Source organism: Actinomadura rudentiformis, assembly GCF_008923185.1.
Taxonomy (GTDB): domain Bacteria; phylum Actinomycetota; class Actinomycetes; order Streptosporangiales; family Streptosporangiaceae; genus Spirillospora; species Spirillospora rudentiformis.
This window is the reverse complement of sequence record NZ_WBMT01000027.1, coordinates 111153-168668: the sequence shown is the minus strand read 5'-3', so window position 1 is coordinate 168668 and position 57516 is coordinate 111153. Positions and strand designations below refer to the sequence as shown.

Genomic DNA, 57516 nt, shown 5'->3' with positions numbered 1-57516 from the left:
AGCAGGTGCGGCTTGAGGGCCCGGCCCGCGCCGGAGGTGCCGGAGGCCGCGACCACGACCACGTCCGGCTCGGCGAGCCCGGCACCGAGAGCGGGGAACATCGCGAGCGTGACCGAGGTCGGGTAGCAGCCCGGCACCGCGATGCGCCGCGTGGCGCGCAGGACGTCCCGCTGCCAGGGAAGCTCTGGCAGGCCGTACGGCCAGGTGCCGGCGTGCGGCGAGCCGTAGAAGTGCTCCCAGTCGGCCGGGTCGGCCAGCCGGAAGTCGGCGCCGCAGTCGACGACCAGCACCTCCTCCCCCAGCCCTTCGGCGATCGGACCGGACTGCCCGTGCGGCAGCGCCAGGAAGACCACGTCGTGACCGGCCAGCGTCTCGGGGGTGGTCTCGGCCAGCACCCGGCCGCGCAGGAATCGCAGGTGGGGCTGGTGCGCTCCCAGCTCGGTGCCGGCGTTGGAGCCGGCCGTGAGCGTACCGATCTCGAACCCTGGATGGCCGGCGAGGATGCGCAGCACCTCACCGCCCGCGTAGCCGCTGGCGCCGGCGACCGCCGCCCTGATTCCCATGCTCAGTCCTTCCGGAGGGTAGGCAAGATTATGCATGAGTGTGGATGAGTATTCAACGAGACTCCCACCATACGAGATCCCGAAGGCCCTCCGGTCATTACTTCGAGGACTAAAGATTTGACAACTAAATATATGGCCCCTAAGCATAGTCCTCGTGGACGCGAAGAAGCTGGGATTCGGCGATCTGGACAGCCTCGGCCCCATGGAGGAGTGGCCCATCGGCCGCCTCTTCGCCGCGGCGTCCCGGCTGGCCGGACCCGTGATGTGGCGGCTGATCGAGAAGCACGGGACGAGCCCCGCGGGGTTCTTCGTCCTCCGGGCGCTCGTCAGCGAGGACGGCCTGCGTCCCGGGGAGCTCGCCAAGCGGCTGCTCATCTCCCCCGCGACCGTCACCACCGTGGTCGACACGCTGGAACGCAACGGCCACGTCGAACGGCGCCGGGACGAGCGCGACCGGCGCGCCCTGCGGGTGCACATCAATCCCTCGGGGCTCGCCGTGGTCAGCGAGACCGGCGCGGCCATGAAGGACGACATCTGGAGCATGTACGACGTCGTCGACGAAGAAGACGAGCCGGCCGTCCGCAGGTTCCTGCTCCGCCTGATCGAGAAGTTCGACTCCGCCGACGCCTACGAAGGAGACCACCCGTGACCGAGCCACCCCCGGACATCGCCATCGGCGCGGTGGACCTCCACAAGACCTATACGAGCCCGCGCGGCGACGTGCCCGCGGTCCAGGGCATCGACCTGGACGTACGCCAGGGCGAGTTCTTCGGCCTGCTCGGCCCCAACGGCGCAGGCAAGTCGACCACGATCGGCATGCTCACGACCCTGGTGGTGCCCACCTCCGGCTCCGCACGCGTGTGCGGGTTCGACGTCGAGAAACAGCCGGTCGAGGTCAAGCGGCGGATCGGCATGGTGTCGCAGAACAACACCCTCGACAACGACCTCACCGCGTTCGAGAACCTCGAGTTCCGCGGCCGCTACTTCGGCATGAGCGCCCGCGACGCCCGCCGCCGTGCCGAAGAGCTCCTGGAGCTGTTCAACCTGACCGACCGGCGCGAGGGCAACCCGTTCGAGATGTCGGGCGGCCAGGCCAAGCGCCTCATGATCGGCCGCGCCCTCGTTCACCGGCCCGAGGTGCTCTTCCTGGACGAGCCGACCGCCGGGCTGGACCCGCAGACGCGCGTCAACCTCTGGAAGATACTGCGCGAACTCCAGAAGGCCGGGCAGACGATCGTGCTCACCACCCACTACATGGAAGAGGCCGAGGCGCTCTGCGACCGGGTCGCCGTGGTCGACCACGGCAAGATCCTGGCCAGCGGCACCGTCGAGGAGCTGAAGGGCTCCGCCGGCGCCGAGACCGTGCTCACCGTCGCCTACGACGGCTCGGTCCCCGACCTCGGCGGCCTGCGGGAGCGCGACGGGATCTCCAAGGTGGAGCTGTCCGGCAACCAGGTACGGGTCTTCGCCCACGAGGCCGACGGGCTGCTCGGGGAACTCGTGGCCCTCGGCACCTCCGCCGGCGTCAGCGTGACCGACGCGTCCCAGCTGCGCCCCAGCCTGGAAACCGTCTTTCTCACCCTCACCGGACGGGAGTACCGCGAGTGACCACCAAGACAGCGCAGGGAAAGACAGCGCAGGGAAAGACAGTGCAGGCGGAGACCCTGACCGCGCCGCCCGCCGTGCGCCCCACCATCCCGCGGACGTTCATGGCGATGATGGCCCGCGAAGTCCGGGTGATGCGCAAGAACTTCCTGTCCACGTTCGTCCGCGTGCTCGCCCAGCCGCTGATGTTCGTCTTCGTCTTCGCCTACGTGCTGCCCAAGATCGGCGGTGGGATGGCCGGCCAGGGCGGCGCGACGTTCGCCACGATCCTGGTGCCCGGCCTGGTCGGGTCCTCGATCATGATGCAGGCCATGATGGCGGCCATCTTCCCGCTGATGATGGAGCTGACCTGGCAACGCTCGATCACCGACCGGGCACTGGCGCCCCTGCCGATCCCCCTCCTGGCGATCCAGAAGATCGTGGCCGCCGCGCTCCAGGGCCTCATCGGCGGCCTGCTGGTCTTCCCGGCCGTGCTGTTCATCCACGCCGACGGCCAGGCACCGGAGGTCCACGTCGCCAACTGGCCGATCTTCCTGGTCGTCATGATCACCGGCGCGCTGCTGGCGGCGTCCGGCGGCCTGCTGCTCGGCACCGTGATCAACCCGCAGAAGGCCCAGGTGCTCTTCGCGGTGGTCCTCATGCCGATCACGATGCTCGGCTGCGTCTACTACCCCTGGTCCGCACTCGACAACGTGCGCTGGCTGCAGATCGCCAGCCTCTTCAACCCGCTGGTCTACCTGAGCGAGGGCCTGCGCGCCGCGCTGACCCCCGACGTGGGCCACATGCCCACGTGGGCGTTCCTGCTCCCGCTCATCGGCGGCACGATCGCCCTGACGTGGTTCGCGACCCGAACGTTCACCAAGCGCGTCCTCACCTGACGCGTCCTCACCTGAAAAGGAGCGGGACCCGGGGTTTTGCCGCCCCCGGGTCCCTTGGTTTACCGCCCAATTCGCACGCCGGCACATATACGGATGTGGATCAGTTCTGAAGGCCCTTGTGCGTTACCTTTACGCCATCGCCCCACGAGCGGAGCGAGCTGGACTCGAACCAGCATCTCAAGGGGGCTCGTCCACATCCGATCGATCCGGCGATCGGCGGTGAATGCTGAGTCTGGAGCGAGAATCTGAGGTTGAGCGGACGGCTGCCTCTACCGATTGGGCCACCCCACCGTGAAATGGCGGGGGCGGGATTCGAACCCGCACTGTCACTCGTCCTGGTCAGCTTCGGCTTCAGCTTCAGCTTGCGCTCCTCGCGCACCCCCCGCTCGGCGGCGGGGGGATCCTTGTTTGATTATTGAAGAGAGTCTTGATTATTGAAGAAGTATGCAGTTATCCGAACAGGTAGGAGAAGACGGCCTCGCCCACGCGCTGGTCGGTCACCTCGGTGCCGTTGGCCTCCTCACGCGCGAACTTCACCGCGTTCTGCAGCTTCTCGAGCCGCTCCAGCAGTTCGTTGACCCGCTTGGCGGGCAGCGCGCCGGAGAACTTCACCGTGGTCCAGTAACCGACCGGGACGTCCTCGTAGTACACCTCGACCTGCGCCGGGTGCTTCTCGGTCGCCTCAGCCTTGACGTGGTTGCGCGGGACCTTCTTGGTCTTGACCGTGCGGACCGGCTCGGTCCGCCACACGTCGGTGGACGCGTCGTGCGTCCAGGCCTCCGCGGCGTCCAGCACCGGCAGCTTGCGCACGAACGTCTGCAGGTCCTTGAGCTGCTTCTCCAGGAAGAGCAGGTAGGTGACCGGCGCGTCCCGTACCAGCGTGGTGCCGTCGACCGTCACATCGGCGCGGGCGACGCAGTTCGCCCAGTCCTTGGTGGCGGTCACGTCGAAGAGCCGCGTGAGCGAGGTGCTCATGTCGCGCAGCACGTCGTCGACCTTGACCTGCACGCGGGTCGACTCGGCCGGCAGCTGCTCGCCCTCCTCGTCCTTGGGCTGGTAGGTCCGCGAGATGCCCGACAGCAGCGGCGCCTTCTGCACCGAGTGGTGCGCCTCGGTGAGGTCCTGGAAGGACTTGCTCTTCACGCCCTTCTCCACCGCGATGATCTGATTCAGTTTCGTCGCCACTGGTGTCGCGCCCCCTTTCGATTCGAGAAAGACCGTAGCAGCGACGAATACTTCACATCACCGCATTTTCATTGCCCTGGCTCCTCTTCGTCGATCTCGGTGAGGCCGGTCCGCCGGTCGATGCGGAGCCAGCGGGTGATGCCGATGCCGCGCAGGAACGGCAGGTCGTGGCTGACCACGATGAGCGCGCCCTGGTAGGCCTCCAGGGCCTGGCTGAGCTGGCGCGCGCTCGCCATGTCGAGATTGTTCGTCGGCTCGTCCAGCAGCAGGAGCTGCGGGGCGGGCTCGGCGAGCAGCAGCGACGCCAGCACGGCACGGAACCGTTCACCTCCCGACAGCGTGCCCGCGAGCTGGTCGGCCCGTGCGCCACGGAACAAAAAGCGCGCGAGGCCCCCGCGGATCGTGTTCACCGACGCCGACGGGGCGAACGTGCGCACGTTGTCGACGACGCTCACGTCCTCGTCGAGCACGTCCAGGCGCTGCGGCAGGTACCGCAGGCCGTCCACCCCGACCTTCACGGCCATGCCTTCGGGCACCGAGTCGCCGACCAGGGCGCGCAGGAACGTCGTCTTGCCCGCCCCGTTCGGGCCGACCAGCGCGATCCGTTCCGGGCCCCGGACGATGAGCTCGTCCATCGTGCCCGGCTCGGGCTCGGCCGCGGTGAGCCCCGTGACCGTGAGGACCGTCCGGCCCGCCGGTACCTCGGTCGCGGGCAGCTTGACCCGGATCTCCGCGTCGTCGCGTATCGCCTCCTCGGCCTCGGTCAGCTTCTCCTTGGCGTCGGCGAGCCGTTCCTCGTGCATGATGCGGTGCTTGCCCGCCGCGACCTGAGCCTGGCGTTTGCGCTCCTGCATGATGATCTTCGGCTCGCGCTTCTGCTCGTACATCTTGTTGCCGTAGCGAACGCGCCGCGCCAGCTTGACGTGCGCCTCCTCCAGCTCGCGCTTCTGCTTGCGCAGATGCGTCTCGGCCGCGCGGACCATGCGCTCGGCCGCTTCCCTCTCGATGGCGAGCGCCTCCTCGTACTCGGTCAGGTTGCCGCCGAAGTTGCGGATCTCGCCGTCGCGCAGGTCGGCGATCTCGTCGACCCGGTCCAGGAGGGCCCGGTCGTGGCTGACGACGACCAGCACCCCCGGCCAGGCGGTGACCGCGTCGTACAGCCGGCGCCGCGCGTCCAGGTCGAGGTTGTTGGTCGGCTCGTCGAGGAGCAGGACGTCCGGCCGCGCCAGGAACAGCGCGGCCAGCCCGACCATGACCGTCTCGCCGCCCGACAGGGTGGCCACGGTCCGGTCGAGGCCGAGGTGGTCCAGGCCGAGCCGGTCGAGCTCGGCGCGGGCCCGTTCCTCGACGTCCCAGTCGTCCCCCACCGCGGCGAAGTTCTCCTCGGTGGCCTCACCGCGTTCGATGGCGAGCAGCGCGGCGCGGGCCTCGCTGATCCCGAGCAGGTCGGCGACGGTACGGGCGGTGCCGAGCGGAAGGTTCTGCGGCAGGTAGCCGACCTCCCCCGCGACACTGATCGTGCCCGACGCCGGGCGCAGCTCACCGGCGATCAGCTTCAGCAGGGTGGACTTGCCCGATCCGTTGACGCCCATCAGACCGGTGCGGCCGGTGCCGAACGCGGCGTCCAGACCGTCCAGCACCTGGGTGCCGTCCTCCCAGGCGAACGAGACGTCCTGGCAGACAATGGAAAAAGACATGAGCGGTTCCTCCATGACGCGTCGAGATGTCAAAGGACACGTGGAGACACCGCGGTCTGGCACCGCGTGCGGACGCCGGGCATGAAAAAAGCCCGGACGAAGGGGTCCGCTGAGATCGCGAGCGCGAGCCATGGAACGGCTACAGCGCGGTGTCTGCGACCTCAGTTCTTCAAAGGACTCCCCAGCCGGGCGGCGATGTGACCCACCCAGGTTAACCAAACATTGATCACAATACAAATGGGGGCCGCTCCGCCGGGTCCGCGGTGAAGGCGAACCGGACGACCGCGGGCAGTGACCTGTCCAGATCGGCGGAGGTGACGACGCCGTCCGGCACGGGGCGGGCCTCGACCGGACGGCCGCCCAGGCGGACCGCTGTGGCGGGGTTCAGCAGCCCGGGCCGTGTCTTCAGCAGAACCTCCCCTGAGGCCGTCGCCGGGGCCAGGGCGTCCGCCAGGAACGCGTAGGCGTGACGGTCGTCGCGGGTCCAGCGGATCCACGGGCCGTCGTCGCTCGGCACGGCGGCCTCGAACGGCCTCGTCGCGTACACGGCAGAGGCGTGGTCGACCATCCAGGACGCGATGCCCTCCAGGACGTCGCGCTGCTCGCCGGGCAGAGTGCCGTCGGCTTTGGGGCCGACGTTGAGCAGCAGGTTCCCGCCGCGCGAGACGACGTCGGCCAGCAGGCGGACTGCGGCCGCCGTGTCAAGCAGGTGTTCTGGGCCCTCATTGCGGTTGTAGCCGAAGGAGAGGCCGATACCGCGGCAGTGCTCCCAGCGGGAGGCCGTCTCGTTCTGGCGGTTCGCCTGGTACTCGCTGGTCAGGAAGTCGGCGTGGGCACCGTCCCAGCGGTCGTTCACCACGCCGTCCGGGACGGTGGCGTAGTAGTCGGCGAACAGGCCGGGCAGGTCGGCCATGCCGGCGGCCGGCCAGCCGATGTCGTTCCACAGCACGTCCGGCTCGTACCGGCCGATCAGATCGCGGATCTGGCGCAGCGCGTACGCGGCGTAGGCGGCCTCGTGCGGACGGCAGTCATCGATCAGTTCCTCGTGGCGGATGACGTCCCTGCGGCCGGCCCACCAGTCGAGACCACCGGAGTAGTACGTGCCGAAACGCAGGCCGCGGGCCCTGGTGGCGGTGGCGAGATCGGCGATCAGGTCACGCTGCGGGCCGCGCCGGACCGTGTTGCGGACGCGGGTGCCGGGAGCGTCCCACAGGGCGATGCCGTCGTGATGCTTGCTGGTCGCGACGACATAGCGGGCACCGGTGCGGGCGAACAGGTCGATCCAGCCGGCAGGGTCGAAGGATTCGGCCTTCCACGCGTCGAGGAAGTCATCGTAGGGACGGCCGCCGTGGACCGCACGCTGGTGCTCGTGGGCGGGGCTTCCCTCTATGCGGCTGGTGTTCCAATACCACTCGGCGTACGGGTTGTGGGCGAACTGCTCATCCGGGTCCATGGCCCCCAGTTCGCCCGTGGGCTCGGCCCAGGCCGGCACGGAGTACGCACCCCAGTGGACGAATATGCCGAACTTGGCGTCGGCGAACCACGCGGGCACCGGCCGGTCCGTCACAGCGGACGGCATCGCCATCCGGCCCCCGGTCGGAGTCTCCTGCGTCATCTGGTCCTCCGCAGCCGCAGTGTCGTGATCTGGAACGGGCGGAGCGTCACGGGGATGCTCCCGTCGGCCTCCATCGCGATCGGCTCGGCGCGCGACGGCCGCTCAAGAAGGTCGGTGACCGTCACCTCGGCCACCGGGAACGAGGCCCGCACGCGGGTGTCCGCCCGGCCGCCGAGCGACTCGTACAGGCGCACGATCACGTCGCCGGACCGGTCGTCGGCGAGTTTGACCGCCTCGATCGACGCGGCGTTCCCCTCGATGCCGACCAGCGGGGCCGGCGGCGCCCCGGAACCGCCGCCGGTGACACGCAGCGGAAGGTTCAGGGCGTAGCCGCCGGCGACGGCGTCGGCCGTCGCCGCGCCCGGCAGCAGCGTGTACGTCATCCGGTGACGCCCTTGATCGGCCTCGGGATCGGGGCTGCGGGGCGCGCGGACGAGGCTGAGCCGCACGGTCGTGGTCGTGCCGCCGCCGGGGCGCGTGGCACGGGTGACGTCATGGCCGTAGGTCGAGTCGTTGAGCAGCGCCACCCCGTAGCCCGGTTCGGCGACATGGGCCCAGCGGTGGCAGGGGACCTCGAACCGGGCCATCTCCCAACTCGTGTTGGTGTGCGTCGGCCGGAACACGTGCCCGAACTGGATCTCGGCGGCCGACCGGTCCGCGTGCACGTCGAGCGGGAAGGCCGCCTTGAGGATCTTCTCGCGCTCGTGCCAGTCGATCTCGGTCTCGATCCGCACCCCCGGGCTGCCCGCGATGACCGTGATGGTCTGCACGATCCTGGACGCGCCGAAGGAGCGTTCCACGCGGACGGATCCGACGAGCGGGCCGTGCTCGGTGGCGGTGACCGCGTCGGCGCCGGTGAGGTCGGTGTGCCGCCGCCGGTAGTGACGGTCGATGTCCCACGCGTCCCAGTGGTTGGGGAAGTCGGTGTGCAGTTGCAGGAGGTTGCCGTGGGTTCCCGGTGCGAGCACCTCCCGGCTGGCCACCAGGTCGCGGACCGAGGCCAGCAGCCCGGACTCGTCGACGTCGATCCGCACCAGACCGTTGTCGAGCGTCCAGCCGGACCCCGAGCCGGTCACCGTCACGGCCGCCGGCACCGTCGCCGGGGCACCGCCGCCGCCGAGTCTCGCCGCGCCCGAGCCGGGGACCTCGGCGAAGACGGCGGCGGATCCGTCGCTCAGCCGCTGGCCGTTCGGCCCGGCGTCCGGTTCGCCCACCAGGTCGACGGCCAGCTCCGCCGGGACCCGGATCACCTCGGCGCGCCCCCGCGGGCTCGTGTTGAACACCCAGCCGGTACGCCCGGCGCCGGACACGGCGGCCGTCGCGGTGCGGATGATCTCTTCCAGGTCGTCCCGGACGCGGGTGTACACGGCCTCCGCCTCACGGTGCACCCACGCGATCGAACTGCCGGGCAGGATGTCGTGGAACTGGTGGAGCAGCACGGTCTTCCAGAGCCGGTCAAGCTCCTCGTAGGGATAGTCCAGCCCGGCGGCGACCGCGGCGGTCGCCGACCAGAGCTCGGCCTCCCGCAGGAGATGCTCGCTGCGCCGGTTGCCCGCCTTGGTCCGGGCCTGGCTCGTGTAGGTGGCCCGGTGCAGCTCCAGGTAGAGCTCGCCGGACCAGACGGCGGCGTCCGGATATTCGGCGCGGGCGGCCGCGAAGAAGCCGTTCGGGTCCTCGATCACCACCTTCGGCGACCCTTCGAGGTCCCTCAGCCGCCTGGCCTTCTCGAGCATCTCCCGGGTCGGACCGCCGCCGCCGTCGCCGTGCCCGAACGGCAGCAGCGACCGGGTCCCCGCCCCCTTGTCGGCGTAGTTCGCCACGGCGTGCGCCAGCTCACCGCCCTCGAACGTGCCGTTGTAGGTGTCGGCGGGCGGGAAGTGCGTGAAGATCCGGGTGCCGTCTATGCCCTCCCACCAGAACGTGTGGTGCGGGAACTTGTTGGTCTGGTTCCAGGAGATCTTCTGGGTGAGGAACCACTCGTTGCCGGCCAGCACGGCGAGCTGCGGATAGGCGGCGGTGTAGCCGAACGAGTCGGGCAGCCAGACCCCGCGGGTCTCCACCCCGAACTCGTCGAGGAAGAACCGCTTGCCGTGCACGAGCTGGCGGGCGAGCGCCTCGCCGCCGGGCAGGTTCCCGTCGGCCTCCACCCACATCCCGCCGACCGGCACCCACTGCCCCGCCTTGATCGCCTCACGCATGCGCTGGAAGATCTCGGGGTGGCGGTCCTTGACCCATGCGTACTGCTGGGCTTGGGAGCAGGAGAACACGAACTCGGGGTAGTCCTTGGCCAGGGCGGTGACGTTGGCGAAGGTCCGGGCGGTCTTGCGCTGGGTCTCGCGGATGGGCCACAGCCAGGCGCTGTCGATGTGCGCGTGGCCGGTCGCGGAGATGGTGTGGGCGCTGGCTTGCGCGGGCCGGGCCAGGACGCCGGCGAGGTTGGCGCGCGCCCGGGCGGCGGTGCCGGCCACGTCGTGGATGTCGAGGTCGTCCAGCATGCGTTCGAGGGCCCGCAGGATCTCGTGCCGGCGCGGGTCCGTGGCCGGCAGCTCCCGCATGAGCTCCGACAGCACCTCGGTGTCGAGCCGCAGATGCCAGACGTCCTCGTCAAGGACGGCCACATCGGCGGCGCCGAACCGGTAGAGGGGCTCGTCGCCCGCCGTCGCCTTGTCGCCCAGGCGAGTGGGGACGAAGCCGTTCGCCAGGATGTCGGGGTTGGCGGCCATCTCGACCAGCAGGCCGACCCGCTCGCCGCCCGCGGCCGGGCCGGCGAGCGGGACGTACTGGTTCATCGGCTCGATGCCCTTGATCGGCCGGCCCTGAAGGTCGTGGACGAGCGCCTCGGCCTGGTTGCCCGGCCAGTCCCCGACGAACCCCAGGTCGAACACGGCCTCCACGCGGCGGCCCGCCCAGCCGGCAGGCACCGTCGCGGTCGCCCGCAGCCAGCTGGTCGACCAGGCGCGACCCCAGCGGGTCCCCGGCTCGAACGGCACGTACTCGGCGACGAGCGCCTCGCCGACCGGCACCGGTTCGTCCGGCACGTTCCAAATCTCGAGGTCCATCGGGATGCGCTCCGCGTACGTCGCGGGGACGATCCGTTCCCGCAGGGCGCGGTCCAGCCTGTCCTCGACCTGCTTGCGGTCGTCATGCATCGGTGCCTCGCCTTCAGCGCAGGTAGCCCAGCTGGGGGAACTCGCTCTCGTACCGTTCCAGAAGCCGCCGAGCGACCGTGACGGAATCGACCAGCGGATGGATCGCCAGTGCGCGCAGCGCGGCCGCCCGGGATCCGGTGGTCGCCGCCTCCAGCACAGCGCGCTCCACGGCCTTCACCGAGACGACCAGGCCGAGCGCATGGTCCGGCAGGGGGTCCCCGGCCACCGGCCGTGCCCCGCCCGCGTCGACCACGCAGGGCACCTCGACGACCGCGTCGGAGTCGAGCCCGGCGAGGGTGTCCCGGTTGCGGACATTGAGGATCAGGGTGGCGTGCTCGTCCTGCGCTATCGCGCGCATCAGCGCGAGCGCGACCTTCTCGTATCCCCCGGACTCGAGATCCTCGGACGCGCGTTCCCCGGCGCCGGCCGCCTCCCGGTTCTCGGCCATGTAGGTGACTTCGCGCCTCAGCCGGGTCGCCTCCCACGCCTGGAGTGCGGATCCGGAACTGGAGGCGGTGCGCGCGTAGAAGTCGCGCTGCTGGTCCAGGACGACGGCGCCTCGGCTTTGCCGGGCCGCCCGCGCCGCCGCGACCGCGTCCCGGTCGTAGTAGTAGTAATGCAGGTACTCGTTGGGTACGGCGCCGATCGTGCGCAGCCACTCGCCACCGAAGAGCCGGCCCTCCTCGAAGGAGGCCAGCGCCGCGTCGTCGCGCAGGAGGGCGGGGAGCACGTCCCGGCCGTCGACGCGGACGGCCCGCAGCCAGCCCAGGTGGTTGAGGCCCGCGTAGTCGAACCAGGCGCTCGCCGGGTCGACGTCGAGGGCGGCGGCGACGCGGCGGCCGAGTCCGACCGGGGAGTCGCAGATGCCGATCACGCGGTCGCCGAGGTACCGGGACATCGCCTCGGTCACCAGCCCGGCGGGGTTGGTGAAGTTGATGACCCACGCGCCCGGGGCGCGGGCGGCGACCCGCCTGGCGATGTCGATGGCGACGGGGACCGTGCGCAGCCCGTAGGCGATGCCGCCCGCGCCCACGGTCTCCTGACCGAGCACCCCTTCGCACAGGGCCAGCCGCTCGTCGGCCGCCCGGCCCGCCAGCCCGCCGACCCGGATCGCCGAGAACACGAAGTCGGCGCCGGTGAGCGCCTCGTCGAGGTCGGTCGTGACCGTGACCCGCGGGGCGTGCGGGAACTCCACGGCCTGCTCGGCGAGCACCCGGCCGATCACGCCCATCCGCGCCGCGTCGAGATCGTGGAGGACGACGTGGGTGACGTGGCCCTTCGCCCGGTCGGCGAGCAGCGCCCGGTAGACCAGCGGCACGCGGAATCCGCCGCCGCCGAGGATGGTCAGCCGCATGCCTCGATCACCTCGCCCCCGTTTCGATGATCTCGGTGCCCGTTTCGATGATCTCGGTACCCGCCTCGCGCAGGGCGGCGGCCGTGGCCGCGTCGGCGGGCGCGTTCGTCACCACGAGGTCCAGGTCCTCGGGCCCGCAGACCTTGGCCATGCCGATGCCCGGGAACTTCCCGGCGTCGGCCACGAGGATCACCTGGTCGCTGACCGAGATCATCGCCCGTTTCACCGGCACTTCGATCACGGTGGTGTCCATCACGTGACCGCTCGGCCGTACCCCGCTGGTCCCCAGGATCAGCCGGTCGGCGTGGATCTGCCGGATGTTGTCCTCGGTCATGAACCCCACCAGCGACCGGTAGGGCCGCCAGAGCATTCCGCCGAGCACCATCAGCTGGATGTCGGGCTCCTCCTGGAGCTCCTCCACGACCGCGAGGCTGCTGGTGATGACGGTGAGGGACCTGCCGCGCAGCCGCCGCGCGACGCGGTGCGCGGTCGTGCCGATATCGATCAAAACCGTTTCCCCATCCTTGATCAATTCAGCGCAGCGCGCGGCGATCGCGTCCTTCTCAGCGGTATGGACCGCCGCCACGTCAATGAACGGATCGTCCCGATCCTCGGTCGGCACGGCGCCGCCGTGGACCCGCCGCAGCAGGCCGTCCTCGTCGAGTTGTGCGAGGTCGCGGCGGATGGTGGCGCCGCTGGTCGCCAGCCGGTCGGCCAGCGTCTCGACGGTCGTCGGGCCATCGGTGCGCAGGATGCGCAGTATCAGCTCATGGCGTTGGTCCCGAAGCATGCGAGCACGGTAGCGCGTTCGCTCATGAATGAAAAATTTTGCTCACTCTCTTGCACATCTCTGCGCAGGTGTGGACGATATGCCCAACCTAAAGGCCGCTAACGGTCCTGCCTCTCCCCAAAGGCCACTCTGATGATCAGACCTGGCACGTCACGGTCCACAGACGTCGACGTTCTCCTGTCGGGACTGCTGTTCCACGACCTGGTCTTCACCGGACTCGACCAGCCGCCCAAGCCGGGCACCGAGGCATGGAGCACGGGCATGGGCGCCGGTCCGGGCGGCATCGCCAACTTCGCCGTGACGCTCGCCCGGCTCGGCCTGCGCACGGCGCTGGCGACCGCGTTCGGCGACGACCGTAGCGGCCGTGACTGCTGGGACACCCTTGAGACCGAGGGCGTCGATCTGTCGCCGTCACGACGGTTCGGCGGCTGGACCACGCCGGTCACCGTGTCGTTCGCCTACGACGGCGACCGCGCCCTCGTGAGCCACGGAACCGCCCCTCCCGAGCTGCGCGTCACGCCACCGGGAGCGCGGGCGGCCGTGCTCCACATCGCGCAGGAGCGCGTTCCCTGGCTGGAACGGTCCGATCTGGGCCTGGTCTTCGCCGACCTCGGCTGGGACCCCTCCGGGGAGTGGTCCCCGGACGCCCTCGGCCAGCTCGCCCACTGCCACGCGTTCATGCCCAACGCCCACGAGGCCATGTCCTACACGCGGACCGACACCCCCGAGGCGGCGGTCGCGAAGCTGGCCGAGCTCGTCCCGCTCGCCGTCGTGACCCGCGGCGCCGGTGGAGCCGTCGCCATCGACGGCTCCACCGGTGAGACCGCCTCCGCGGACGGGGTCCCGGTCGCCGCCGTCGACCCCACCGGGGCCGGCGACGTGTTCGGCGCGAGCCTGGTCGCCGGGACGCTCGCCGGCTGGCCGCTGGCCCACCGGCTCCGCTTCGCCAACCTGTCGGCCGCGCTCTCGGTCCGGCGTCCCGGCGGGTCCCTGTCCGCACCCGGCTGGGCCGGAATCACCGAATGGTGGCGCGCCGTCCCGGCCGACCCGGAGCTCCGCCGCGCCTACGCGTTCCTCGACGATGTCATCCCCGATGTCATCCCCGCCGCTCCCGCACCGGTGCCCGGGGCACCGGACATCCAGGCCCCCGCCACCCCCTCCCCAGAAGGATCATCACGATGGAACTCACACGCAGACGACTGATCCAGGCCGGCCTGCTCACCGGCGCGGGACTCGCCGCGAACGCATGCGGCGGCGGCCCATCGGGCAAGGGCTCCGACAGCCTGGCCGGCAAGAAGATGGCCATCTGGGTCTGGGACGGCTGCATCAGCATGAACGTCCTCAAGGACGGGGTCGCCCACTTCAGCCAGACGAAGCTGACCCCCTCGGTGATCGGCGGCACGTTCAAGCAGAAGCTGCTCACCACGATGACCAGCCGCGCGTTCCTGCCCTCGATCACCGGTGTCAAGGGCGAGGACATGCCCTTCTTCAAGGGCACCAAGGCCGACCAGTTCGTCGACCTCAACACCCTCGGCGCCGACAAGCTCTCCTCGCAGTACGTGTCGTGGAAGCTGAAGCAGGCCACGACCAAGGACGGCAAGCTCCTCGGCCTGCCGATCGACATCGGACCCTGCGCGCTGTTCTACCGGCAGGACATCTTCGCCAAGGCCGGGCTGCCGACCGAACCCAAGGACGTGTCCGCGGCGATGTCCACCTGGGACGGCTACTTCGACGCCGGTGTGAAGCTCAAGAAGGCCGTGCCGGACTCGTACCTCATCGACGATGGAAGCGCACCGTTCAGCTACACGGTCAAGCAGGGCACCAAGCTGTTCATCGACGAGAACGACCGCTTCGTCGCCGACCAGCCCCATATCCGCACCGCCTGGGACCGGGCGATCAAGGCCATGGAGCTCGGCATCGTGGCGCCCTACGCCGAGCCGGGCAGCACCGACTCCAACGCCGCCTACAACAACGGCACGGCCGCCAGTTCCGTCGGGGCGGCCTGGCACTACCTCGACCTGGTGCAGGCGGCCCCCAAGACGAAGGGCAAGTGGCGGGTCGCGGCGATGCCGGGCGGGCCGGCCAACTTCGGCGGCTCGTTCCTGAGCATCCCCAGGGACGGCGGCGACCACGCGCTGGCGTTCGAGATCATCACCTGGCTGCTCAGCCCGCAGAACGAGGCCCGCACCTGGGTCGACAACGGCAACTTCCCCGCCGCCCCGGCGAGCTACTCACTGCCCGAGCTGACCGGGCCCGTCCCCTTCTTCGGCGGCCAGAAGACCATCGAGATCTTCGCGCCCGCCGCCGACAAGATCCCCGTCGCCTACGAGGCGCCGGCGGACGCGGCCGTCTCCGCCCCGTTCCTGTCCGAGTTGAAGGACGTCTGGGCGAAGAAGAAGGACCCGGAGAAGGCCTGGAACGACGCGGTCAGCACCGCGAAGCAAGTCGCCCAGCGCGAGGGCGTGAGCTAGATGGTCGCGACCCGTGCCGGCACGGGGCATCCGCGAACAAGAAAGAGGGCCCTGAAGAAGAGGACACTGAAGAAGGCGCTGCGGGCCTACTGGCGGCAGTACCTCGCGATCTCGCCGTTCTACGTCCTCTTCGCCGTGTTCATGCTGGGCCCCGTGCTGTTCTCGCTCTTCCTGGCCTTCCACAAGTGGGACGGCCTGGGGCCCATGGAGTTCGTCGGGCTGCAGAACTTCCGGTTCATGGTCAAGGACAGTCTGTTCTGGCAGTCGCTGACGAACACGTTCGCGATCTGGTTCCTGTCCACCATCCCCATGCTCCTGCTGGCGCTGGTCCTCGCGGCGATGCTGAACTCGTCGGTGCGCTTCGGCGGCTTCTACCGGGTCGCGTACTTCATCCCCAACGTCACCTCGATCGTCGCCATCGCGATCTTCTTCGGCTCCGTGTTCGCCAACCAGGTCGGCCTGGTCAACGTCGTCCTCCAATGGCTGCACGTGGGGACCGTCGGCTGGCTGACCGACAGTTTCGCGATCAAGCTCGTCATCTCGGCACTGATCACCTGGCAGTGGACGGGGTACAACGCGATCATCTACCTGGCCGGCATGCAGGCGATCTCCTCGGAGCTGTACGAGGCCGCCCGGATCGACGGCGCCGGGCCGGTGAAGTGCTTCCTGAAGATCACGCTGCCGCTGCTCCGGCCGGTCATCCTGTTCACGGTCATCATGTCGGCGATCGGCGGCATGCAGACCTTCACCGAGCCACAGGTGCTGTTCGGCACCGTCGACGCGACCAACCCCGACACCGGCGGACCGGGCCACGCGGGGCTGACCACCGTCCTGTACCTGTACCGCGAGGCGTTCAACTTCAACCAGCTGGGCTACGGTGCCGCGATCGCCTGGGCGCTGTTCCTGGTCATCCTGCTGTTCACCGTCATCAACTGGCGCCTGATCGCGGGCTCGGGAAGGAGGGACCGGTGAGTCAGGCGGTGAGCGACCAGGGCGTTCCCATGACCGGAGCGGCGCACCGGGCGAACAGGGCCAAGCGGGTGAACCAGCGGGCCAGGTCCCTGAAGCGGGCCAAGCGGATCGCCCTGCACGTGCTGCTGGTGTTCGGCACGCTCGTGTCGGTGTTCCCGTTCTACTGGACGGCGGTGATGGCCACCAACACCACGGAGGACATGTACCGCAACCCGCCGGCACTCGTCCCGGGGCCGCACCTCGTCCGCAACGTCCAGCGCGTCTTCGACAACGTCGACTTCATGGGGTCGCTGCTCAACACGATCATCGTCGCCTGCGCGACGACCTTCCTGGTGCTCCTGATCGACTCACTGGCGGCGTTCACCTTCGCCAAGTACGAGTTCCCGGGGAACCGGATGCTGTTCCGGTTCCTGCTGCTGACCCTGATGCTGCCCGCGCAGCTGTCCCTGATCCCGCGCTTCGTCCTCATGGTGGAGCTGGGCTGGGCGGGCTCGCTGAGTTCGCTGATCTTCCCCGGGGTCGCCAACGCGTTCGGCATCTTCCTGCTGCGCCAGTACATCCAGAATTCCGTGCCGGACGACCTGCTCCAGGCCGCCCGCCTCGACGGCTGCGGGTTCCTGCGGCAGTACTGGCACGTCGCGCTGCCCGCCATCCGGCCGGGTCTGGCCTTCCTGGGCATCTATACGTTCATCACGGCCTGGAACGACTACGCCTGGCCGCTGGTGGCGCTGGTCGACCCGGAGAAGGTGACCCTGCAGGTGGCTCTCGCCCGGCTGAACACCGCCCACCACACCGACTACAGCATGGTGATGGCCGGGACGCTGCTCGCCGTCCTGCCGCTCGTCGTGGTGTTCGTCCTGTTCGCCCGGCAGTTCATCCGGGACGTGATGAAGGGAGCGCTGCGTGGTTGATCGTCCATGGGCCTGGCCGGAGCTCACCGGATGGCGGCGGCTGCCGATGAACGCCGTCCGCCGATCTCCCGGTCTGCCCCTGGACGGCCGCTGGCGGTTCCAGCTCCTGCCCGCACCCGGCGCCCCGCTCGGCGCCGAATGGGGACGGGCGGACGTCCCCGGGTGCTGGACCATGCAGGGCACGGCCGACTTGCCGCAGTACACGAACTACCAGATGCCGTGGCCGGACCTGCCCCCGCGTCCTCCCCCGGCCAGTCCGACAGGCGTGTACGAACGGGACGTGGACGTGCCGGCCTCCTGGGCCGGGCGCAGGATCGTGCTGCACGTCGGGGCGGCGGAGAGCTGCCTGATCGCGCAGGTCAACGGCGCCGACGCCGGGATCGGCAAGGACTCCCACCTGGCGAGCGAGTTCGACGTCACCGAGTTCGTGCGGCCGGGCGAGACGAACACGATCCGGCTCACCGTGGTCAAGTGGTCCGACGCCACGTTCATCGAGGACCAGGATCACTGGTGGCACGGCGGCATCACGCGCCCGGTGTTCCTGTACGAGACCGACCATCTCCATCTCGCCGACCTGGACGTCACGGCGCGCGGCTACGGGGTCCTGCGGGTGGACGCGGAGGTGCGCTCAGCGCGGGGTCACCTGCCCGCCGGGTGGCATGTCTCCGTGAGCCTCGACGGGCTGGCACTGAGCGTGGACGAGGAGCACGCCGCCCTCCTCACCGAGCGGGAGCAGGTCTCGACCTGGCTCGGCCGGACCCGGTTGCGGACGGTCGTGCCCGACGTCCGGCCGTGGTCCGCGGAGACTCCCGCGCTGTACGGCCTGACCGTGCGCGTCCACGGCCCGGACGGGGCCGTCGCCGACGAGACGACCGTGCGGATCGGTTTCCGGGACGTCGAGATCATCGGCCGCGACCTGGTGGTGAACGGGGAACGGATCTACATCCGCGGGGTGAACCGGCACGATTTCCACCCGCGGACGGGGCGGGTGGTCTCCGCCGACGACATGCGGGCGGACCTGACGACCATGAAGCGGTTCGGCTTCAACGCCGTGCGGACCTCCCACTACCCGAACGATCCGGCCCTGCTCGACCTCGCCGACGAACTCGGCCTGTACGTGGTGGACGAGGCCGATCTCGAAAGCCACCGGTACGCCCGCGAGATCGCCGGCGACCCCGCGTACCTGCCGGCCTTCCTGGACCGGGTGTCGCGGATGGCCCGGCGTGACAAGAACCATCCCAGCGTCATCGTCTGGTCGCTCGGTAACGAATCGGTAACGAAAGCGACTACGGCACGGGCCACGACGCGGCTGCGGGCTGGCTGCGCGCCTTCGACCGGACGCGGCCGATCCAGTACGAAGGCGCCGTCAAGTACGACTTCGACGGCGGCACGATCAGCGACATCATCTGCCCGATGTACGCCTCCGCCGAGAACATCGCCGGCTACGCCCGTTCCGGCAGGCAGACCAGGCCGCTCATCCTGTGCGAATACTCGCACGCCATGGGCAACAGCAACGGCGGCCTCGCCCACTACTGGGAGACCATCGAGTCGGCCCCCGGCCTGCAGGGCGGATTCATCTGGGAGTTCTGGGACCACGGCCTGCTGCAACAGATCAGCGACGGTCGGCCCGCGGGAGACGACGGGGACTACTCCGCCGGGACGACGAGTTCCGGGTACCGGTGGGCGTACGGCGGTGACTTCGGCGATGCGCTCAATGACGGCAACTTCTGCATCGACGGCGTGGTCTTCCCCGACCGCACGCCGAAACCGGTGATGTACGAGCACCGTGAGCTCGCCGCCCCGATCCGGCTGGAGGCGTCCGGTGGCGGAGTCCGGGTGCACAACCGCCAGCACTTCCGCGACCTCGCTTGGCTGGCCGCGGAGTGGCGGATCGAGGCGGAGGACGCACCGGGCCGTGCCGTGCCCGCCGATCTGCCGGACGTCCCCGCAGGCGGCTCGGCGGCCATCGCGTTGCCCGCCGGGCTCGTGCGCGACCTGCCCGGCGAAGGCGAGATCTGGCTGACCCTGCACACGACCGTTCGTGAAGACCAGCCCTGGGCACCGGCGGGCACGACCGTCTGCACGCCGCAGATATGCCTGCGCGGCGAGAAGCGGGACCTCCTGGACCGGTCCGGCGAACGCCACCGGCCGCCACGGCCGGGACCCGCCCGCGTCGGGTCCGGCGATGCTCCGATCGAGCTCGACGGCGCGGGGCTGCTGCTGCACCCGCTGCTCGCCGCGGCGCCGCGGCTCAGCGTGTGGCGGGCGCCCACCGACAACGACCGGCTGGCCGGGGTCGCCGCCCGCTGGGCGGAACGAGGACTGCCCGATCCCGCCCGCGAGCTGATCGACGTCGTCCGCCACGGCGACCGCGTCAGCGTCCGCGCCCGCTACCTCGACGGCCTGATCACCCACGAGCAGGTGCTCGCGGCGGCGGGCGAGGCGATCGTGGTCGAGGAGACCGCCGTGCTCGGCGACGAGCTGGCCGACGTCGCCCGCGTCGGCACCGTCTTCGAGACCGTCGCCGGGTTCGACCACGCCGAATGGTTCGGGCAGGGACCGTGGGAGACCTACCCGGACCGCTGCGCCGGCGGCCCCGTGGCCGGGCACCGGGCCCGGATCGACGATCTGTTCACCCCCTACGTGCGGCCGCAGGAAAGCGGAGGCCGGCACGGCGTCCGCCGGTTCACCCTCACCGGAGAGGCGAACACGCTGCGGATACGGCTCGACAAGCCACGCCAGGTGAGCATCACCCGGTACCGCGCGGCCGACCTCGCCGCGGCGGCACACCACGACGAGCTGGCACCGCGGGCGGAGTGCGTCGTGCACATCGACGCCGCCCACCGTGGCCTCGGCACGGCCTCCTGCGGTCCCGACACCCAGCCCGCGTACCTGGTGGGAGCGGGGACGTATCGATGGTCCTGGACTTTGGAGACCCGATGAACGGTGCGACCCGGGTGGCCAGTGCCCCGGTGAACTTCGGCATCTACGGATCGAACGGGGCGAGTCGCGATCCCGACGAGCTGCTGGCGAGCATGGCCGGCGCCGGATACGACGGCACCGACTCCGGCCCCATCGGCTACCTCGGCGCGGATCACGAACTGGCCGGCCGCCTGGCCGGCCATCGGCTCGGCCTGGCCGGTGGCTGGGTGGACCTGCGCTATGGCGATCCCGGCGGGTTCGAGGAGGACCTCGGCGGGCTCCGTCGCGCGCTGGAGTGGTTCTCCTCCGCAGCGCCGGACGATCCACGGTTCGCACCGCGCCCGACGCTGGCCTGCCCGGGCAACCCTCGGCGTTTCGCCCGCCCCGGCGTCCCCGTCCAGCCCGGCGTGCCCGACGCTCAGTGGCCGGCGTTCGCGGCGCGCGTGCAGCGTGCCGCCGACGTCTGCCGCGCCGCCGGCCTGGAACCCGCCTTCCACCATCATCTCGGCACCGACGTGGAGACCACCGAGGAGGTCGAGCGTCTCCTCGACCTCACCGACGTGGGGATCTGCCTGGACACCGGCCATCTCTGGCTCGCCGGCGGGGACCCGCCGGCGGCCCTGCGGGCCTGGGCGGGCCGCATCACCCAGGTGCACATCAAGGACGCCCGCCGCGACCTGCTCTCCCAGACCCGCGCCGACGGCGGGGACCTGACCGAGCTGGTGCGCCGCGGCGGTTTCTGCGCGCTGGGCGACGGAGACCTCGACATACCCGGGTTCGCCGCGGCGCTCAAGGAGTGCGGTTACACCGGCTGGGTCGTCGTCGAACAGGACGCGCCCGCCACCGGCCAGGATCTGGACGCGATCCTCGCCGACCAGCGCGCCAACCGCGAACTGCTGAGGCGGGCCGGACTGTGAGGATCAGGATCGCCGTCGCCGGACTGGGCGTCATCGCGCAGACAGTGCACCTGCCACTGCTGGAACGGCTCCGCGACCACTTCGAGATCACCGCGGTCTGCGATCTCTCCGCCGCGCTGACCACGCGGGTGGCCGCCAGATACGGGGTGCCCGCGTGCCACACCGATCTCGAGACGATGCTGGAGAAGGGCGGGTTCGACGCGCTCGTCCTGCTCACCTCCGGCTCACACGGCACGGCCGCGGCCGCGGCGCTGCGGCGCGGCTACCCCGTGCTGTGCGAGAAACCGCTCGCCTACACCCGCGCCGAGGCCGCCGAACTGGCCGCGCTCGACACCGGGCCTTCGCCGAAGCTGATGGTCGGCTACATGAAACAGTACGATCCGGCGGTCATGCGGCTCACCCGGTCGATGCCCGAGGCACATGCCGTCCAGGTGACGGTGCTGCATCCGAGCGACGCCTCGCAGCTGTCCTTCGCCAACCTGCCCGCCCCGCCGGACGACGTGCCCGCCGGCGTCCTCTCCGCGCTGCGCGCCGCCGACGACGACCTGCTGCGGACGGCCATCGGCGACGCCCCGCCCGCCGCGCGGGGACTGTACACGGCGATCCTGAACAGCATCAGCCACGACCTGTCGCTGCTGCGCCTGCTGGCCTGCGGCGCCGCGGACGTCGACCATGCCGCCGTCTGGTCCGGGCCCGCACCGGGCGACCGGTCGATCGAGCTGACCGGCCCGCTGCGGGGCGGCGGCCGGTACGCCATCCACTGGCACCTGCTGACCGGCTACCCCGCCTACCGGGAGACCGTCGCGATCCAGCACGCCACCGGGTCCGCCGAGCTGGTCTTCCCGACGCCCTATCTCCTTGGCGCGGCGACCCGCCTCACCCTCGTCGAAAACGACGGCGGCGCCGAACGGCGCACCCGGTACGCCGACGTGACCCCGTCGTTCCAGAACGAGCTGCTCGCCTTCCACGCCATGGTCACCGATGGCGTGCCGCCACTGACCGGAGTCGCTGGCGGCGCCGAGGACATCGTCACCGCACAGCTCGCCGTCCGCCGCCTCCGCGGCGACACCGCGGCCGGCGAAGCGGCCGAGCTCTGATCGCTCCGGCCGGCCCGGAGGCGGGCCGGAGCGACGCAGCGGTGAATCACGCGCCTCGAAGGACGGCTCCGGTGCGCTCGGCGGCGGCCGCCACGGCCGCGTCGCGGGCGGCGGAGGCGTCCTCCGCCGTCAGCGTGCGGTCGGGTGCGCGGAACCGCAGGGTGTAGGCGAGGGACTTGCGACCCTCGCCCACCTGCTCGCCGGTGTAGATGTCGAACAGCCGGATCGATTCGAGGAGGTCACCCGCGCCGGCGCGCAGCGCCGCCTCGACGTCGGCGGCGGGCACGGCACCGTCGACGATCAGGGCGACGTCCTGGGTGGCGACCGGGTAGGGCGACACGTGCGGCGCGGTCGGGCTGACCGGGTCGCCGAGCCTGCGCAGCTCCAGCTCCATCGCGCAGGTGCGCGGCGGCAGCCCGTACGCCTTGATCACTCGCGGGTGCAGCTCACCGGCATGCCCGACCAGGGTCTCGCCCAGGTAGAGCGCGGCGCAGCGGCCCGGGTGCCAGGGCGCGTGCTGGTCGGCCTTGACCGTGAGCTCGACCCCCGCTTCGCGCGCCACCGTGCGTGCGGCCTCGATGGCGTCGGCCCAGGTGGCGGGACGGCCCTTGCCCCACCAGCCGGACGGCTCGCGCTCGCCCGCCAGCACGGCGGCCACGCGCAGCGGCTGGTCGGGCAGCGCGGCGTCGACCGAGGCGATCTCCTCGGGCGTGGGTCCGCGGTCGACCGCCAGCCGGGGCGCACGTGCCGGGGCCTCCGGGCGGGGCCGGAAGACCAGGCCGAGCTCGAACAGTCCGACGTCTCCGAAGCCGCGGCCCACGTTGCGCGCCAGGGCCTTGAACATGCCGGGCAGCAGCGTGGTGCGCAGCAGCGGCTCGTCCTCCGACAGCGGGTTGGCCAGCCGCAGCGCCACGCGCCGCGCGTCATCGGCCGGGAGCTGGAGGGAGTCCCAGTCCTTCGCCGCGACGAACGGGAAGTTGAGGACCTCGGCGTAGCCGGAGCCCGCCAGCGCCCGGCCGACGCGGCGGCGCAGCCGCTGCTGCGGCGTCAGGCCGCGCCCGGCGGCCGGACGCGGCGCGCGGGCCGGGATGTTCTCGTAGCCCTCCAGGCGGATGACCTCTTCGGCGAGGTCGTTAGGGTCGGTCAGGTCGGGCCGCCACGTCGGCGGGGTGACGAGCAGCGGGTCGTCGCCCTCGACGGCGCAGCCGACCTGCTCCAGGCGGCGCACGACGGTGTCGCGGCCGTACGTGACACCCGCGACGCGGTCCGGGTGACCGGCCGCCATGGTGACCGTGACGCGCTCGACCGGAGCCTGGGCGTGCGTCACGCCGGGCACGACCTCGGCGCCGCCCAGGTCGGCGAGCATCCGCGCCGCGCGGTACGAGGCGTACAGCGGCAGCTCACGGTCGACGCCGCGCTCGAACCGGTAGGACGCCTCGCTGTGCAGCTTGTGGCGGCGCACCATCCGCGCGGTGCCGATGTCGTCGAAGTGCGCCGCCTCGATCACCATGTCGGCCGACTTCTCGTCGATCTCGGTGTTGAGGCCGCCCATCGTGCCCGCCATCGAGATCGGGCCCGACGCGTCGGTGATCAGGATGTCCTCGGGGTCGAGCGTGCGCTTGACGTGGTCGAGCGTCTCCAGGGTCTCGCCCGCCTCGGCGCGGCGCACCACGATCGGGCCGGTGAGCTTGCCGCGGTCGAACGCGTGCAGCGGCTGGCCGAGCTCCAGCATCAGGTAGTTGGTGACGTCCACCGCGAGCGACACCGGCCGCATCCCGGCGCGGAACAGGCGCACCCGCATCCACATCGGGGTCTGCGCGTCCGGGTCGAAGCCGCGCACCTCGCGCAGCACGAACCGGTCGCACGCGCTCGGGTCGGCGATGCTCGCCGGGTAGGCCCCGGCCGTTTCGGTCGGCAGTTCGATATCGGCAGGGTCCGAGAACGGCACGCCGTAGGCGACGGCCGCCTCACGGGCGATGCCGCGGATCGACAGCGCGTAGCCGCGGTCCGGCGTGACGGCGATGTCGAGCACGTCGTCGCGCAGGCCGAACAGCTCGATCACGTCGGTGCCGACCGGCTCGTCCCCGGGCGGGAGGACGAGGATGCCGGCGTGGTCGTCACCGATGCCCAGCTCGCGCACCGAGCAGATCATGCCCTCGGACACCTTGCCGTAGGTCTTCCGGGCACCGATCTTGAAGCCGCCGGGCAGCTCGCCCCCGGGCAGGATGACGACGACGCGGTCGCCGACCGCGAAGTTGGTGGCGCCGCAGACGATGTTCCTGGTCGTGCCGTTGGCTCCGTTGTCGATGCCGACGTCGACCTGGCAGTAGCGGATCGGCTTCTTGAACTCGGTGAGCTCCTCGATCGCCAGCACCTGGCCGATCACCAGGGGCCCAACGAGGTCGGCGCCGGCCTGCTCGACGGTCTCGACCTCCAGCCCGGCATCGATCAGCTTGGCCGCCAGCGCGCGGCCGGTGACCTCGGCGGGGAGCGCCACGTACTCCCGCAGCCACGAAAGCGGGGCGCGCATCAGATCTCCATCCCGAACGGAAGGGTGAAGCGGACGTCGCCCTCCACCATGTCGTGCATGTCCTCGACGCCGTGCCGGAACATCAGCGTGCGCTCCACACCCAGCCCGAACGCCCAGCCGCTGTAACGATCGGGGTCGATGCCGCAGGCGACCAGCACACGCGGGTTGACCATGCCGCAGCCGCCGATCTCGATCCAGCCCTCGGAGCCGCAGGTGCGGCACGGGTCGGCGCCCGGCTCGACCGAGGCGCCACGGCATACGAAGCACTGCATGTCGACCTCGGCCGACGGCTCGGTGAACGGGAAGTACGAAGGACGCATCCGCACCTCCAGTCCCTCACCGAACATGCCGTTGACGAACGCGTCGATCCCGCCGCGCAGGTCGGCCATCGTGATGCCCTCGTCCACCACCAGGCCTTCGAGCTGGTGGAAGACCGGGCTGTGCGTGGCGTCCAGCTCGTCGGTGCGGAACGTGCGGCCCGGCACCACCACGTACACCGGCAGCTCACGCGACAGCAGCGCGCGGATCTGCACCGGCGAGGTGTGCGTGCGCAGCACCAGGTCCGACTCTTCGGAGTCGACGAAGAAGGTGTCCTGCATGGAACGCGCCGGGTGGTCGGGCTTGAAGTTGAGCGCGTCGAAGTTGAACCAGCCGGCCTCGACCTCGGGGCCCTCGGCGACCTCGAAGCCCATGGAGACGAAGACGTCGGCCATCCGGTCCTGGACGGTGGTCAGCGGGTGCCGGGCGCCGCGGGGGGCGCGGTCCCAGGGCAGCGTGACGTCGACGGTCTCCTCGACGAGCACGCGCTGGTCGCGCTCCTCCTCCAGCTCGGCCTGGCGGGCCTTGACCGCCTGGGCGACCGCGCCGCGGGCGGCGCCGATGCGCTTGCCCGCCTCGGCCCGGGCCTGCGGCGGCAGCGCGCCGATCTCCCGGTTGGCCAGGGCCAGCGGGGACCGGTCGCCGGCGTGCGCCAGGCGGACTTCCTTCAGGGCGTCGAGGTCGCCGGCGCCGGCGATGGCCGCCAGCGCCTCGTCACGGGCCCGGTCGAGCGCTTCGGGCTGCAACGCGGACACCTCGACTGGGTCGTAGGACTTGTTGGGTGCAGACATGGTGGTGAGACAACTCCGGCTCGGCATGGATCGCCCCGCAGTCTAGTGCGCGGCGGTGTGCGGCTTGGGAAGCCCGCGAGGAGCGGCGACGATCAGGACGCGTGGTCCGGTGCCCCTGCGGGCAACGTAAATCGGAACTCGGCGCCGCCGCCCGGGGCGCGGCGTACGGCGATCGCGCCGCCATGGGCCTCGACCAGGCCCTTGACGATATAGAGGCCGAGTCCGGTGCCGCCGCGGCGGTTGCCGCCGGGGCCGCGCCAGAACTGCCGGAAGACGCGCTCGGCGGCGTCGGGCGGGATGCCCTCACCCTCGTCGCGCACCGACACGGCCGCCCCCTCCTTGTGTGCGTCCGGCTCCACCACGATCGTGACGGTCCCGGCGCCGTGACGCACGGCGTTCTCCACCAGGTTACCGAGGATCTGGTCGATCTTGTCGGGGTCCAGCCACATGTCCGGCAGCTCGCCCCGGGCGTCGAAGCGGAACCGTTCCTCGGGGTCCCCGGCGGCGACCCTGCCCGCGATGACCTTGCGCACCTCGTCGGCCAGGTCGACCACCTGCCGGTGCATCTCCAGGCGGCCGGCCTCGATGCGGGAGACGTCCAGCAGCTCGGTGATCAACCGGGTCACCCGGTCGGCGTCGGCGTTGACGGTCTCGAGCATGACGCGCTTCTGATCGTCGTTGAAGCGGTGCCACTTGGCCAGCAGCGTGGCGGTGAAGCCCTTGACGCTGGTGAGGGGGGACCGCAGCTCGTGGGCCACGGTCGAGACCAGGTCGGCGCGGTCGCGCTCCTGCCGGGCGCGGTGGGCGGCGTCGCGGAGCGAGATCGTGAAGCGTTCCACAGCGCCGTCGCGGTCGCGCCGGTAGCCGGCGGTGACCAGCAGCTCGGTGTCGTCGGGGAGGTAGAGCGAGCGCTCGGGATGGCGGGTGCGCGTGGCGAGCCCCTCGTAGGGGGCCAGGCACTTCCACCAGTCGCGGCCCTCGGCGTCGTGCAGCGGGAGCACGTCGCGGAAGTCACGGCCGATGGCGGCCGCCGCCGCGATCCCGGTCATCCGCACGGCGGCAGCGTTGAAGATCGTGACCAGCCCGTCGCGACCGGCGACGAGCAGGCCGTCGGCGAGGTCGTCGGCCCAGGCGCCGGCTGTGGCCTCCATCGGCGATGAGGAGCCGCCGACCGGGTCGTCCCGGTCGGACGGCACGCGTTGAGGCACGTGCGGGGAGTCCTCTCCGCCCACAACGGCCTCCACAACACCGGTCGGAACGCGGCCTGTCAGGAAGAGACTCTATCCGGACCCGGCCACCTTACGGGACCCGGAAAACTCCCTAGGGAAAGGCTTTTGTGGCGACCGGGCGCACCTGGGCGACCGCGTCGGCGACGTTCCCGTACGAGGCGAGGACCCGGTGCAGCCCGGAGATCTGCAGGAGGCGGCGCTGCGCGGGACGCACCCCGGCCAGCCGCAGCGCTCCGCCGTGCTCGCCGGCGCGGTTGTGCGCCGACACGAGCGCCCCGAGACCGGTGGCGTCGCAGAACGACACCCCGGAGAAGTCCACGACCAGCTGGTGGTGCCCGGCCGTGTCGAGCTCGCGCAACGCCGTCCGCAGGGTGTCGGCGGTGTGCAGGTCGATCTCCCCCGAGACCGCCAGGACCGCCAGGTCGTCGTTCGCCTGCACGACTGTGACCCGCAGACCCGGCAGCGGCTCCTCCGCGCTCCCGGAGCCCGCGGCGTTCCCGGACCCCACGGCGGGCTCCGTCTCCGTGCCGCGGCACCGCAGCAGCGGGCCGCGCCGGCCGCTCGACCGGCCGCCAGGCTTCCTGTTCTCGTTCATCTCATCGCCCCCACTCTGCCGCCCCACTGTGCCGTCCATGTACGACAACCTCATCACGCCCTGCTCATCACGCTAGGCATCCGGTGGGACGAGTGAATCCCCCATCGGGTTGGACCGCCGCTCATCCTCTGGAACGAACGGGATGGAACAAAATGCAGCCGAACCCTCATCAGGGTCTCATCCTCCCAGGTCAGCGCCCGGGAATGAGCGCCGGAAACGACCGCAAGCGGCCAGCCGGCCTGAGAACCCACGGGCCGTTCCGGGCGTCCGGAGGGGCTCAGGAGGTGCGCTGAGCCCGTGCCGACGCGTAGAGGCACACGGCGGCGGCCGTGGCCAGGTTGAGGCTCTCCGCCCGGCCGTAGATGGGCACCCGCACGACGTCGTCCACGTGCCGCAGGATCTCATCCGGCAGGCCCCAGGCCTCGTTGCCGAACACCCAGGCCGTCGGCTCGGCGAGGAGTCCGTCGTCGATGGCCTCGTCCAGTGTGCGCTTGCCCGCGCCGTCGGCCGCCAGCACGGTGAGACCCGCCTGCTTGAGGTCGGCGATCAGCGTCTCGAAGCGCGGCCCGACCACGACGGGAAGATGGAAGAGACTGCCCGCGGACGCCCGCACGCACTTGCCGTTGTACGGGTCGACGGAGGCGTCGGTGAAGATGACGCTCTCGGATCCCGCGGCGTCGGCGGTCCGCAGGACGGTGCCGGCGTTGCCCGGGTCGCGGACGTGGGCGAGCACCGTCACCAGCCTCGGCCGGGACTCCAGCGCGGTGCTCAGCGGAACGTCGATGAACTCGCAGACCGCCAGCAGCCCCTGCGGGGTGACGGTCTGCGCGAGCTCGGCCATGACCTCGCCGCTGACCCGGAGCACCGGCACGCCGGCCTGCTCGGCCGCGGTCACCAGCTCCGGGTGGCGGGACTCGGCCTCGGCGGTGGTGAACAGCTCCGCGAGACCCCCGGGGATCTCCAGCGCCTCGCGCACCGCCTGCGGCCCCTCGGCGAGGAACCGGCGCTCACGGCGCCGGAAAGCGCGTTTGGCGAGCCGCCGAGCGGCCTTCACCCGTGGTGAACGCAGTGAGGTCAGCTCGTCGCGGCCCGCCATCGTCGCTCGTTCGCCTGCCGGCCCGATGCCGGGCTCAGGCGGCCTCGCTGCCCTCGGCGGGCAGCGCGGCCTTGGCGACCTTCACCAGGGCGGCGAAGGACTCGGCGTCGTTGACGGCCAGCTCGGCCAGCATGCGCCGGTCGACCTCGACCTCGGCGGCCTTGAGACCCTGGATGAACCGGTTGTAGGTCATGCCGTTGGCGCGGGCCGCGGCGTTGATGCGCTGGATCCACAGGCGGCGGAACTGCCCCTTGCGGTCCTTGCGGTCCCGGAACGCGTACGTCATGGAGTGGAGCTGCTGCTCCTTGGCCTTGCGGTAAAGGCGCGACCGCTGGCCGCGGTAGCCGCTCGACCGCTCCAGGACGACCCGACGCTTCTTGGCGGCGTTGACCGCCCGCTTCACGCGTGCCACGTGATGAACTCCTTCGTGGGGGCCGGGGCTTCTGGCCTCGGCCGGTCGTACGGATAGCTGGTCGTCGGCTGCTTACTTGCGCAGCAGCTTCTTCATGTTCTTGGCGTCGGCGGGGCTCACCACGACGTTGCCGCTCAGGCGGCGGGTCCGCTTGGTGGGCTTGTGCTCGAGCAGGTGGTTCTTGTTGGCGCGGCGGCGGATCACCTTGCCGGAGCCGGTCAGCTTGAAGCGCTTCTTGGCACCACTGTGGGTCTTGGTCTTCGGCATGGTCGCCGTCGTCTCCCTCTACTCGGGCCCCCTGCGAAGGCAGGCAGGCGTGCCTGATCGGGCGCACCCCACGGGTCACATGGCGACGCGCCTGGTCAGGCTCAATGTACGTGCGTCATGACCCTGCCAAGGCAGGATCACATGCGGCTCGGCCTCGCGGCCGGGCCGGCGGCCCTCGCCGGGCCGGTCAGGCGGTCTCGTCCGAGCCTGCGGACGCCTCGCGGGCCGCGCGCTCGGCCTTGGCCTCGGCCTTGGCCTCCGCCTTCTTCTTGTGCGGACCGATCACCATGATCATATTGCGGCCGTCCTGTTTGGGCCGCGACTCCACGAAGCCGAGCTCCTCGACGTCGTCGGCGAGCCGCTGGAGCAGCCGGAAGCCCAGCTCCGGGCGCGACTGCTCGCGACCACGGAACATGATCGTGACCTTGACCTTGTCCCCTGCCTTGAGGAACCGCACCACGTGACCCTTCTTGGTCTCGTAGTCGTGCGGGTCGATCTTCGGCCGGAGCTTGATCTCCTTGATGACCGTGTGCGCCTGGTTCTTCCGCGCCTCGCGCGCCTTCATCGCCGACTCGTACTTGAACTTGCCGTAGTCCATGAGCCGGGCGACGGGCGGGCGCGCGGTCGGCGCCACCTCGACCAGGTCGAGATCCGACTCGCGCGCGATTTCAAGGGCCTTGGCGATGGGCACGATGCCCACCTGTTCGCCGTTCGGGCCGACGAGCCGGACCTCGGGCACGCGAATGCGGTCGTTGATACGCGGTTCGGCGCTGATGGGACCTCCTTGGGGCCGTCACTCAAGTTCTAGGACCGGTCGTACCCCAGGCTCTCCATGAAGAAAAGCCCCGTACGACTCGCACACGGGGCCACCTTCGGTCGCCTCGGGGCCACTGGCCGCCGAGGGCGACGGCAGAACGGGCGCCGAGGCGCCAGCCTGCCGGACCGAGACCCACCGGCCTGCAGCCGGTCAGGTGGGAGGTGGCCTCCGCTTGAGCGCCCCGCCCGGTATCCGTCTGGACACCCAACGAGGCCGGTCAGCCACCAAGACTACCACCTGGTGGGCACTACTGAGACATCCGCCGTCAGGCCGGGACGGCGGAAGGGGCGTGGGGCACGCCACCGGTTTCAACGACACCACAGGCCCCCTGAATTCCCATGGGAGGTGACGGGCATGTGCCGGAGGCGGGGCCGGTGTGGAACGGCGGCGGCTTGCTAACGTGAGGGGACGACCGGCCGCCGAGGCCGGTTGAACGGAAAGATCCCGCGATGCGCGCTTTCAGGTCCGGCGCCGCTCCCACCGCCGCGCCGCGCACGGCCCCGCCGATCCGGCTCGAGTTCGCCCAGAAGGCCTTCATCCTCGACGGCGACCGCCGCCTCCTCCTGGTGCGCAAGTCCGCCACGGACCCGCACCATCCGGGCAGGTGGGAGGTCCCCGGCGGGCGGCTGGAGGTGGCCGACGACATCGATCTCGACGACCACATCAGGCGCGAGGTGTGGGAGGAGGTCGGTCTCAAGATCGATCCTGGTCCGCCGTTCCATCTCTGGCAGTGGTTCATGGCCGACGCGCGCCCGGGGCCGCGCGGCCGTCCGGGCCAGGTCCGGGTGGTGGCGACGGCGCGGCTCTGCCGGCCGGTCACCACGCAGGCCAGCGTCGAGCACCAGACAGCCGACGATCATCTGGACGAACCTGCCTGGGTGCCGCTCCCCGAGCTCGGCGGCTACGAGCTGATCCCGAGCCTGCGCCCCGTCGTCCGGGCCTTCCTCCGGCTCTACCCGGAACACCGCTGACCCCGGCATGGAGACCGCCGGGGTCGACGCGGGAGAGGCCACCGCCCGCCCGCCGGTGGTGTGGCCGGGCCTCGACGGCGTGGCCGGCCGGCGCTTCGACCTGCTCGTCATCGGCGACGTGCGGCTGGAGGTCCGCGCCGAGCTGCGCGGCATGCGCTTCACCGACCTCACCGCGGACCGGCTGGCCTACGCGGACGCGAGCGCGGTGGTCGCGGGGACGGCCGTCAACATGGCGCGGAGCGCCACCGCCTACTTCCGGAACGTCGGGCTGTTCACCAGGATCGGCGACGACGACCACACCGGGTCGATCCGGCGCGAGCTGAGCAGGATCGGCGTCCGCGACCTCTGCCGCGTCGACTCCGGCATGCCCAACGGGGTGGCGGTGATGGTGCGCGACGACGCTCCGGCAGGACCGGGCGTACGGCTGCTCATCGCGGCTCGGAACGCGCCGAGCCGGCGGCTGTCGGAGGCCGACGTCCGGCGCGCCGCCGCCGAGATCCGGGCGGCGGACGTGGTCTTTCTCGACGGGTACGCGCTGCTGTCGCCGATCTCGCGGGCCGCCATGTGCGCCGCCGCCCGCATCGCCAACGAGAGCGGCACACTGGTCGCCTTCGACCTCGTCCCGCATGACATCGACGGCCGGGTGCCGAGGTGCGAGGTGCTGCCGCTGCTCGCCCTCACCGACGTCGTCGTCACCGAGGCCGCGACCGTGGCGCGGTTGCTGGAGGCGCCCCCGCCCGTCACGTCCGCTGAGGCCCGTGAGCTGCCGCCGCTGCTGGACCGCTCGGTCGGCGGGCGGCCTCTGTGGCTGCTGCGCTTCGGCGAGACCAACCTGGAGAACGTCCTGGCCTACCGGCGTGGCGAGGGCGGCGGAGGGCTCCAGCTCGAATACGCGTCCGGCTACGGCGAGGGGGTGGAACGCGCGGGATTCGGCGACCGGCTCGCGTCCTGCGAGCTCTACTGGTGGTTGTCGGCGCGCTCGCTCGGCTGAAGCGCCTCGATCGTGCGGAAGAACCGCGCCCGGCTGCCGGGCAGCCCGAAGCTCTCCTGCCACCGCCAGGGACCGCCGGTCAGGGTGGCGTCGTGCGCGACCGTCGCGGCCCAGCGCAGGAACTGGCTCGGCACACCGTCACCCGGGTGGACGGTGGCGGTTCCCTGTTCCTCCACCAGCAGGTACGAGTGACGGCTGTGGAAGAACCGCCGCACCGCCTCGTACGACGCGGGCTCTCCAGGCAGACCGCGTTCCTCGACCAACGCGCGCACGCCTGAGCCCGACGGCAGAAGATGCCAGTGCGCGTGGTCGATGCACGCGCCGCCGCCCTGCGCCGTACCCGGCCCGTGCTCGAAGAGCAGGAGGTCGTCCAGGCCGTACACCTCGCGGTAGGTCCGCACGACGCGGTCGCGCCATACCTGGGCGCGCGCCCACATGGCCCGCCCGAACGCACCCGCGCACTGGTGATGCTCCGTCGTCACCAGCAGGAGGTGCCCCTCCACGATCGGGGCGAGGTCGGGCATCAGAAAGAAGTCGTCGTCGGCCGCGAGCACCGCGGCCTCACCGGGAAGGTCCACCATCGCGTTGAAGCGGAAACGCAGTGGCGGACACAGCACGCAGTCGTGCATCGCGTCCGTGCGCATCACATCCTCCAGGGGCACGGCCCGCCACACCCGTTCCGGTTGATTTCAGGTGGGCCGTCGCTACACAGGGTGCCCAGCGCATGACATATGTGGTGTGCCAAGTGGATAGAGCCATCCAGCAGGAGGGGTGCAGATTCATGGCGGAACGGGAACATAAGCCCTAGAGAGCGGGCAACAGTGACGAACCTTCCCATCACCCCCATCGCAGCAGAAGCAGCAACCCCGGAACCGGCGCCCCGGGCGACCGGGCCCCCCGTCATCGACACAGCCGTGCTCGGCGCCCGTCTGAACGAGTGCCTGGACGTCCTCCGGGACTCCTACACCACCAATCCCCTCCCCGGCGTGGGGGGCGGCTGGTACCACGAGCTGACCCGGCCGGAACCGGGCACGACCGCGACCGCGCTCGGGCTGCTGGCCTTCGTCGAGGCCGGACGTTCCTTCGAGCACTTCGACGAATGCCTCGCCTACCTCACCTCCCGGCAGATCTCCTCCAGCGATCCGCTCAAGGACGGCGGCTGGTCCACCAAGACCAGCCTCGGCATGCCGGTCGTGGAGGCCACGGCGTGGATCGCCCGCTTCCTGGCCCGCGCACGCTGCGATCTGCGGCCTGACGCCCCCGACATCGGGCGGGCCTACCGGTGGCTGGTGCGCAACCAGAATCCCGACGGCGGCTGGGGGTCGCTGCGCAACAGCCCCTCCCGGATCTGGCTGACCTGCCTGGCCCTGCGCGCGCTGACCCAGCTCAACCCGTACGATCCCGCCATCGAGCGCGGCATCGAGTGGCTCACCGCCGACCGGACCGCACACCGGCCCGCCTGGGGCCCGACTCCGAACGCCCAGCCCACGGTGACGCACACCGCGTTCGTGCTCCTCACCCTCGCCGAGGCGCGTCCCGGGTATCGCGACGACCGCCTCCTCGCCGCGTACGACTGGCTCCGCGGCAACTTCGACGCCGGAGACGAGCACATCTGGATCGAGACCTACAACGTCTCCCCGAGCGGCCCCGGCTCCAAACCGGTCTGGCGGCTCGCCCTCTGGCACCACGGTCTGCCGATCGCCCTGTCGGCGCTGCTGCGCGATCCGCGCGGCGTGCCCGGCGGCCTGGTCAGCCGCGCGTTCCGCACCCTCGCCGACGGCGGCGCCGCCGACCCGCCCTTGGCCGGTTACCCCGGCACCGGCCGGTCCTCGTTGTGGATGCTCACATGGCGCATGGAGGCGCTCACCGACCTCAGCCGCCTCCCGCTGGCCCAGCCCGGCGACATCCTGCACTGGCTGCCCGACGCCATGGTCATCCAGCGTGCGCACGCCAGGGCCAGCCCGCTCCCCGCCTTGCTCCCCCGGCGCCACCGGATCGACCTCGCGGCCCAGGTAAAGCGGCACTGGACGACGCTCCTGCTCCTCGGCGTGTGCCTTGCCAGCCTCGTCGGCGTCATCACCGACACATGGCAGTGGCGGGACTTCTGGCTCAGCGTCAGCCTGCCGATCATGCTGTCGGTCATCCAGGAGGCCATGCGGCGGAAGAGGCCCCCGCCACCGCCTCCGAACGCACGCTAGGCGCTCGCGGCTCAGCGCTCGCGGTCAGGCCCTCACAGCGTGGCGCGGCGTGCGAGCTCGGCTTCGCCGGCGGCGCGCATCGCCTCGACCGGGACGTCGTCGCGGCCGGTCATCATCGCCACCTGCCGTACGGCCTGGTGCAGCAACATCGGGAAGCCGCCGACGGCGATCCCGCCCGACCGTTCGACCGCGGCGGCGAGCGCCGTCGGCCAGGGCGCGTACACGACGTCGAACAGCGCCGAGCCGGAGGCGGCCACCGGCTCGGCGAACGCGTCGGCGGCGCGTCCCGGCAGGGTGGACACCACGAGATCGGCGGGCAGCGCGCCGGGGACGCCGTCCAGCGTCACGACCCGCACGTCCAGCCCGAACCGTTCGCCGACCTCGGCCGCCTCGCCCGCCCGTGCCGGGTCACGGACCGCCAGGACGGCCTCCTTGAGGCCCAGCTGCGAAAGCGCGGCCAGGGTCGAGGCAGCGGTCGCGCCGCCGCCCAGCACCACCGCCGAGCCGGGCGCCCCGAGCCCTGCCTCTGTCAGCGCGGTGACGATGCCGTACACATCGGTGTTGTCGCCATGCCGCCGGCCTTCGCGCAGGACGATCGTGTTGGCGCCGCCGACCGCCACCGCCAGGTCCGACACCGTGTCGACCAGGCCCAGCGCGGTCCGCTTGAGCGGCATGGTCAGCGACAGGCCGGCCCAGTCGCGGTCGAGACCGGCGAGGAATCCCGCCAGCTCCGCCTCGTCGCACTCGAACGCGTCGTACGTCCAGCCGTCCAGCCCCATCGCCGCGTACGCCGCCCGGTGCAGGACCGGCGACAGCGAATGCGTGATCGGCGAGCCCAGCACCGCGGCCCTGTGCCCCATCGGCGCCATCAGTCGCGTGCCATCAGTTGCCGGGGTTCGCCTTCTGCCATGCCCGGAACTTGGCCTCCAGGACGCGGAACTGCTCTTCGGTCTCGGCGAACTCGGTGATCTGGTTGGTGGGGTCGGTCGCGATGAAGAAGAGCCACTTCTTGCCCTGCGTGGGGTTCATGACGGCCTCGATCGCCTCCCTGCCGGGATTGGAGATCGGGCCGGGCGTGAGCCCCTTGTTGTAGTAGGTGTTGTACGGCGACGATCTCGTCCTGTTGATGTCCCCCTCGCGGACGTTCAGAGTGCGCTTGTTGAGGACGTAGAGGACCGTGCTGTCGAACTGCAGCGGCCTGCCGATCTTGATCCGGTTGTAGATCACGTTGGCGATCTTCGGGAAGTCCTCCGTCTTGCCGCCCTCAGCCTGGATCAGGCTGGCCATCGTGATCACCTTGGCCGGGGTCATCTTCGCCTTCCGGGCCTTGGCCTCCAGGTCCATGTCGGCCGCGGCCTTGTTGAAGCGATCGACCATCTGCTTGATGATCTGCCGCGCCGAGGCGTTCGGGTTGATGTCGTAGCGGCCCGGATAGAGATAGCCCTCCAGCTTGCCGCCGGAGTACGACGGCAGGCCGAGGCCCTTGGTGTTGGCTGCCACGGCCTGGAACTTGGCCGCCTGGATGCCGGTCCGCTTCTGCAGCTCCTGGAACAGCTCCAGGGTCCGGATGCCCTCGCGCACGGTGAACTGGTTGCCGGAGCGCGACTTGGGGTCGAGCAGCAGCGCCATCGCGGCCTTCGACGACATCTGGAGGCGCATCTGGTAGAAGCCCGGCTGGATCTTGCTGGCCTTGGGCTCGTTGCCGTACACCTTCACGAACGCCCGCACGCTCTTGACGACGTTCTTCGACTGGAGCGTCGTGCCGATCGCCGAGCCACTGTCGCCCTCTTTGATCTGGACCGTGACACTCCCCGCACCCGCGCCGTCGAAGTCCGGCGGATGGATGCGCTTGTCCAGCCAGGCGTAGCCGACGACGCCACCGGTGCCCACCAGCGCCACGATGAAGGCGAGCGAGAAGAACACCGCCGCGCGCCCGCTCTGCTTGCGGCGCTTCTGCTTCTTGCGCTTCTGCCGCTGGGCGCCCCGGCTGAGCCGCTCGTCCGTCAGATGGCCCTGGGCGTACGGATCGTGGCCCTGAGCGTACGGATCGTGGCCCTGGCCCTGCGGATCGTGGCCCTGGCCGTACGGATCGGAGCCGTGCGGGTCTGAGAAGAGATCCAATTCGTTCATGAGCTTCCCCGGACGATCTCGCCTGGGGGACGTCCAGTCAACCTTTCCCCGTCAAGGGCCGCCTGAAGCAGCACCGCCGCGGCGGCCTGATCGACGACCTTGCGACGCGCCTGACCATGGACTCCCCCGGCCCGCAAGCCGCTCTCGGCGGTGACGGTGGTGAGCCTTTCGTCGTACAACCGGACCACCTCCGGGGCCAGCCGTCCGGCCAGCCTGCCCGCGAACTCCCGCGCCGCCTCGGCCGCCGGACCCTCCCGGCCCGACAACGAGGTCGGCAACCCGACGACGACCTCGATCGCCTCATGCTCGGCCACGAGTTCCGCCAGCCGGTCGAGGTCGCCCTTGCCGCGCTTCACGGTCTCCAGGGGAGACGCGAGGATCCCGTTGGGATCACAGCGGGCGACGCCGATGCGGACCGTCCCCACATCGACGGCCAACCGCACTCCCTGTCTCATGGCTTCGCTCCGCTCAGCGGCTTCAGGCGCCTTCCAGACGCCGCCGCGCCCGAAGCATGTCTCATGTGCCCAGGGTCGTTCACGCGCCCTCCATGTGGGGGGACGACCCCCCACACTCCCCGGCAACGCCAGCAGGCGTGCGCTCGCTTCGCTCGCTCACGCTGCCCCTACGGCTCGTTCCACGGCGGCCAGCGCGTCCGGAACGGCCTCCGGGTTCGCGCCTCCGCCCTGTGCGAGGTCGTCCTTGCCGCCGCCACCGCCGCCGAGCGTCTTGGCGGCGACGCCGACGAGCGCGCCGGCCTTCAGGCCGCGTTCCTTGGCGCCCTCGCTGACGGCGATCACCACGACCGGGCGGTCCTTGGGCACGCCGACGACCATGACGACGGCGGGGCGGCCCGCGAGCCGGCCGCGGACGTCCACAGCGAGCTTGCGCAGATCGTCGGCGCCGGTGCCGTCCGGCGCCCGGTGGGCGACGAAGGCGACGCCGTTCACGTCCTTGGCGCCCTCGGCGAGGGACCCGGCGATCGCCAGGACCTGCTGCGACCGGAACCTCTCCAGCTCCTTCTCGGCCTCGCGGAGCCGGGTCACCAGGCCGGAGACGCGTTCGGGCAGCTCCTCCTTGCGGGTTTTGAGCTGCTCGGCGAGCTGGGCGACGAGCACGTTCTCCTTGGCGAGGAACCGGAAGGCGTCGATGCCGACCAGGGCCTCGACGCGGCGGATGCCGGCGCCGATGGACGACTCGCCGAGGACCTTGACCAGGCCGAGCTGCCCGGACCGGGCGACATGGGTGCCGCCGCACAGCTCGCGGGAGTAGTCGCCGACCTCCACGACCCGGACCTCGTCGCCGTACTTCTCGCCGAACAGCGCCATGGCGCCCATCGCGCGGGCCTCGTCGAGGGAGGTGGTGAACGCGCGGACGTCGAGGTCGTTGACGAGGACGTCGTTGACCTCGTCCTCCACGTCGCGCAGCACGCTGACCGGGACGGCGCCGGAGGCGGTGAAGTCGAAGCGGAAACGGCCGGGGGAGTTCTCCGAGCCGGCCTGCGCGGCGGACTCGCCGAGCGCGCGGCGGAAGCCGGCGTGCACCATGTGGGTCGCGGTGTGCGAGCGCGAGATCGCCCGCCGCCGGTCCACGTCGATCTCGGCGAACGCGGTGTCGCCGGCCTGGGCCTCGCCGCTGCGCACCGTGCCGCGGTGCACGATCAGGCCCGCCAGCGGGGACTGGACGTCGTCGACCTCGATGACCGCGCCGTTGCCGAGCCTGATCACGCCGTGGTCGGCGAGCTGGCCGCCGCCCTCGGCGTAGAACGGGGTGCGGTCGAGCACGACCTCGACCTGCGACCCCTCGCCGGCGGCCGGCACGTTGGCGCCGTTGACCAGCAGGCCGACCAGACGCCCCTCGCCGAGGACGTTGTTGTAGCCGATGAACTCGACCTGGCCGCCGGAGCGGGTCAGCAGGTCGTCGAGCGCCGACACGTCGAGGTTGCCGGTCTTCTTGTCCTGCGCGTCCTTCTTGGCGCGGTCCCGCTGCTCCTTCATGAGCCGGCGGAAACCCTCCTCGTCGACCTGCAGGCCCTGCTCGGAGGCCATCTCCAGGGTCAGGTCGATCGGGAAGCCGTAGGTGTCGTGCAGCTTGAACGCCTGGTCGCCGGCCAGCGACGGGCGGCCCGAGCGCCGGGTCTCCTCCACCGCCGCGTCGAAGATCGCGGTGCCGGTGCGCAGGGTCTGGAGGAAGGACTCCTCCTCCGCGTCGATCACCGTGTGGATGTTGGCGGCGGTGCGGATCAGGTCCGGGTACTGCTCGCCCATGGTCTTGATCGCGACGGCGGTGAGCTCGTGCATGAGCCCGGCCTCCTCGCCGCCCAGCAGCCGCAGGTTGCGGATGGAGCGGCGCAGGATGCGGCGCAGCACGTAGCCGCGGCCCTCGTTGCCGGGGCGGATGCCGTCGGAGACCATCATCGTGCCGCTGCGCACATGGTCGGCGACCACGCGCAGCGACACGTCGGCGCGCTGGTCACGGCCGTACTTGGCCCCGGTGAGGCCGGCCGCCCGGTCGAGGATCTTCCAGAGCGTGTCGGTCTCGTAGATGTTGTCGACGCCCTGCAGGACGGCGGCCATCCGCTCCAGGCCCATGCCGGTGTCGATGTTCTTGGCGGGCAGCTCGCCGAGGATCGGGAAGTCGTCCTTGCCCTGGCCGGCGCCGCGCTCGAACTGCATGAAGACGAGGTTCCACACCTCGAGGTAGCGGTCCTCGTCGGCGATCGGGCCGCCCTCGCGGCCGTACTCGGGACCGCGGTCGTAGTAGATCTCCGAGCAGGGGCCGCACGGGCCGGGCACGCCCATCGACCAGAAGTTGTCGGCCATGCCGCGGCGCTGGATGCGGTCCAGCGGCACGCCCACCTGCTTGTGCCAGATGTCCTGGGCCTCGTCGTCGTCCTGGAAGACGGTGACCCAGAGCTTCTCCTCGGGGAAGCCGAACCCGCCGTCGGCCTGGGAGCGGGTGAGAAGCTCCCAGGCGTACGGGATCGCCTGCTCCTTGAAGTACTCCCCGATCGAGAAGTTGCCCAGCATCTGGAAGAACGTGGCGTGCCGGGCGGTCTTGCCGACCTCGTCGATGTCGGGGGTCCGCACGCACTTCTGGGCACTGGTCATCCGCGGCGCCGGCGGGGTGCGCTGGCCGAGCATGTAGGGCTTGAACGGCACCATGCCGGCGTTGACCAGCAACAGCGTCGGGTCCTCGGCGATCAGGCTGGCCGAGGGCACCACCAGGTGCCCGTGCTCCTCGAAGAACGTGAGGAAGCGGCGTGCGACCTCTGCCGACTCCATGATCAGTGGCCATCCTTGTCGTCGTTGATGATCGTGTAGCGGGCCCTCAGCACCCTCCGGGGTGTGCCTTCGGGCGGCTCGGGGGGAGCCTGGTCCATCCGGATGGCCTCGCGGAGCTCGGCTTCGCGCGCCTCCATCTCAGTACGGACGTCGGAGGCGAAATGCCTCAACCGATCTCCGGCGCCCTGTCCGGCCGTCACCGCCCGGGCCGCGACGCCCTCCGGGGACCAGGTGCGGGCGAAGCGCTCCACCCGCCGCTTGACGCGGTGGGTCGCGTAGACGCCCGCCCCGGCGCCGAGTGAGAGCCAGAAGAGCCGTCTCATCGCCGCCCCCTGCCTGAGCCGCGGGCCGGCAGCTGCGGGCGGGCGGTCGGCTCCTCGGGCCGGTTGTTGCCCAGGGCCTTGCGGACGCCGTAGGAGAACGCCGCGGCCTTCACCAGCGGCCCGCCCACCACCGACGTCATGACCGTGGTCACCGCGGACACGTTCTGGGTGACCCCGGCGACCTGCTTGGTGATCACGTCGGTCCGGCCGAGCTGCTCGTTGGCGCGCTGCACCGTGCGCGTCATGTCGTCCAGCAGCGGCCCCGCCTGGTCGCCGATGTCGGAGACGACCTTGCTGGCCTCGCCGAGGAGCCGGGCGAGCTTCAGCAGGGTGAAGGCGATGAAGGCCACGAGAATCGCCCAGAACACGGCCACGATGAGACCTGCTAGCTGTCCACCAGTAAGCATCAGGGCTTCCGTTCGCTGTCGCGGGTCGTCTCAGGTCCGGATCGGTCAGACAGACCTTACCGTGGGCACCGGCCCTGGCCGCGCAGGGTTTGCGACGCGCGGACGGCCGCGACCGGGAGCTTCCCGCGCGAGGTGAGCCCGGCGCCCGAGGCGTTCTCCGGGCAGATTACCGGCCCAGGGCGACCGATCGCTGGATCATGCTACTTCGCGGGTTTGCCGGTGCCCTTGCCGCGCAGCACGGTGCGGATGCGGTCGAGCACCTCGGAGAAGCGCGCCTCGGCTCCGTGCCTGGTCGGGCGGTAGTACTCGCGGTCCTTGACGGTGTCCGGCGCGTACTGCTGGCGGACGACCCCGCCGGGATGGTCATGCGCGTACTTGTAGCCCTTGCCGTGGCCGATCTGGGCGGCACCCTTGTAGTGCGCCTCACGCAGGTGAGCGGGCACCGGGCCGACCAGCCCCTTCTTCACGTCGCTGATCGCCTCGCCGATGGCGGTGATCACGGCGTTGGACTTGGGAGCCAGGGACAGGTGGATCACCGCTTGGGCGAGGTTGATGCGCGCCTCGGGCAGCCCGACGAACTCCACCGCGTGCGCCGCGGCGGTCGCCGTCTGGAGGGCGGTCGGGTCGGCCATGCCGATGTCCTCGCTGGCGTGCACGATGAGGCGCCGCGCGATGAACCGGGGGTCTTCGCCCGCCTCGATCATCCGGGCCAGGTAGTGCAGGGCGGCGTCGACGTCGCTGCCGCGGATGCTCTTGATGAACGCGCTGATGACGTCGTAGTGCTGGTCGCCCTCGCGGTCGTAGCGGACCGCCGCCCGGTCGACCGCCTTCTCCAGCACCTCGGGCGTGATCGTGTCGCCGTCGGCGACGACGAGCCCGGCGGCCTCCAGGTAGGTGAGGGTGCGGCGTGCGTCACCCCCGGCGAGCCTGACCAGGTGGTCTTCGGCGGCGGGGTCGAGCTCCACCGCGCCGTTCAGCCCGCGTTCGTCGGCCAGCGCCCGCCTGATCACCTCGCGCAGGTCGTCCTCGCCCAGCGGCTCCAGCGTCAGCAGCAACGACCGGGACAGCAGCGGGCTGATCACCGAGAAGAACGGGTTTTCGGTGGTGGCGCCGATGAAGGAGACCCAGCGGTTCTCCACGGCGGGCAGCAGCGCGTCCTGCTGGGCCTTGTTGAAACGGTGCACCTCGTCGACGAAGAGCACGGTCTGGCGGCCGGTCATGCCGAGCTCGCGGCGGGCCAGGTCGATCTCGGCACGGACCCGCTTCACGCCGTCGGTGACCGCGGAGATCTCCACGAACCGGCGCCTGGTGACCGAGCTGACGACCGTGGCGAGCGTGGTCTTGCCCGTGCCGGGCGGGCCCCACAACACCAGCGACATCGGGACGTCACGCTCGACGAGCTGGCGGATCGGGGTCCCCGGCCCGAGCAGGTGCGCCTGCCCGACGACCTCGTCCAGTCCGCGCGGCCGCATGCGCACGGCGAGTGGCTGCACGGCGCCCGGGAGCCCTCCGCCGGGCTCGCCGCTCCGGGTGCCGGGAACCGCGGCCGCGGCGGCCGGACCGCCTCCGGTGGTGTCCGCCCCCATCGGATCGTCGAAGAGGCCCTCCGGCTGGCCCGGTTCCGCGCTGGTCACGCTCCGACACTATCTCGCCGTACGGACAATCCCGCCCGTGCCGGACCCCGCCGGCGCTCCAGCCGGACGGTCACGGCCAGGGCGGTGGCCACGATCACCGATCCCACGATCCCGTCGAGCCAGTAGTGGTTCGCGGTGAGCACCACCACGAGCAGGGTCACGACCGGATGGGCCACCGCGAGCCACCGCCAGCGGCCCCGCCCGTACCGGATCACACCCCACGCCACCAGAACGGCCCAGCCGACGTGCAGAGAGGGCATGGCCGCGAACTGGTTGGCCATCCCCTCGCCCGGTTCCGTGGCGTACGAACTCGGGCCGTAAACGTTCATCAGGTCCACGAAGTCCCCGCCCGGCAGCAGGCGCGGCGGGGCGAGCGGGTAGAGCGTGTGGATCGCCAGCGCGACCGCCAGCGACAGCGCCACGACGGCGAGCAGCCGCGGCCAGGCGGCGCGCCGCCAGAACCAGATCCAGCCCAGGAACAGGAACGTCGCGGGGAAGTGCACGCGTACGTAGTACTCGTTGGCGATACGGGCCCAGCCGTCCCAGCGCAGCGCGGCCTCCTGCAGCGCGGCCTCATCGGGCAGCCTCAGGACCCGTTGCAGGTCCCGGACCCGCTCGGCGTTCGCGAACGCCACGTCGGGCCGCCCGTCCGCCAGATGCCGCCCGTACCCGTACACGGCGAACAGCAGAGCCACCAGTGCCGCCTGAACGGCGAAAGCCAGCGCGACAGCCAAACGGGGGAGCACAGATCGCCGCATATTGTAAGAATCAACTACCTTCTCCCGTAATCTCTGGTCCGCGAGTAGGGTTCACGATCCACCGGAAGGGTGAACGGCAAGGGTGACGGTGACCGGTATGGCACGCCGACGGCACGGGCTGGCAGGGCTGCTCGTGGCGCTCTTCGTCGTTGCCGGGCTTGTCTTCACCTACGGGCTCGGGCATGCCGCCCCCATGCGGGTCTGCACCGCCCACCTCACCAGCGTCCCGGCCGACGTGGCCGACGCCCTGGCGCACGAGGCGGACCACACCGCGACCGCCTCAGGCGCCAAGACAGCCGAACCCGGCACGGCCGCCGAGCCCGTCAAGGGCGTGCCGGGGAAGGCCGTTCCGCTCGCCGCCGCCCCGGTCACGGCGAGGGCACCGCTCGACCTGCCCCCGCTGGACCCGGCAAGCGGCTGCCTCTCGCTGGCGATACTGCTCAGCCTCATGATCCTGGCCCTGGCGGCAAGGCCGACCCGTGCGGGCGGCGTCCTGCCCGCCCGCGTCGGCTGGATCATCGGGATCCCCTGGCAACGGGCACCGTTCTCTCCCTCATTGGCCTCTCTGCAGGTGCTTCGGCTGTGACGGCCTGGCCGTCCTCAGCCATTTAGAAGCCATAGAGAGCAGGAGGAGTATCCCCATGTCCAAGAGCGCCCGTAACCGTGTGCAACGCCAGAACGCCCTGACCGAACGCACCGTCCCCTGGGGCGGCATCGTCTTCTTCACCGTCATCGGTGTCGTGGCCGTCGTGGCCATCACTTTCGCTTTCCTACAGACCCGCACCTCGTCCGCATCAGCGGACATCCAGGGGCTCGTGCAGAAGGACGGGCTGAGTCGCGACCACGTCGCCACCCCGGTCAAGTACGACTCCACTCCCCCGATGGGCGGTGCCCACGACGCGGCCTGGCAGAACTGTGACGGCCGGGTCTATGACCAGGCACTGCGCAACGAGAACGCCGTCCACTCGCTGGAGCACGGCGCAGTCTGGATCACCTACAAGCCCGATCTGGCCGCCGATCAGATCAGCAAGCTGAAGGAGAAGGTCGAGGGCAACGACTACACGATGATGAGCCCCTACCCGGACCTGGACGCGCCGATCGCGCTCTCCGCGTGGGGCAAGCAGGTCAAGGTCCAGGACGCCTCCGACAAGCGCGTGGACGCGTTCCTGAAGGCGTACGTGAAGGGGCCGCAGACGCCCGAGCCCGGCGCCGCCTGCAACGGGGCCAAGGACACGCCGTGAGCGACGCGGTCCGGGCACCACGAGGACGCCGGGTGACCGTCGTCCTCGCGGTGCTCGTCCTCGCCGGGGCCGCGGTCTTCGCCGGGTTGTCGGCGCTGCGGGGGGACGAGCCGGTGTCCGACGGGCCCGAGGCCGGGTTCGCCCGGGACATGAGCACCCATCACGCGCAGGCCGTGCAGATGTCGTTCACCATCCGGGACCGCACTGAGGACAAGGCCACCCGGCTGCTCGCGTTCGACATCATCAACACCCAGTCGGCCCAGATCGGCATGATGACCGCCTGGCTGGACGAGTGGGACCTGCCCAAGACGAATCCGGGCGGGCGGATGCGCTGGATGAACGGGCACGGCGGCCACGGCTCCGCGACGGCGCCCGGCGCCGCCGCGACACCGGGCGCGGACGGCGCGGTGATGCCGGGGATGGCCACGCGGACGCAGCTGCGGGAGCTCGAACGAGCCTCGGGCCGGACCGCCGAGATCAGCTACCTGCGGCTGATGATCGCCCATCACCGCGCCGGGGTCACGATGGCCGAGGCCGTGCTGGCCCGGACCGACCACCCGCGGGTGCGGCGGCTGGCGCGGACCATGGTCGACGGCCAGCGGTCCGAGATCGATCTCATGAACCGCATGCTGTCCGAACGGAGCGCCGGGACGGGTTAGCACGACCGGCGGCGCGACCGGCTGAGCGACCGGCGGCACGGCCGAGGTTGCCGATATCGCTTGACACGTCAGGCGCGGCGCGGGTCACTGACCACCATGGCTCAGAAACTCAGCGGCTACCACCGGGCACTGGACCTGTTCGAAGGCGTGGTCGGTGGCGTCACGCGGGACGGCTGGGACAGGCCGTCCCCGTGCGCCGGATGGACGGCGCGCGACGTCGCCGGGCATGTGATCGGTGGGCAGTACCTGATCCGGGCCATGGCGACCGGCGCGCCGAAACCGGACGTCAGCAGCGCCCCCTCCCGGTACGCCGCCGGCGACGCCCTGCTGGAATGGCGGACGGCGCGTAAGGAGTGCGCCGCCGCCCTCACCCCGGACGCACTGCGGCGGCCCGTCCCGTTCGGGAGCCTGGGCGACCTGCCGCTGGGCGACTTCCTCGGCGGTTACCTCCTGGAGCCGCTGATCCACGCCTGGGATCTGGCCCGGGCGACCGGCCAGCCCGCCAGGCTCGACCCCGATCTGGTCCACCACGCGTTCGCGACGGCACAGATCATCGCGAAGGAGCTCCGGGCGAGCGGGGACCTGGGCCCGCCGCTGCCCGCACCGCCCGGCGCCGACGAGCAGACCCGGCTGCTGGCCTTCCTCGGGCGGCGGGCGATCTAAGAGAACTCGGCGAGGGTGCGCTCGGCCTCTTCCAGCCATGCGCGGCGGGCGGTCAGCGCCTCCTCGGCGTCCTTGATGTCCTTGTCCCGCCCGGCACTCTGGGCCTTGGCAAGACGCTTCTCCAGCTGCTCGATGGAGTTGCGAAGCTGCGCCACGGTCGCCTCTGCACGCGCGCGGGCCTCGGGGTTGGTGCGCCGCCACTCCTGCTCCTCGGCGCCGCGGATCGTCTCCTCGATCTTGCGGAGCCGGCCCTCCAGGCGGTCACGCTGGTCGCGCGGCACCATGCCGGCGGCCTCCCAGCGCTCCTGGATCGCGCGCAGCGCCTGCCGTGCCTGGCGCACGTCCCGGACCGGCAGCAACCGCTCGGCGTCGGCGAGGATCTTCTCCTTCTCCTCGGCGTGCACGCGCAGCTCGGCGTCGCGTTCGGCGAACGCGGCGCTGCGGGCTGAGAAGAAGGTGTCCTGCGCGCCCTTGAAGCGCGACCACAGCTCCTCTTCGGCGTCGCGGGCGGCCCGGCCCGCCGACTTCCAGCGGCGCATCAGATCGCGGTACGCCGCGGCGGTCTCGCTCCAGTCGGTCGAATCCGACATCGCCTCGGCTTCGGCGACCAGGCGCTCCTTCTCGCGGCGCGCGTCCTCACGCTGCTCGTCGAGCGTCGCGAAGTAGACCTTGCGGCGCTTGGTGAAGGCGTTGCGGGCGGCCGACAGCCGCTTCCACAGCGCGGTCTCGGTCGGCCGGTCGATGCGCTCGGCGGCCTTCCACTCCTCCACCAGCTGGCGCAGGCGCTCGCCGCCGTTCTTCCAGTGCGTCTCCTCGGCGGCGATCCGCTCGGCCTCGCCGACGATGCGCTCCTTGATCTCGCGCGCCTCGTGCCGGGCGTGCTCGCGCTGCGCCTTGACCTCCTCGCGGCGCTTGCCCACCGTCTCGGTGAGACCGTCGAGCCGCCGCACCAGGGCCTCGAGATCGCCGACCGCGTGCGCGTCGGTCACGGCCTCACGCAGCCGCTGGATGCTCTGCTGGGCCTGCGAGGGCTGCAAGTCGGTCGTGCGGACCCGCTGCTCGAGGAGGCCGATCTCGGTGGCCAGCGCGTCGTACTTGCGCTTGAAATAGGCCAGGGCCTCCTCCGGGGCGCCCGCCTGCCAGGACCCGACGGCCCGTTCACCGTCCGACGTCTTGACGTAGACGGTGCCTTCCTCGTCCACCCGGCCCCAGGGATCGGTCGCGCTGGACACGCTTGCCTCCCGCATCACGGGTCCGGTCGTTTCCTATGCAGACCGGACCCTCCACACCTTAATGTCCCGACGCCCTATTTCTTGGCGATCGAGACGTCCTGGATCGTGACCTTCTTCTTCGGTTCGCCCGTACCGTCCTGCCCGGCCTTGGCGATGCCACCCTTGGCGACGGCCTCCAACACGTCGATACCCGAAGTGATCTTGCCGAACACCGTGTAGTCGGGGCTGAGCTGGGAGTCGCCGTACACAAGGAAGAACTGGCTCCCGTTGGTACCGGGGCCAGCATTGGCCATGGCCAAGGTGCCCTTGGTGTATTTGGCGCCGTCGGTGTTCTCATTGCCGAACTGGTAGCCGGGGCCGCCGCTGCCGGTGCCGGTGGGGTCACCGCACTGGAGCATCTTCAGGCCTTCGCTGGTGGAGAGCCGGTGGCAGAAGGTCTTGTTCCAGAAGTCCTTCTTGGCCAGGAAGGCGAAGGAGTTCGTGGCACACGGGGCCTTCTTGCCGTCCAGCTCAAGGCCGATGTCGCCCTGGCTGGTCTTGATGGTCGCCTGCACCGTGCCCTTGTAGGCCGGCTTGACCGGCGGCTTGCCCAGGTCCTTGGGCGCACCCGCCTCCTGGGCCGCGGTGTAGGCGCACTCGCCGGGCTTGGCCGCGGCCTGCGTCGGTGTGGGGCTGGCCGCCGCGTCGGCGTTGGCGTTCGCCTTGTCCTTGTCCTTGTCGTCCTTGCCACCGGCGAACGCGGCCACGGCACCGGTGCCGCCCGCGATGACCGCGACGGCCGCCACGGAAGCGATGATCTTGACGCGCCGGGCGCGCGTCTCCCGGGCGAGCCGGGCCTGTTCCTGGCGCTCGTATCGCTGGCGCGCGAGCTGCTTCTTGCGGTCCTTCCCCGCCACGGGCCTGCCCCTCCGATGTGATCAGGTGAACGTGCAGCGCATAGTAGCGGTACCGGGGACGCGGATGGGCCATCCCGCCGGCCCCGCCGCCCGCCGCAGGCAGGACCACGCGGCCGACACGGCGATCGGCGCATCTCGTTCGCGGCGCCCACGGCCCCGCCGGTACCCTCGAAGCGCGGCACATCTCAGGTTCTCTGCCGTTTCCAGCTCTCAGGAAGGACGACCGTGCTCGTCGCCGGGTTCCCCGCTGGCTCGTTCGCCGCGAACTGTTATCTCGTGGCGCCCGCCGCGGGCGAGGAATGCGTGATCATCGACCCCGGCCAGGACGCCGAGGCCGGGATCGACGAGGTCCTGCGCGAGCACCGGCTCAAGCCGGTCGCGGTCCTGCTGACGCACGGCCATCTCGACCACGTCTGGTCGGTGGCGCCGGTGTGCGGCGCCAAGGACGTGCCCGCCTACATCCACCCGGACGACCGGGAGCTGCTCACCGATCCGGCCAAGGGCTTCGGCCTGGGCGCCGGTCAGCAGCTGTTCGGAGGGCTGACGCTCAGCGAGCCGGACGACGTCAAGGAGCTGTCGGACGGCGCGGTGGTCGAGCTGGCGGGGCTGCGGTTCACCGTGGACCACGCCCCCGGCCATACGCCCGGGTCGGTGACCTTCCGCACCCCGGCGACGCAGGAGCTGCCCGACGTGATCTTCACGGGGGATCTGCTGTTCGCCGGGTCGATCGGGCGCACCGACCTGCCGGGCGGCTCCTATGAGGAGATCCTCAAGAGCCTGTCACGGGTGTGCCTCTCGCTGCCGGACGAGGCCGCCGTCCTGCCCGGCCACGGCGAGCAGACCACCATCGGCCGTGAGCGCGCCAGCAATCCGTTCCTCGCGGATCTGGCGCCGACAGACGGACCTGACAAGGGATTCTGAGCCAAACGATCATGAGTTCGAGCTTTCAGGCCCCCAAGGGGGTCAGTGAATACGTTCCGCCGCGCGCGGACCTCTTCGCCGCCATCCGGCAGGCGTTCGCCGAGCAGGCCCGGCTGGCCGGTTACGGCTATCTGGAGCTGGCGGTCTTCGAGGACACCAATCTCTTCAGGCGGGGCGTCGGCGAGTCGACCGACGTGGTCAGCAAGGAGATGTACACCTTCGAGGACCGCGGTGGCCGCTCGCTGACGCTGCGCCCCGAGTTCACCGCGGGCGTGCTCCGGTCGGTGCTGGAGAACGGCCTGCACAAGCAGGGCGGCCTGCCGGTCAAGGTGTGGACGACCGGCCCGGCGTTCCGGGCCGAACGGCCGCAGCAGGGCCGCTACCGGCAGTTCTACCAGCTGGACCTGGAGGCGATCGGCAGCGAGGACCCGCAGGTCGACGCCGAGACCATCGCCATCGCCTGGCAGTGGTACCAGAGTCTCGGCCTGCGGCAGGTGCGCCTGCTCCTCAACTCGCTCGGCTGCAAGGAGTGCCGCCCGGCCTACCGGGCGCTGCTTCAGGACTTCCTGCGCGGGCTGGACCTGGACGAGCCCACCCGGGAGCGCATCGAGATCAACCCCCTGCGCGTCCTGGACGACAAGCGCCCGGCGGTGCGGGCGCAGCTGACCGGCGCGCCGCTGATGGCCGACCACCTGTGCGGCGCGTGCAAGGCGCACCACGACAGGGTCCGCGAGCTCCTGGGCGACCTGGGCATCGAGTGGGAGGACACTCCCACGCTGGTACGCGGGCTGGACTACTACACCCGCACCACCTACGAGTTCGACCACCCGCTGCTGGGCGCCCAGTCGGGCATCGGCGGCGGCGGGCGCTACGACGGTCTCTCCGAGGACATCGGCGGCCCTCCGCTGCCGGGGATCGGCTTCGGACTGGGTCTGGACCGCACGGTCCTGGCTCTGGAAGCGGAGGGTGCCGAGTTCGCCGCCCCGGCCCGCTGCGAGGTCTTCGGCGTCGCGCTCGGCGAGGAGGCCGAGCGCCGGCTGTTCGCCCTGACCGCCGAGTTCCGCCGGGCCGGGATCGCCGCGGACATGGCGTACGGAGGCAAGAAGCTCAAGGGCGCCATGAAGGACGCCGACCGCTCTGGGGCCGCGTACGCCGTGATCCTCGGCGAGCGAGATATCGCCGCCGGGTCCGTCCAGCTCAAGGACCTGGCGGCGGGCGACCAGACCGCCGTACCGCTCACCGAGATCACTTCGACGTTGAAGGAAAGGCTTTCACGATGATCCGCTCGCACGAGGCGGGGACGCTCCGCAAGGAGCACGCCGGGCAGCAGGTGACGCTGGCCGGCTGGGTCGCCCGGCGCCGGGACCACGGCGGCGTCACGTTCATCGACCTGCGGGACGCCTCGGGCACCGCCCAGGTCGTCTTCCGCGAGGAGGACACTGCGCACGACCTCCGTTCGGAGTTCTGCGTCCGGATCACCGGCGAGGTGCGGGTCCGCCCGGAGGGCAACGAGAACCCCGAGCTGCCCACCGGCGAGATCGAGGTCGCGGCGGCGCAGATCGAGGTGCTCTCGGAGGCCGCGCCGCTGCCGTTCCCGATCGAGGGCGACGTCAACGTCAACGAGGAGGTCCGGCTCAAGTACCGCTACCTCGACATCCGGCGTGACGCCGTGGCCAGGGCGATGCGCATCCGCTCCGAGGGCGCGTTCCTGGTGCACGAGGTCATGCGCGAGCACGGCTTCCTCAACGTCGAGACCCCCACGCTCACGCGCTCCACCCCCGAGGGCGCCCGCGACTTCCTGGTGCCGGTGCGCCTCAAGCCGGGCCACTGGTACGCGCTCCCCCAGTCCCCCCAGTTGTTCAAGCAGCTGCTCATGGTCGGCGGCCTGGAGCGCTACTACCAGATCGCCCGCTGCTACCGGGATGAGGACTTCCGCGCCGACCGGCAGCCGGAGTTCACCCAGATCGACATCGAGATGTCGTTCGCCGAGCAGGACGACGTCCTGAAGGTCGGCGAGGACCTGGTGGCGCGGCTGTGGAAGGAGATCGCCGGCTACGAGATCCCGCGGCCGATCCCACACATGACCTACGCCGACGCGATGTCGCGCTTCGGGTCGGACAAGCCCGACCTGCGGTTCGGCAACGAGCTGACGGACATGACCGAGTACTTCGCGGGCACCTCGTTCCGGGTCTTCCAGGCCCCATACGTGGGCGCGGTCGTCATGCCGGGCGGTGCGTCCCAGACCCGCAAGGAGCTGGACGCCTGGCAGGACTGGGCCAAAGCGCGCGGCGCCCGCGGCCTGGCGTACGTGCTGCTCCAGGAGGACGGCACGCTCGGCGGCCCGGTCGCCAAGAACCTGTCCGACCAGGAGAAGTCGGGCCTGGCCGCCAAGGTCGGGGCCGAGCCCGGCGACGCGGTCTTCTTCGGCGCGGGCGTCCCGCACGCCACCCGGGAGCTGCTCGGCGCCGCCCGGCTGGAGATCGGCCGCCGCTGCGGCCTGATCGACGAGTCCGCCTGGGCCTTCGTCTGGATCGTGGACGCGCCGATCTTCGAGGCCGTGCACGACGAGAAGGGTGAGCGGATCGGCTGGACGCCGGTGCACCACCCGTTCACCTCGCCCAAGGCCGAGTACGCCGACGACTTCCAGGACCGGCCGGGCGAGGCCCTGGCCAACGCCTACGACATCGTCTGCAACGGCAACGAGATCGGCGGCGGCTCGATCCGTATCCACCGCGCCGAGATGCAGCAGCGCGTCTTCGACGTGCTGGGGCTGTCCAAGGAGGAGGCCGAGTCCAAGTTCGGCTTCCTGCTGGAGGCGTTCAAGTTCGGCCCGCCGCCGCACGGCGGCATCGCCTTCGGCTGGGACCGCATGGTCATGCTCCTGGCCGGCCAGGACTCGATCCGCGACGTGATCGCCTTCCCGAAGGCGGCGTCCGGCTACGACCCGCTGACCGCCGCGCCCACGCCGATCACCGAGCAGCAGCGCAAGGAGGCCGGGGTCGACGTGATCCCCGGCGAGGACGACGAGGCCGCGGAGGCCTGATCCTCCTGCGCGGCTCAGAACGATCAGGCGAGCCCTGCGCCCGTGACGGGTGCAGGGGCTCGCTCGTTCACGGGAAAGTCGCCGTACGGACGTTTCAGAGCCGTACAGGAGGGGTAACGCGGCTCGGCCCGAGCGCGCTCTGGGCGGCTCAGCGGTGGGTGCCGCTGGTGACGCGGTAGACGTCGTACACGCCGTCGATCGAGCGCACGGCCTTGAGGACATGGCCGAGATGCTTGGGATCGCCCATCTCGAAGGTGAACCGGCTGACCGCGACCCGGTCGCGGGTGGTGGTGACCGAGGCCGACAGGATGTTGACGTGCTGGTCGGACAGCACCCGGGTGACGTCCGACAGCAGGCGCGGGCGGTCGAGTGCCTCCACCTGGATGGCCACGAGGAAGACCGAGTCCTCGCCGGGCGACCACTTGACGTCGATCAGCCGGTCGGGCTGCTCCTTCAACTGGGCCACGTTGACGCAGTCAGCGCGGTGCACCGAGACGCCGTGACCGCGGGTCACGAAGCCGACGATGTCGTCGCCCGGCACCGGCGTGCAGCAGCGCGAGAGCCGTACCCAGACGTCCGGGTCGCCCGCGACGACGACGCCGGGGTCGCCGGTGGTCCGGGTGCGCTTGCGCCTGGTCGGCAGCGCGATCTCGGCAAGGTCCTCTTCGGCGCTCTCGACTCCGCCGAGCGCCTCCACCAGACGCTGGACGACGGTCTGCGCGGAGACATGGCTCTCGCCCACCGCCGCGTACAGCGACGACACGTCGGGGTAGCGCATGTCGCGGGCCAGGGCGAGCAGCGCCTCCCCGGACATCATGCGCTGGAGCGGCATGTTCTGCTTGCGCATCGCGCGGGCGATCGACTCCTTGCCGGACTCGATCGCGGTGTCCCGGCGCTCCTTGGAGAACCAGTGCTTGATCTTGTTGCGGGCCCGCGCGCTCTTGACGAAGTTGAGCCAGTCGCGGCTGGGCCCGGCGTCGGGCGACTTGGAGGTGAAGACCTCGACGGTGTCGCCGTTGTCGAGGGTGGACTCGAGCGGGACGAGGCGCCCGTTGACCCGGGCGCCGATACATCGGTACCCGACCTCGGTGTGGATGGCGAACGCGAAGTCGACCGGCGTGGCGCCCTGCGGCAGCGGAATGACGTCGCCCTTGGGGGTGAAGACGAAGACCTCGGTCACCGACAGGTCGAAGCGCAGCGACTCCAGGAACTCGGCCGGGTCGGCCGTCTCCTTCTGCCAGTCGAGCAACTGGCGCAGCCACTGCATGTCGGCGGCCTTGCGGCCGGCGACCGTCTCCTCTTTGTACTTCCAGTGCGCGGCGACGCCGTACTCGGCTCGGCGGTGCATGCCCCAGGTGCGGATCTGCAGCTCGACCGGCTTGCCCTCGGGCCCTATCACCGTCGTGTGCAGCGACTGGTACATGTTGAACTTCGGCATCGCGATGTAGTCCTTGAACCGGCCGGGGACCGGGTTCCACCGCGCGTGGATCGAGCCGAGGGCCGCGTAGCAGTCGCGGACGCTGTCGACGAGGACCCGGATGCCGACCAGGTCGTAGATGTCGTCGAAGCTGACATCGCGGGCGATCATCTTCTGGTAGATCGAGTAGTAGTGCTTGGGCCGGCCGGTCACCGTCGCCTTGATCCGGGCGTCGCGCAGGTCGGTCGACACGTTCTCGATCACGTCCTGCAGGAAGACGTCGCGGCGCGGCGCCCGCTCGGACACCAGCCGGGCGATCTCGTCGAACCGCTTGGGGTAGAGCGTGGCGAACGAGAGGTCCTCCAGCTCCCACTTGAGCGTGTTCATGCCGAGCCGGTGGGCCAGCGGCGCGAAGACCTCGAGGGTCTCGCGGGCCTTCTTCTCCTGCTTGTGCCGGGGCATGTAGCGCAGCGTGCGCATGTTGTGCAGCCGGTCGGCGAGCTTGATCACCAGGACGCGGATGTCGCGGGCCATCGCGACGACCATCTTGCGCACGGTCTCGGCCTCGGCGGCCTCGCCGTACTTGACCTTGTCGAGCTTGGTGACGCCGTCGACCAGCGCGGCGATCTCGTCGCCGAAGTCGGCGCGCAGCTCGTCGAGGGTGTAGGGGGTGTCCTCGACGGTGTCGTGCAGCAGCGCGCCGCACAGGGTCTCGGTGTTCATGCCGAGCTCGGCGAGGATGGTGGCGACCGCGAGCGGATGGGTGATGTAGGGGTCGCCGCTCTTGCGCTTCTGGTCGCGGTGGTAGTGCGCCGCGACGTCGTAGGCGCGCTCGATGAGACGCAGGTCCGCCTTGGGATGGGTGTTGCGGACCGTTTTGATCAGTGGTTCGAGTACCGGGTTCATAGCGGGGCCGCGCTGGGCGCCCAACCTGGCGAGCCTACGGCGCACCCGGGCGGCAGACGGTGGGATCGTGGCCGGAGTCGGCCTGGACGTGTTGGCGGGTTGAGCCGGAGCGGGTGGAGTCGCGGCGGGAGCCGCCTGACCCTTGCCGACCGGCCTCTCTTCTGCGTCCTTGGCCGCTGTGGCCGCGGGCTTGCTGGCTGCCGGCGCCTCGGCGCCGGGCGTCTGCTTGTCGGGAGTCTGCTTGTCGGCAGCCTGTGCGGGCCGGGTCGCGGGCGGCGGGGGTGCCGCGGCGCGCGATTCGTCGCGCCCGGCCGGCCCGGCCGCAGCATCCGGCCGCGCGTGCTCCGGCTCCGCGGCGTGATGCACCGCGGCGTCGGTCACCGCGTCGGTCGATACCACCTCACCGGGCACTCAGCCTCCCCTGACATGTGGGCGCCGTATCTCGCAAGTGTATCCGGCACCCTTTTGGTGCTAGACCGTAACCAGCGAATGGACGTCCAGATTCCCCAGTTTGTCCCGTCCATGCAGGAACGAGAGCTCCATCAGGACCGACAGCCCGACGACGTCCCCGCCGCCACGCCGCACCAGGTCCGCGGCCGCCCGGGCCGTTCCCCCGGTGGCCAGCACGTCATCGACGATCAGCACCCGCTCGCCGGGCGTGAACGCGTCGACGTGCACCTCGATCGTTTCCGTCCCGTACTCGAGATCATAGGTCTCTTCGTACGCCCGCGCGGGCAGCTTTCCCTTCTTCCGCACCGGGACGAAGCCCGCGCCGAAGTGGTAGGCCACCGGGGCGGCCAGGATGAAACCGCGGGCCTCGATGCCGACGATCTTGTCGATGGTGCCGCGGCCGTGGTGGTTGACGATGGTGTCCACGACGCCGGCGAAGGCCACGTGGTCGGCCAGCAGCGGGGTGATGTCCTTGAACAACACGCCCGGCTTGGGGTAGTCGGCCACGTCGCGGATCCGGTCCTGGATCAGCTTGTCGAGGTCCACTGCTCTGCTCCCTGATCATGGAACCGCGCCCCCTCACGGCGGTGTGCCGGAGGGGGCGCGGTCCAGGGTGATTCGTGTCACTTACCCCGGCGTTGCTGCCGAGTGCCCCGCTTGGGCTGCTGCCGTGGCCCTTGCTGGACCACCTTCCGGATCGTCACGCCCGCGGGCGTCGCGGCGGTGCCGGCCTTGGGAGGCGTGTCGGCGTCGCCGGTGTCGTCCACGTCGTCGACCGGCGCCGCCTCGGCGACCTTGGCCGCCTTGGCCTGCCGCTTGGCGCTGCTCTCACGCCGGGCGATGTTCTCGCGCAGCTGCTTGAACTTCGGCTCGCGCTCCTTGAGCTGGACCAGCAGCGGCGTGGCCACGCAGATCGAGGAGTACGTACCGACGATCATGCCGACGAACAGCGACAGCGACAGGTCCTTCAGCGTGCCCGCGCCGAACAGCGTGGTGCCGATGAACAGGATCGCCGCGACCGGCAGGATCGCGACCAGCGAGGTGTTGAGCGAGCGGACCAGCGTGCTGCTGAGCGCCTGGTTCGCCGCCTCGCTGTAGGTGATCTTGGAATTGGGACCGAGCGGCTTGGTCACTTCCTTGATCATGTCGAACACCACGACGGCGTCGTACAGCGAGTAGCCGAGGATCGTCAGGAAGCCCAGCAGCGTGGCCGGGGTGACCTCGAAGCCGGACCAGGCGTAGATGCCGGCGGTGATGACCAGGTCGTGGACCAGCGCCACGACGGCCGCCACCGCCATCCGCCCTTCGAACGCCACCGACAGATACGCGATGATCAAGATCATGAACACCGCGAGGGCCTGCCAGGCCTTCTTGGAGATCTCACCGCCCCAGGTCGGCCCGACCACCTGGGTGGTGATCGAGTTCGCCGAGACGCCCAGTTCCCTGGAGACGTTCTGCTTGACCTGGGTGACCTGGCCGGAGGTCAGGCTCTCGGTGGTGACCCGCCAGTCGCCGCCGGCCTTCTGCACCTTGGTCTCACCGTGCACGCCACCGCCGGCGACGGCCGAGCGGACCTCCTCGATGGAGGCGCTGGACGCCGGGATGGTGAAGACGGAGCCGCCCTTGAACTCGACACCGAAGTTGAGGCCCTGGAACAGCAGCCCCGCGATGGAGATGATCAGCAGCAGGCCGGAGATGGAGTACCAGAGCTTCGGCCGGCCGACGATGTCGGCGCTGACCTCGCCACCGTAGAACCTGGAGAAGACGGAGCGCGTGGACATCAGGCCTCCTGGCTCTTCGGAAGGGGAGCGGTGGTCCCGCCGCGGCGCAACCGGCTCGGGCTGAGGCCGGACAGCCGGTGGCCCTTGCCGAAGAACCGCGTCCTCGACAGCAGCGCCACCAGCGGCTTGGTGAAGAAGAACACCACCACGACGTCGATCAGCGTGGTGAGCCCCATGGCGAACGCGAAGCCCCGGACCCCGCCGACCGCCAGGAAGTAGAGCACCACGGCCGCCAGGAACGTGACCGCGTCGGCGACCAGGATGGTGCGCCGCGCCCGCTTCCAGGCGCTCTCGATCGAGGGCCGCAGCGTTCTCCCGGCTCTCAGCTCATCTCGCAGTCGTTCGAAGTAGACGATGAACGAGTCGGCGGTGATACCGATCGAGACGATGAGGCCGATGATGTGCGGCAGCGAGAGCCGGAAGCCCATGCCCTCACCGAGGATGACCACCGAGAGGTAGGTGATGGCCGAGGCCACCACGAGGCTGGACACCGCCACGAGCCCGAGGCCCTGGTAGTAGACCATGCAGTACAGCACGACCAGCGCGAGGCCGATGGCACCGGCGATCAGACCGCCGCGCAGCTGGTCCGAGCCCAGTGTCGAGGACACCTCGTCAATGGAGCTCTGCGTGAACTCCAGCGGCAGCGCACCGTACTTGAGCACGTTGGCCAGGTCGTCGGCGTACGTCTGCGTGAAGCTGTCGGGCGGGCCGAAGATGCTGGCGGTGCCGCCCGTGATCGGGCCGTTGTCGATGCTCGGCGCCGAGACGACCTGCCCGTCCAGCACGATCGCGACCCGGCGCTGCGGCGTCTCGGCCGGCGCCTTGTAGGCGTCGGTCGTCACGGCGGCGAACTGCCTGCCACCGGCCGACTTGAACTTGATCGCGACGGTCCAGCTGCTCTGCCCCTGCTGCGGGTCCGGAGGCATCGCGTTGGCGTCGGACACCTGCGTGCCCTCCACCCGGACGGGCCCGAGGATGTACTTCTCCTTGCCGTCCTTGTCGCAGGCCGCGACCCACTTCTTGGTGGGATCGTTGGAGCCCGGGGCGGTGGTCCCGTTGGGCGAGCAGGCCAGCTTCTTGTACTGGTCGATGACGGCCTTGTCCTCGATGCCGGTGAAGTCCTCCTGGCCGCCGAGGTCCGGCGGCAGGCTCGGCACCACGGACGGGTTGACCGAAGGCGTCGCCGAGGGGCTCGACTTGCCCGTGCCGGACGGCGTGGGCGTCGGGGCCGCCAGGGCCTCCGACAGTGCCCGGCTGCGCGGGGTCGAACTGGCGGAAGGCTTGACCCCCGCCTTGGGCGACTCGCTCGCCTTGGGCGTCGTGGTCGCCTTGGGCGTCGTGCTCGGGCTGACCGATCCGGTCGGGCTGACCGACGGCGCCGCCGCCGGCGTGCCCACGCCCACGACGTAGACCTGGCGGAACTGCAGCTTCGC

Annotated in this window: 50 protein-coding genes and 1 pseudogene (2 of these 51 running past the window's edge); 21 read left to right on the top strand and 30 right to left on the bottom strand. The window is 70.7% G+C overall.

Going from position 1 to position 57516, the window contains the following annotated elements; genetic code table 11:
- On the bottom strand, positions 1-563 hold the 5' portion of the coding sequence (gene argC, locus F8566_RS43325; RefSeq protein WP_151569109.1) for an N-acetyl-gamma-glutamyl-phosphate reductase. 466 nt of this gene lie to the left of the window's left edge; the window shows 563 of its 1029 coding nt (coding positions 1-563); it begins with the start codon at positions 561-563; the stop codon falls past the left edge of the window.
- A gap of 154 nt (positions 564-717) precedes the next feature.
- Here argC and F8566_RS43320 point away from each other — a divergent pair, with 154 nt between their 5' ends.
- The 3 genes from F8566_RS43320 to F8566_RS43310 are packed head-to-tail and all read left to right on the top strand — an operon-like array spanning position 718 to position 3046.
- Positions 718-1212, top strand: a complete 495-nt coding sequence (locus F8566_RS43320; RefSeq protein WP_151569107.1) for a MarR family winged helix-turn-helix transcriptional regulator — start codon at positions 718-720, stop codon at positions 1210-1212.
- Positions 1209-2171, top strand: a complete 963-nt coding sequence (locus F8566_RS43315; RefSeq protein ID WP_151569105.1) for an ABC transporter ATP-binding protein — start codon at positions 1209-1211, stop codon at positions 2169-2171. The genes F8566_RS43320 and F8566_RS43315 overlap by 4 nt, the downstream gene beginning before the upstream one ends.
- On the top strand, positions 2168-3046 hold the full coding sequence (locus tag F8566_RS43310) for an ABC transporter permease (RefSeq protein ID WP_225994048.1): 879 nt from the start codon (positions 2168-2170) through the stop codon (positions 3044-3046). The genes F8566_RS43315 and F8566_RS43310 overlap by 4 nt, the downstream gene beginning before the upstream one ends.
- A gap of 450 nt (positions 3047-3496) precedes the next feature.
- Here F8566_RS43310 and F8566_RS43305 read toward each other — a convergent pair whose 3' ends face one another.
- The 6 genes from F8566_RS43305 to F8566_RS43280 form a co-directional block, all read right to left on the bottom strand.
- Positions 3497-4231 (bottom strand): DUF7873 family protein, encoded by a 735-nt coding sequence (locus F8566_RS43305; protein WP_151569103.1) that lies wholly within the window; start codon positions 4229-4231, stop codon positions 3497-3499.
- A gap of 68 nt (positions 4232-4299) precedes the next feature.
- Positions 4300-5928, bottom strand: a complete 1629-nt coding sequence (locus F8566_RS43300) for an ABC-F family ATP-binding cassette domain-containing protein (protein ID WP_151569101.1) — start codon at positions 5926-5928, stop codon at positions 4300-4302.
- Between the two features lie 226 nt (positions 5929-6154).
- Positions 6155-7543: an alpha-L-fucosidase gene (locus F8566_RS43295; protein ID WP_225994047.1), complete on the bottom strand. Its 1389-nt coding sequence runs from the start codon at positions 7541-7543 to the stop codon at positions 6155-6157.
- Complete coding sequence (locus tag F8566_RS43290) at positions 7540-10692, bottom strand: alpha-mannosidase (protein WP_151569099.1); 3153 nt, start codon at positions 10690-10692, stop codon at positions 7540-7542. Before F8566_RS43290 ends, F8566_RS43295 begins: the two co-directional genes overlap by 4 nt.
- 13 nt (positions 10693-10705) lie before the next feature.
- Complete coding sequence (locus F8566_RS43285) at positions 10706-12046, bottom strand: 6-phospho-beta-glucosidase (RefSeq protein WP_151569097.1); 1341 nt, start codon at positions 12044-12046, stop codon at positions 10706-10708.
- A gap of 7 nt (positions 12047-12053) precedes the next feature.
- Complete coding sequence (locus F8566_RS43280) at positions 12054-12836, bottom strand: DeoR/GlpR family DNA-binding transcription regulator (protein WP_151569094.1); 783 nt, start codon at positions 12834-12836, stop codon at positions 12054-12056.
- A gap of 132 nt (positions 12837-12968) precedes the next feature.
- Between F8566_RS43280 and F8566_RS43275 the strand changes: the two genes are divergently transcribed.
- The 8 genes and pseudogenes from F8566_RS43275 to F8566_RS43245 all read left to right on the top strand — a co-directional run bounded on the left by F8566_RS43275 (position 12969) and on the right by F8566_RS43245 (position 22126).
- On the top strand, positions 12969-14039 hold the full coding sequence (locus F8566_RS43275) for a carbohydrate kinase family protein (protein ID WP_151569092.1): 1071 nt from the start codon (positions 12969-12971) through the stop codon (positions 14037-14039).
- Positions 14015-15307, top strand: a complete 1293-nt coding sequence (locus F8566_RS43270) for an ABC transporter substrate-binding protein (RefSeq protein WP_151569090.1) — start codon at positions 14015-14017, stop codon at positions 15305-15307. Before F8566_RS43275 ends, F8566_RS43270 begins: the two co-directional genes overlap by 25 nt.
- Positions 15308-16279, top strand: coding sequence for a carbohydrate ABC transporter permease (locus tag F8566_RS43265; RefSeq protein ID WP_192810158.1), 972 nt, complete (start codon positions 15308-15310; stop codon positions 16277-16279). It abuts the gene before it with no gap.
- Positions 16276-17190 carry a carbohydrate ABC transporter permease gene (locus F8566_RS43260; protein ID WP_225994046.1) on the top strand — a complete coding sequence of 305 codons (915 nt, stop codon included), beginning with the start codon at positions 16276-16278 and terminating at the stop codon, positions 17188-17190. The genes F8566_RS43265 and F8566_RS43260 overlap by 4 nt, the downstream gene beginning before the upstream one ends.
- Positions 17191-17236: 46 nt before the next feature.
- Positions 17237-18469 (top strand): annotated as a pseudogene (locus tag F8566_RS51940) (glycoside hydrolase family 2 protein); the annotation flags it as partial.
- On the top strand, positions 18460-20133 hold the full coding sequence (locus F8566_RS51935; RefSeq protein WP_318836475.1) for a beta-galactosidase small subunit-related protein: 1674 nt from the start codon (positions 18460-18462) through the stop codon (positions 20131-20133). The pseudogene F8566_RS51940 and the gene F8566_RS51935, both read left to right, overlap by 10 nt.
- Complete coding sequence (locus tag F8566_RS43250; RefSeq protein WP_192810157.1) at positions 20130-21029, top strand: sugar phosphate isomerase/epimerase family protein; 900 nt, start codon at positions 20130-20132, stop codon at positions 21027-21029. Before F8566_RS51935 ends, F8566_RS43250 begins: the two co-directional genes overlap by 4 nt.
- Positions 21026-22126, top strand: coding sequence for a Gfo/Idh/MocA family protein (locus F8566_RS43245; RefSeq protein ID WP_225994045.1), 1101 nt, complete (start codon positions 21026-21028; stop codon positions 22124-22126). Before F8566_RS43250 ends, F8566_RS43245 begins: the two co-directional genes overlap by 4 nt.
- A gap of 46 nt (positions 22127-22172) precedes the next feature.
- Here the strand turns inward: F8566_RS43245 and pheT are convergent, their stop codons facing one another.
- The 8 genes from pheT to infC all read right to left on the bottom strand — a co-directional run bounded on the left by pheT (position 22173) and on the right by infC (position 30121).
- The gene (gene pheT, locus F8566_RS43240; RefSeq protein WP_151569086.1) at positions 22173-24656 is read right to left on the bottom strand and encodes a phenylalanine--tRNA ligase subunit beta; all 2484 of its coding nucleotides are present in this window, start codon (positions 24654-24656) and stop codon (positions 22173-22175) included.
- Positions 24656-25765 carry a phenylalanine--tRNA ligase subunit alpha gene (pheS, locus tag F8566_RS43235; protein ID WP_151569084.1) on the bottom strand — a complete coding sequence of 370 codons (1110 nt, stop codon included), beginning with the start codon at positions 25763-25765 and terminating at the stop codon, positions 24656-24658. The genes pheT and pheS overlap by 1 nt, the downstream gene beginning before the upstream one ends.
- A gap of 92 nt (positions 25766-25857) precedes the next feature.
- A complete protein-coding gene (locus F8566_RS43230) occupies positions 25858-26916 on the bottom strand; it encodes a sensor histidine kinase (protein WP_151569155.1) in 1059 nt (352 codons plus the stop codon).
- A 169-nt stretch (positions 26917-27085) separates the two neighbouring features.
- Complete coding sequence (locus F8566_RS43225) at positions 27086-27589, bottom strand: STAS domain-containing protein (RefSeq protein WP_151569082.1); 504 nt, start codon at positions 27587-27589, stop codon at positions 27086-27088.
- Between the two features lie 277 nt (positions 27590-27866).
- Positions 27867-28685 carry a TrmH family RNA methyltransferase gene (locus F8566_RS43220; RefSeq protein WP_151569080.1) on the bottom strand — a complete coding sequence of 273 codons (819 nt, stop codon included), beginning with the start codon at positions 28683-28685 and terminating at the stop codon, positions 27867-27869.
- A gap of 34 nt (positions 28686-28719) precedes the next feature.
- Positions 28720-29097 (bottom strand): 50S ribosomal protein L20, encoded by a 378-nt coding sequence (gene rplT / locus F8566_RS43215; protein WP_151569078.1) that lies wholly within the window; start codon positions 29095-29097, stop codon positions 28720-28722.
- 72 nt (positions 29098-29169) lie between these two features.
- Positions 29170-29364, bottom strand: a complete 195-nt coding sequence (gene rpmI / locus F8566_RS43210) for a 50S ribosomal protein L35 (RefSeq protein ID WP_151569076.1) — start codon at positions 29362-29364, stop codon at positions 29170-29172.
- A 187-nt stretch (positions 29365-29551) separates the two neighbouring features.
- The gene (gene infC, locus F8566_RS43205) at positions 29552-30121 is read right to left on the bottom strand and encodes a translation initiation factor IF-3 (RefSeq protein WP_225994052.1); all 570 of its coding nucleotides are present in this window, start codon (positions 30119-30121) and stop codon (positions 29552-29554) included.
- Between the two features lie 509 nt (positions 30122-30630).
- Here infC and F8566_RS43200 point away from each other — a divergent pair.
- Together F8566_RS43200 and F8566_RS43195 are read left to right on the top strand one after the other, a co-directional pair.
- Positions 30631-31152, top strand: a complete 522-nt coding sequence (locus tag F8566_RS43200; RefSeq protein ID WP_151569072.1) for an NUDIX domain-containing protein — start codon at positions 30631-30633, stop codon at positions 31150-31152.
- 7 nt (positions 31153-31159) lie between these two features.
- Entirely contained in the window at positions 31160-32143 is a 984-nt protein-coding gene (locus tag F8566_RS43195; RefSeq protein ID WP_151569070.1) for a carbohydrate kinase family protein, read from the top strand.
- Here F8566_RS43195 and F8566_RS43190 read toward each other — a convergent pair.
- Positions 32110-32787, bottom strand: a complete 678-nt coding sequence (locus tag F8566_RS43190; RefSeq protein ID WP_151569068.1) for an HIT family protein — start codon at positions 32785-32787, stop codon at positions 32110-32112. The genes F8566_RS43195 and F8566_RS43190 overlap by 34 nt on opposite strands.
- A 177-nt stretch (positions 32788-32964) precedes the next feature.
- Between F8566_RS43190 and F8566_RS43185 the strand changes: the two genes are divergently transcribed.
- Positions 32965-34341, top strand: coding sequence for a prenyltransferase/squalene oxidase repeat-containing protein (locus F8566_RS43185; RefSeq protein WP_192810156.1), 1377 nt, complete (start codon positions 32965-32967; stop codon positions 34339-34341).
- Between the two features lie 32 nt (positions 34342-34373).
- On the opposite strand, the gene F8566_RS43180 is transcribed toward F8566_RS43185, so the two are convergent.
- From F8566_RS43180 to F8566_RS43145, 8 genes are all read right to left on the bottom strand, one after another.
- On the bottom strand, positions 34374-35210 hold the full coding sequence (locus F8566_RS43180; protein WP_151569064.1) for a shikimate dehydrogenase: 837 nt from the start codon (positions 35208-35210) through the stop codon (positions 34374-34376).
- Positions 35211-35223: 13 nt separating this feature from the next.
- Positions 35224-36471: an endolytic transglycosylase MltG gene (mltG, locus tag F8566_RS43175; protein ID WP_151569062.1), complete on the bottom strand. Its 1248-nt coding sequence runs from the start codon at positions 36469-36471 to the stop codon at positions 35224-35226.
- Positions 36468-36926 (bottom strand): Holliday junction resolvase RuvX, encoded by a 459-nt coding sequence (gene ruvX, locus F8566_RS43170; protein WP_151569060.1) that lies wholly within the window; start codon positions 36924-36926, stop codon positions 36468-36470. The genes mltG and ruvX overlap by 4 nt, the downstream gene beginning before the upstream one ends.
- A gap of 156 nt (positions 36927-37082) precedes the next feature.
- A complete protein-coding gene (gene alaS, locus F8566_RS43165; RefSeq protein ID WP_151569058.1) occupies positions 37083-39752 on the bottom strand; it encodes an alanine--tRNA ligase in 2670 nt (889 codons plus the stop codon).
- Positions 39753-39754: 2 nt separating this feature from the next.
- Positions 39755-40075: a hypothetical protein gene (locus tag F8566_RS43160; protein WP_151569056.1), complete on the bottom strand. Its 321-nt coding sequence runs from the start codon at positions 40073-40075 to the stop codon at positions 39755-39757.
- Positions 40072-40482 (bottom strand): DUF948 domain-containing protein, encoded by a 411-nt coding sequence (locus tag F8566_RS43155; RefSeq protein ID WP_151569055.1) that lies wholly within the window; start codon positions 40480-40482, stop codon positions 40072-40074. The genes F8566_RS43160 and F8566_RS43155 overlap by 4 nt, the downstream gene beginning before the upstream one ends.
- Before the next feature lie 200 nt (positions 40483-40682).
- Positions 40683-41954 (bottom strand): replication-associated recombination protein A, encoded by a 1272-nt coding sequence (locus F8566_RS43150; RefSeq protein ID WP_225994051.1) that lies wholly within the window; start codon positions 41952-41954, stop codon positions 40683-40685.
- A 158-nt stretch (positions 41955-42112) separates the two neighbouring features.
- Positions 42113-42850 (bottom strand): phosphatase PAP2 family protein, encoded by a 738-nt coding sequence (locus tag F8566_RS43145; RefSeq protein WP_192810155.1) that lies wholly within the window; start codon positions 42848-42850, stop codon positions 42113-42115.
- A 121-nt stretch (positions 42851-42971) separates the two neighbouring features.
- On the opposite strand from F8566_RS43145, the gene F8566_RS43140 reads away from it, so the two are divergent.
- The 4 genes from F8566_RS43140 (at position 42972) to F8566_RS43125 (ending at position 45437) form a co-directional block, all read left to right on the top strand.
- On the top strand, positions 42972-43460 hold the full coding sequence (locus F8566_RS43140; RefSeq protein ID WP_151569051.1) for a hypothetical protein: 489 nt from the start codon (positions 42972-42974) through the stop codon (positions 43458-43460).
- 55 nt (positions 43461-43515) lie between these two features.
- Positions 43516-44115: a DUF3105 domain-containing protein gene (locus tag F8566_RS43135; RefSeq protein WP_151569049.1), complete on the top strand. Its 600-nt coding sequence runs from the start codon at positions 43516-43518 to the stop codon at positions 44113-44115.
- Positions 44112-44774, top strand: coding sequence for a DUF305 domain-containing protein (locus F8566_RS43130; RefSeq protein WP_151569047.1), 663 nt, complete (start codon positions 44112-44114; stop codon positions 44772-44774). The genes F8566_RS43135 and F8566_RS43130 overlap by 4 nt, the downstream gene beginning before the upstream one ends.
- Before the next feature lie 96 nt (positions 44775-44870).
- Entirely contained in the window at positions 44871-45437 is a 567-nt protein-coding gene (locus tag F8566_RS43125) for a TIGR03086 family metal-binding protein (RefSeq protein WP_151569045.1), read from the top strand.
- Here the strand turns inward: F8566_RS43125 and F8566_RS43120 are convergent.
- Both F8566_RS43120 and F8566_RS43115 read right to left on the bottom strand, forming a co-directional pair.
- Positions 45434-46684 carry a DUF349 domain-containing protein gene (locus F8566_RS43120; protein WP_151569043.1) on the bottom strand — a complete coding sequence of 417 codons (1251 nt, stop codon included), beginning with the start codon at positions 46682-46684 and terminating at the stop codon, positions 45434-45436. The two genes, F8566_RS43125 and F8566_RS43120, sit on opposite strands and share 4 nt — an antisense overlap.
- 59 nt (positions 46685-46743) lie before the next feature.
- Positions 46744-47565, bottom strand: a complete 822-nt coding sequence (locus F8566_RS43115; RefSeq protein WP_151569041.1) for a peptidylprolyl isomerase — start codon at positions 47563-47565, stop codon at positions 46744-46746.
- 225 nt (positions 47566-47790) lie between these two features.
- On the opposite strand from F8566_RS43115, the gene F8566_RS43110 reads away from it, so the two are divergent.
- The 3 genes from F8566_RS43110 to aspS are packed head-to-tail and all read left to right on the top strand — an operon-like array spanning position 47791 to position 51529.
- The gene (locus tag F8566_RS43110) at positions 47791-48486 is read left to right on the top strand and encodes an MBL fold metallo-hydrolase (RefSeq protein WP_151569039.1); all 696 of its coding nucleotides are present in this window, start codon (positions 47791-47793) and stop codon (positions 48484-48486) included.
- Between the two features lie 11 nt (positions 48487-48497).
- On the top strand, positions 48498-49766 hold the full coding sequence (hisS, locus tag F8566_RS43105; RefSeq protein WP_151569037.1) for a histidine--tRNA ligase: 1269 nt from the start codon (positions 48498-48500) through the stop codon (positions 49764-49766).
- On the top strand, positions 49763-51529 hold the full coding sequence (gene aspS, locus F8566_RS43100) for an aspartate--tRNA ligase (protein ID WP_151569035.1): 1767 nt from the start codon (positions 49763-49765) through the stop codon (positions 51527-51529). Before hisS ends, aspS begins: the two co-directional genes overlap by 4 nt.
- Positions 51530-51677: 148 nt before the next feature.
- On the opposite strand, the gene F8566_RS43095 is transcribed toward aspS, so the two are convergent.
- From F8566_RS43095 to secD, 4 genes are all read right to left on the bottom strand, one after another.
- Complete coding sequence (locus tag F8566_RS43095; protein ID WP_225994050.1) at positions 51678-53852, bottom strand: RelA/SpoT family protein; 2175 nt, start codon at positions 53850-53852, stop codon at positions 51678-51680.
- Between the two features lie 471 nt (positions 53853-54323).
- The gene (locus F8566_RS43090; protein ID WP_151569031.1) at positions 54324-54848 is read right to left on the bottom strand and encodes an adenine phosphoribosyltransferase; all 525 of its coding nucleotides are present in this window, start codon (positions 54846-54848) and stop codon (positions 54324-54326) included.
- A 77-nt stretch (positions 54849-54925) separates the two neighbouring features.
- On the bottom strand, positions 54926-56083 hold the full coding sequence (gene secF / locus F8566_RS43085; protein ID WP_151569029.1) for a protein translocase subunit SecF: 1158 nt from the start codon (positions 56081-56083) through the stop codon (positions 54926-54928).
- Positions 56083-57516, bottom strand: partial view of a protein translocase subunit SecD gene (gene secD, locus F8566_RS43080; RefSeq protein ID WP_225994044.1) — the 3' portion only. Its footprint extends 342 nt past the window's final position; 1434 of the gene's 1776 nt are visible here — the last part of the coding sequence; its start codon lies off the right edge, out of view — the gene reads right to left on this strand; its stop codon occupies positions 56083-56085. The genes secF and secD overlap by 1 nt, the downstream gene beginning before the upstream one ends.

What these genes read in the sequence shown, in the direction of transcription:
- F8566_RS43300 (WP_151569101.1), bottom strand. Translation starts at nt 5,928, where the DNA reads ATGTCTTTTTCCATTGTCTGCCAGGACGTCTCGTTCGCCTGGGAGGAC.
- F8566_RS43295 (WP_225994047.1), bottom strand. Translation starts at nt 7,543, where the DNA reads ATGACGCAGGAGACTCCGACCGGGGGCCGGATGGCGATGCCGTCCGCT.
- F8566_RS43290 (WP_151569099.1), bottom strand. Translation starts at nt 10,692, where the DNA reads ATGCATGACGACCGCAAGCAGGTCGAGGACAGGCTGGACCGCGCCCTG.
- F8566_RS43285 (WP_151569097.1), bottom strand. Translation starts at nt 12,046, where the DNA reads ATGCGGCTGACCATCCTCGGCGGCGGCGGATTCCGCGTGCCGCTGGTC.
- F8566_RS43280 (WP_151569094.1), bottom strand. Translation starts at nt 12,836, where the DNA reads ATGCTTCGGGACCAACGCCATGAGCTGATACTGCGCATCCTGCGCACC.
- F8566_RS43275 (WP_151569092.1), top strand. Translation starts at nt 12,969, where the DNA reads ATGATCAGACCTGGCACGTCACGGTCCACAGACGTCGACGTTCTCCTG.
- F8566_RS43270 (WP_151569090.1), top strand. Translation starts at nt 14,015, where the DNA reads ATGGAACTCACACGCAGACGACTGATCCAGGCCGGCCTGCTCACCGGC.
- F8566_RS43265 (WP_192810158.1), top strand. Translation starts at nt 15,308, where the DNA reads ATGGTCGCGACCCGTGCCGGCACGGGGCATCCGCGAACAAGAAAGAGG.
- F8566_RS43250 (WP_192810157.1), top strand. Translation starts at nt 20,130, where the DNA reads ATGAACGGTGCGACCCGGGTGGCCAGTGCCCCGGTGAACTTCGGCATC.
- pheT (WP_151569086.1), bottom strand. Translation starts at nt 24,656, where the DNA reads ATGCGCGCCCCGCTTTCGTGGCTGCGGGAGTACGTGGCGCTCCCCGCC.
- pheS (WP_151569084.1), bottom strand. Translation starts at nt 25,765, where the DNA reads ATGTCTGCACCCAACAAGTCCTACGACCCAGTCGAGGTGTCCGCGTTG.
- F8566_RS43230 (WP_151569155.1), bottom strand. Translation starts at nt 26,916, where the DNA reads ATGGAGGCCACAGCCGGCGCCTGGGCCGACGACCTCGCCGACGGCCTG.
- F8566_RS43225 (WP_151569082.1), bottom strand. Translation starts at nt 27,589, where the DNA reads ATGAACGAGAACAGGAAGCCTGGCGGCCGGTCGAGCGGCCGGCGCGGC.
- F8566_RS43220 (WP_151569080.1), bottom strand. Translation starts at nt 28,685, where the DNA reads ATGGCGGGCCGCGACGAGCTGACCTCACTGCGTTCACCACGGGTGAAG.
- rpmI (WP_151569076.1), bottom strand. Translation starts at nt 29,364, where the DNA reads ATGCCGAAGACCAAGACCCACAGTGGTGCCAAGAAGCGCTTCAAGCTG.
- F8566_RS43200 (WP_151569072.1), top strand. Translation starts at nt 30,631, where the DNA reads ATGCGCGCTTTCAGGTCCGGCGCCGCTCCCACCGCCGCGCCGCGCACG.
- F8566_RS43195 (WP_151569070.1), top strand. Translation starts at nt 31,160, where the DNA reads ATGGAGACCGCCGGGGTCGACGCGGGAGAGGCCACCGCCCGCCCGCCG.
- F8566_RS43190 (WP_151569068.1), bottom strand. Translation starts at nt 32,787, where the DNA reads ATGCGCACGGACGCGATGCACGACTGCGTGCTGTGTCCGCCACTGCGT.
- F8566_RS43180 (WP_151569064.1), bottom strand. Translation starts at nt 35,210, where the DNA reads ATGGCGCCGATGGGGCACAGGGCCGCGGTGCTGGGCTCGCCGATCACG.
- mltG (WP_151569062.1), bottom strand. Translation starts at nt 36,471, where the DNA reads ATGAACGAATTGGATCTCTTCTCAGACCCGCACGGCTCCGATCCGTAC.
- ruvX (WP_151569060.1), bottom strand. Translation starts at nt 36,926, where the DNA reads ATGAGACAGGGAGTGCGGTTGGCCGTCGATGTGGGGACGGTCCGCATC.
- alaS (WP_151569058.1), bottom strand. Translation starts at nt 39,752, where the DNA reads ATGGAGTCGGCAGAGGTCGCACGCCGCTTCCTCACGTTCTTCGAGGAG.
- F8566_RS43160 (WP_151569056.1), bottom strand. Translation starts at nt 40,075, where the DNA reads ATGAGACGGCTCTTCTGGCTCTCACTCGGCGCCGGGGCGGGCGTCTAC.
- F8566_RS43155 (WP_151569055.1), bottom strand. Translation starts at nt 40,482, where the DNA reads ATGCTTACTGGTGGACAGCTAGCAGGTCTCATCGTGGCCGTGTTCTGG.
- F8566_RS43150 (WP_225994051.1), bottom strand. Translation starts at nt 41,954, where the DNA reads ATGCGGCCGCGCGGACTGGACGAGGTCGTCGGGCAGGCGCACCTGCTC.
- F8566_RS43140 (WP_151569051.1), top strand. Translation starts at nt 42,972, where the DNA reads ATGGCACGCCGACGGCACGGGCTGGCAGGGCTGCTCGTGGCGCTCTTC.
- F8566_RS43135 (WP_151569049.1), top strand. Translation starts at nt 43,516, where the DNA reads ATGTCCAAGAGCGCCCGTAACCGTGTGCAACGCCAGAACGCCCTGACC.
- F8566_RS43125 (WP_151569045.1), top strand. Translation starts at nt 44,871, where the DNA reads ATGGCTCAGAAACTCAGCGGCTACCACCGGGCACTGGACCTGTTCGAA.
- F8566_RS43120 (WP_151569043.1), bottom strand. Translation starts at nt 46,684, where the DNA reads ATGCGGGAGGCAAGCGTGTCCAGCGCGACCGATCCCTGGGGCCGGGTG.
- hisS (WP_151569037.1), top strand. Translation starts at nt 48,498, where the DNA reads ATGAGTTCGAGCTTTCAGGCCCCCAAGGGGGTCAGTGAATACGTTCCG.
- aspS (WP_151569035.1), top strand. Translation starts at nt 49,763, where the DNA reads ATGATCCGCTCGCACGAGGCGGGGACGCTCCGCAAGGAGCACGCCGGG.
- F8566_RS43095 (WP_225994050.1), bottom strand. Translation starts at nt 53,852, where the DNA reads ATGAACCCGGTACTCGAACCACTGATCAAAACGGTCCGCAACACCCAT.
- secF (WP_151569029.1), bottom strand. Translation starts at nt 56,083, where the DNA reads ATGTCCACGCGCTCCGTCTTCTCCAGGTTCTACGGTGGCGAGGTCAGC.